Annotated in this window: 47 protein-coding genes and 1 riboswitch (1 of these 48 running past the window's edge); of the genes, 28 read left to right on the top strand and 19 right to left on the bottom strand. The window is 57.3% G+C overall.

Features of this window, described 5'->3' with window-relative positions; all coding sequences use genetic code 11:
* The 11 genes from mraY to leuO all read right to left on the bottom strand — a co-directional run.
* A protein-coding gene (mraY, locus tag CWM53_RS17615) for a phospho-N-acetylmuramoyl-pentapeptide-transferase (protein ID WP_008807434.1) crosses the window boundary here: on the bottom strand, positions 1-328 show its 5' portion. Its footprint begins 755 nt before the window's first position; the window shows 328 of its 1,083 coding nt (coding positions 1-328); it begins with the start codon at positions 326-328; its stop codon lies beyond the left edge, outside the window.
* Positions 322-1,680: a UDP-N-acetylmuramoyl-tripeptide--D-alanyl-D-alanine ligase gene (murF, locus tag CWM53_RS17610; protein ID WP_100676343.1), complete on the bottom strand. Its 1,359-nt coding sequence runs from the start codon at positions 1,678-1,680 to the stop codon at positions 322-324. The genes mraY and murF overlap by 7 nt, the downstream gene beginning before the upstream one ends.
* Positions 1,677-3,164: a UDP-N-acetylmuramoyl-L-alanyl-D-glutamate--2,6-diaminopimelate ligase gene (murE, locus tag CWM53_RS17605; RefSeq protein ID WP_074386867.1), complete on the bottom strand. Its 1,488-nt coding sequence runs from the start codon at positions 3,162-3,164 to the stop codon at positions 1,677-1,679. Before murE ends, murF begins: the two co-directional genes overlap by 4 nt.
* A complete protein-coding gene (locus CWM53_RS17600; RefSeq protein WP_061155767.1) occupies positions 3,151-4,917 on the bottom strand; it encodes a peptidoglycan glycosyltransferase FtsI in 1,767 nt (588 codons plus the stop codon). The genes murE and CWM53_RS17600 overlap by 14 nt, the downstream gene beginning before the upstream one ends.
* A 15-nt stretch (positions 4,918-4,932) precedes the next feature.
* Complete coding sequence (gene ftsL, locus CWM53_RS17595) at positions 4,933-5,298, bottom strand: cell division protein FtsL (RefSeq protein WP_002888550.1); 366 nt, start codon at positions 5,296-5,298, stop codon at positions 4,933-4,935.
* On the bottom strand, positions 5,295-6,236 hold the full coding sequence (gene rsmH / locus CWM53_RS17590) for a 16S rRNA (cytosine(1402)-N(4))-methyltransferase RsmH (protein WP_061155768.1): 942 nt from the start codon (positions 6,234-6,236) through the stop codon (positions 5,295-5,297). Before rsmH ends, ftsL begins: the two co-directional genes overlap by 4 nt.
* Before the next feature lie 2 nt (positions 6,237-6,238).
* Positions 6,239-6,697, bottom strand: a complete 459-nt coding sequence (gene mraZ / locus CWM53_RS17585) for a division/cell wall cluster transcriptional repressor MraZ (RefSeq protein ID WP_012542858.1) — start codon at positions 6,695-6,697, stop codon at positions 6,239-6,241.
* Positions 6,698-7,338: 641 nt separating this feature from the next.
* Complete coding sequence (cra, locus tag CWM53_RS17575) at positions 7,339-8,343, bottom strand: catabolite repressor/activator (RefSeq protein WP_004145952.1); 1,005 nt, start codon at positions 8,341-8,343, stop codon at positions 7,339-7,341.
* Positions 8,344-8,523: 180 nt separating this feature from the next.
* The gene (gene ilvN / locus CWM53_RS17570; RefSeq protein ID WP_002888536.1) at positions 8,524-9,015 is read right to left on the bottom strand and encodes an acetolactate synthase small subunit; all 492 of its coding nucleotides are present in this window, start codon (positions 9,013-9,015) and stop codon (positions 8,524-8,526) included.
* Positions 9,016-9,017: 2 nt separating this feature from the next.
* A complete protein-coding gene (gene ilvI / locus CWM53_RS17565; protein ID WP_061155769.1) occupies positions 9,018-10,742 on the bottom strand; it encodes an acetolactate synthase 3 large subunit in 1,725 nt (574 codons plus the stop codon).
* Positions 10,743-11,136: 394 nt separating this feature from the next.
* Positions 11,137-12,105, bottom strand: coding sequence for a transcriptional regulator LeuO (gene leuO, locus CWM53_RS17555; protein ID WP_100729986.1), 969 nt, complete (start codon positions 12,103-12,105; stop codon positions 11,137-11,139).
* A 613-nt stretch (positions 12,106-12,718) separates the two neighbouring features.
* Between leuO and leuL the strand changes: the two genes are divergently transcribed.
* From leuL to aroD, 9 genes are all read left to right on the top strand, one after another.
* Positions 12,719-12,805 (top strand): leu operon leader peptide, encoded by an 87-nt coding sequence (gene leuL, locus CWM53_RS17545; protein ID WP_004222662.1) that lies wholly within the window; start codon positions 12,719-12,721, stop codon positions 12,803-12,805.
* A 95-nt stretch (positions 12,806-12,900) separates the two neighbouring features.
* Positions 12,901-14,472: a 2-isopropylmalate synthase gene (leuA, locus tag CWM53_RS17540; RefSeq protein ID WP_061155771.1), complete on the top strand. Its 1,572-nt coding sequence runs from the start codon at positions 12,901-12,903 to the stop codon at positions 14,470-14,472.
* Positions 14,472-15,563: a 3-isopropylmalate dehydrogenase gene (gene leuB, locus CWM53_RS17535; RefSeq protein WP_008807444.1), complete on the top strand. Its 1,092-nt coding sequence runs from the start codon at positions 14,472-14,474 to the stop codon at positions 15,561-15,563. Before leuA ends, leuB begins: the two co-directional genes overlap by 1 nt.
* Before the next feature lie 2 nt (positions 15,564-15,565).
* Positions 15,566-16,966, top strand: coding sequence for a 3-isopropylmalate dehydratase large subunit (gene leuC / locus CWM53_RS17530; RefSeq protein ID WP_061155772.1), 1,401 nt, complete (start codon positions 15,566-15,568; stop codon positions 16,964-16,966).
* Between the two features lie 10 nt (positions 16,967-16,976).
* Positions 16,977-17,582, top strand: coding sequence for a 3-isopropylmalate dehydratase small subunit (gene leuD, locus CWM53_RS17525; protein ID WP_008807446.1), 606 nt, complete (start codon positions 16,977-16,979; stop codon positions 17,580-17,582).
* A gap of 397 nt (positions 17,583-17,979) precedes the next feature.
* Positions 17,980-20,013, top strand: coding sequence for an FAD-dependent oxidoreductase (locus CWM53_RS17520; protein ID WP_074386870.1), 2,034 nt, complete (start codon positions 17,980-17,982; stop codon positions 20,011-20,013).
* Positions 20,014-20,024: 11 nt separating this feature from the next.
* Positions 20,025-20,888 (top strand): shikimate dehydrogenase, encoded by an 864-nt coding sequence (locus tag CWM53_RS17515; protein WP_008807448.1) that lies wholly within the window; start codon positions 20,025-20,027, stop codon positions 20,886-20,888.
* Positions 20,889-20,898: 10 nt separating this feature from the next.
* On the top strand, positions 20,899-22,113 hold the full coding sequence (locus CWM53_RS17510; protein ID WP_074386871.1) for an MFS transporter: 1,215 nt from the start codon (positions 20,899-20,901) through the stop codon (positions 22,111-22,113).
* A gap of 30 nt (positions 22,114-22,143) precedes the next feature.
* A complete protein-coding gene (gene aroD / locus CWM53_RS17505) occupies positions 22,144-22,899 on the top strand; it encodes a type I 3-dehydroquinate dehydratase (RefSeq protein ID WP_074386872.1) in 756 nt (251 codons plus the stop codon).
* 37 nt (positions 22,900-22,936) lie between these two features.
* On the opposite strand, the gene CWM53_RS17500 is transcribed toward aroD, so the two are convergent.
* Positions 22,937-23,833 carry a LysR family transcriptional regulator gene (locus CWM53_RS17500; RefSeq protein WP_061155777.1) on the bottom strand — a complete coding sequence of 299 codons (897 nt, stop codon included), beginning with the start codon at positions 23,831-23,833 and terminating at the stop codon, positions 22,937-22,939.
* A gap of 231 nt (positions 23,834-24,064) precedes the next feature.
* Between CWM53_RS17500 and CWM53_RS17495 the strand changes: the two genes are divergently transcribed.
* Positions 24,065-25,375, top strand: coding sequence for an MFS transporter (locus CWM53_RS17495; protein ID WP_074386873.1), 1,311 nt, complete (start codon positions 24,065-24,067; stop codon positions 25,373-25,375).
* Positions 25,376-25,419: 44 nt separating this feature from the next.
* On the opposite strand, the gene CWM53_RS17490 is transcribed toward CWM53_RS17495, so the two are convergent.
* Positions 25,420-26,604 (bottom strand): sugar efflux transporter, encoded by a 1,185-nt coding sequence (locus tag CWM53_RS17490; protein WP_074386874.1) that lies wholly within the window; start codon positions 26,602-26,604, stop codon positions 25,420-25,422.
* A gap of 271 nt (positions 26,605-26,875) precedes the next feature.
* Complete coding sequence (gene sgrT / locus CWM53_RS17480) at positions 26,876-27,028, bottom strand: glucose uptake inhibitor SgrT (protein ID WP_012542866.1); 153 nt, start codon at positions 27,026-27,028, stop codon at positions 26,876-26,878.
* 87 nt (positions 27,029-27,115) lie between these two features.
* On the opposite strand from sgrT, the gene sgrR reads away from it, so the two are divergent.
* The 4 genes from sgrR to thiQ all read left to right on the top strand — a co-directional run bounded on the left by sgrR (position 27,116) and on the right by thiQ (position 32,315).
* Positions 27,116-28,771: an HTH-type transcriptional regulator SgrR gene (gene sgrR / locus CWM53_RS17475; RefSeq protein WP_061155779.1), complete on the top strand. Its 1,656-nt coding sequence runs from the start codon at positions 27,116-27,118 to the stop codon at positions 28,769-28,771.
* A 37-nt stretch (positions 28,772-28,808) separates the two neighbouring features.
* Positions 28,809-29,028: riboswitch (TPP riboswitch) on the top strand.
* Between the two features lie 32 nt (positions 29,029-29,060).
* On the top strand, positions 29,061-30,044 hold the full coding sequence (gene thiB / locus CWM53_RS17470) for a thiamine ABC transporter substrate binding subunit (protein WP_100729988.1): 984 nt from the start codon (positions 29,061-29,063) through the stop codon (positions 30,042-30,044).
* On the top strand, positions 30,020-31,630 hold the full coding sequence (gene thiP / locus CWM53_RS17465) for a thiamine/thiamine pyrophosphate ABC transporter permease ThiP (RefSeq protein WP_100729989.1): 1,611 nt from the start codon (positions 30,020-30,022) through the stop codon (positions 31,628-31,630). Before thiB ends, thiP begins: the two co-directional genes overlap by 25 nt.
* A complete protein-coding gene (gene thiQ / locus CWM53_RS17460) occupies positions 31,614-32,315 on the top strand; it encodes a thiamine ABC transporter ATP-binding protein ThiQ (protein WP_074386878.1) in 702 nt (233 codons plus the stop codon). The genes thiP and thiQ overlap by 17 nt, the downstream gene beginning before the upstream one ends.
* Here thiQ and CWM53_RS17455 read toward each other — a convergent pair.
* Positions 32,302-33,069 (bottom strand): DedA family protein, encoded by a 768-nt coding sequence (locus CWM53_RS17455; RefSeq protein WP_008807458.1) that lies wholly within the window; start codon positions 33,067-33,069, stop codon positions 32,302-32,304. The genes thiQ and CWM53_RS17455 overlap by 14 nt on opposite strands.
* A gap of 128 nt (positions 33,070-33,197) precedes the next feature.
* A complete protein-coding gene (gene araC / locus CWM53_RS17450) occupies positions 33,198-34,043 on the bottom strand; it encodes an arabinose operon transcriptional regulator AraC (protein ID WP_004204301.1) in 846 nt (281 codons plus the stop codon).
* Positions 34,044-34,380: 337 nt separating this feature from the next.
* Here araC and araB point away from each other — a divergent pair, with 337 nt between their 5' ends.
* The 6 genes from araB (at position 34,381) to rluA (ending at position 44,706) form a co-directional block, all read left to right on the top strand.
* The gene (araB, locus tag CWM53_RS17445; RefSeq protein WP_074386879.1) at positions 34,381-36,090 is read left to right on the top strand and encodes a ribulokinase; all 1,710 of its coding nucleotides are present in this window, start codon (positions 34,381-34,383) and stop codon (positions 36,088-36,090) included.
* Positions 36,091-36,100: 10 nt separating this feature from the next.
* Positions 36,101-37,603, top strand: coding sequence for an L-arabinose isomerase (araA, locus tag CWM53_RS17440; RefSeq protein WP_074386880.1), 1,503 nt, complete (start codon positions 36,101-36,103; stop codon positions 37,601-37,603).
* Between the two features lie 137 nt (positions 37,604-37,740).
* Positions 37,741-38,436 carry an L-ribulose-5-phosphate 4-epimerase gene (araD, locus tag CWM53_RS17435; protein WP_012968949.1) on the top strand — a complete coding sequence of 232 codons (696 nt, stop codon included), beginning with the start codon at positions 37,741-37,743 and terminating at the stop codon, positions 38,434-38,436.
* Between the two features lie 148 nt (positions 38,437-38,584).
* Entirely contained in the window at positions 38,585-40,942 is a 2,358-nt protein-coding gene (polB, locus tag CWM53_RS17430; RefSeq protein WP_100729990.1) for a DNA polymerase II, read from the top strand.
* Between the two features lie 186 nt (positions 40,943-41,128).
* On the top strand, positions 41,129-44,035 hold the full coding sequence (gene rapA, locus CWM53_RS17420; RefSeq protein WP_061155787.1) for an RNA polymerase-associated protein RapA: 2,907 nt from the start codon (positions 41,129-41,131) through the stop codon (positions 44,033-44,035).
* 11 nt (positions 44,036-44,046) lie between these two features.
* Positions 44,047-44,706, top strand: a complete 660-nt coding sequence (gene rluA, locus CWM53_RS17415; protein WP_074386882.1) for a bifunctional tRNA pseudouridine(32) synthase/23S rRNA pseudouridine(746) synthase RluA — start codon at positions 44,047-44,049, stop codon at positions 44,704-44,706.
* A 42-nt stretch (positions 44,707-44,748) separates the two neighbouring features.
* Here rluA and citX read toward each other — a convergent pair whose 3' ends face one another.
* Together citX and CWM53_RS17400 are read right to left on the bottom strand one after the other, a co-directional pair.
* Positions 44,749-45,288, bottom strand: a complete 540-nt coding sequence (gene citX, locus CWM53_RS17410) for a citrate lyase holo-[acyl-carrier protein] synthase (RefSeq protein ID WP_008807466.1) — start codon at positions 45,286-45,288, stop codon at positions 44,749-44,751.
* A gap of 179 nt (positions 45,289-45,467) precedes the next feature.
* Positions 45,468-46,832: a 2-hydroxycarboxylate transporter family protein gene (locus tag CWM53_RS17400; RefSeq protein ID WP_008807467.1), complete on the bottom strand. Its 1,365-nt coding sequence runs from the start codon at positions 46,830-46,832 to the stop codon at positions 45,468-45,470.
* A 323-nt stretch (positions 46,833-47,155) separates the two neighbouring features.
* Between CWM53_RS17400 and CWM53_RS17395 the strand changes: the two genes are divergently transcribed.
* A complete protein-coding gene (locus CWM53_RS17395; protein WP_061155789.1) occupies positions 47,156-48,781 on the top strand; it encodes a sensor histidine kinase in 1,626 nt (541 codons plus the stop codon).
* The gene (locus CWM53_RS17390; RefSeq protein WP_074386884.1) at positions 48,771-49,469 is read left to right on the top strand and encodes a response regulator; all 699 of its coding nucleotides are present in this window, start codon (positions 48,771-48,773) and stop codon (positions 49,467-49,469) included. Before CWM53_RS17395 ends, CWM53_RS17390 begins: the two co-directional genes overlap by 11 nt.
* Positions 49,470-49,501: 32 nt before the next feature.
* On the opposite strand, the gene djlA is transcribed toward CWM53_RS17390, so the two are convergent.
* Positions 49,502-50,329, bottom strand: a complete 828-nt coding sequence (djlA, locus tag CWM53_RS17385; RefSeq protein ID WP_074386885.1) for a co-chaperone DjlA — start codon at positions 50,327-50,329, stop codon at positions 49,502-49,504.
* Between the two features lie 243 nt (positions 50,330-50,572).
* Here djlA and lptD point away from each other — a divergent pair, with 243 nt between their 5' ends.
* Genes lptD through apaH form a run of 6 tightly spaced genes read left to right on the top strand, consistent with a single transcriptional unit; the run spans position 50,573 to position 57,308 of the window.
* A complete protein-coding gene (gene lptD / locus CWM53_RS17380) occupies positions 50,573-52,921 on the top strand; it encodes an LPS assembly protein LptD (protein ID WP_074386886.1) in 2,349 nt (782 codons plus the stop codon).
* Between the two features lie 54 nt (positions 52,922-52,975).
* Complete coding sequence (surA, locus tag CWM53_RS17375) at positions 52,976-54,262, top strand: peptidylprolyl isomerase SurA (protein WP_061155793.1); 1,287 nt, start codon at positions 52,976-52,978, stop codon at positions 54,260-54,262.
* Positions 54,263-54,267: 5 nt separating this feature from the next.
* The gene (pdxA, locus tag CWM53_RS17370) at positions 54,268-55,257 is read left to right on the top strand and encodes a 4-hydroxythreonine-4-phosphate dehydrogenase PdxA (RefSeq protein WP_100676351.1); all 990 of its coding nucleotides are present in this window, start codon (positions 54,268-54,270) and stop codon (positions 55,255-55,257) included.
* Entirely contained in the window at positions 55,254-56,075 is an 822-nt protein-coding gene (gene rsmA / locus CWM53_RS17365) for a 16S rRNA (adenine(1518)-N(6)/adenine(1519)-N(6))-dimethyltransferase RsmA (RefSeq protein ID WP_074386887.1), read from the top strand. Before pdxA ends, rsmA begins: the two co-directional genes overlap by 4 nt.
* 2 nt (positions 56,076-56,077) lie before the next feature.
* The gene (gene apaG / locus CWM53_RS17360) at positions 56,078-56,455 is read left to right on the top strand and encodes a Co2+/Mg2+ efflux protein ApaG (protein ID WP_004204274.1); all 378 of its coding nucleotides are present in this window, start codon (positions 56,078-56,080) and stop codon (positions 56,453-56,455) included.
* 4 nt (positions 56,456-56,459) lie between these two features.
* Entirely contained in the window at positions 56,460-57,308 is an 849-nt protein-coding gene (gene apaH, locus CWM53_RS17355; protein WP_074386888.1) for a bis(5'-nucleosyl)-tetraphosphatase (symmetrical) ApaH, read from the top strand.
* The last annotated feature ends 363 nt before the right edge of the window (positions 57,309-57,671 follow it).

The raw sequence follows: 57,671 nt of genomic DNA, 5'->3' as shown, positions 1-57,671 counted from the left end.
TCCCGTAGCCGATTAATACCGTCAGTACGCACCAGACGTACGGGTTGGAGGGGTAAGCCCACAGCAGAACGGAGACGGTGATCGCAGTGAGGATCATGATCCCCCCCATGGTCGGCGTGCCGCGTTTGCTGAAGTGGGACTCCGGACCGTCGTTACGTACGACCTGGCCGAAGGAGAGTTTTTGCAGACGGGCGATCATGCGCGGGCCCATCCACAATGAGATGAACAGCGCGGTCAGCAGGCTGACAATGGCGCGAAACGTCAGATAAGAAAAGACGTTAAAGCCGGAATAATATTTGACCAAATGTTCGGCCAGCCATACTAACATGTCCCAGTCTCCTGTAATGCGCGTACTACCTCTTCCATGGCGGCACTACGTGAACCCTTCACTAAAATGGTCATTATCTTGTGCTCCGCCAGCAGCTCGCGCAGGCGAGCCACTACTGCGGCTTTATCATTAAAATGTTTGCCCACGCCGCTGGCGCGGCTGATATCCGCGCTCAAGGTGCCGACGCTGAGAACGCAATCCAGCCCTGCCGCTTTCGCTGCCTCGCCGACTTCGCGATGGCAGGCCGCGCTTTCCGCGCCAAGCTCCGCCATATCGCCGACCACCATCGCCCGGAAGCCGGGCATCTCTGACAGTACCTGCACCGCCGCGGTCATCGAACCAACGTTGGCGTTGTAGGAGTCATCCAGCAGCAGCTGGCTCTCCGTCAGCCGGATCGGGAACAGACGCCCCGGAACGGCCTGCAACTGCGCCAGACCGGCTTTTACCGCCGCCAGATCGGCGCCTACCGCCATCGCCAGCGAGGTCGCCGCCAGCGCGTTAGCGATGTTATGGCGTCCCGGCAACGGCAGCAGTACGTCAACGTTGCCGGCTGGGGTCTGCAGCGTAAATTCGGTACCGTGGCTGGTGATCTGCACGTTGGTCGCCGTGAAGTCGCTGTTGGCCGCATTCGGTGAGAAGCGCCACACTTTGCGATCGCCAATCACCGTCTGCCAGTTCAGCCAGTCGTTATTGTCGGCATTGAGAATAGCGATGCCATTTTCCGGCAGACCGGTATAGATTTCGCCCTTCGCCTTCGCCACGCCTGCCAGCGAGCCGAAGCCTTCAAGGTGCGCCGCAGCGAGGTTGTTGACCAGCGCCGCTTCCGGACGCGTCAGGCTGACGGTCCAGGCGATTTCGCCCTGGTGGTTGGCGCCGAGTTCGATCACCGCGTACTGATGCTCTTTGGTCAGACGCAGCAGGGTCATCGGTACGCCGATATCGTTGTTCAGGTTGCCGGCGGTATACAGCGTGTTGCCGCACTGGCTAAGAATCGCCGCGGTCATCTCTTTGACCGAGGTTTTACCTGACGAGCCGGTCAGGGCGACGACCCGGGTCGGTACCTGCTGACGCACCCAAGCGGCTAACTCACCGAAAGCCTGGCGGGTATCTTTCACTATCACCTGCGGGAGATCGCAGGCCAGCGGACGACTCACCAGCAGTGCGCCAGCGCCAGCGGCTTTCGCCTGTTCGGCAAAATCATGAGCGTCGAAACGCTCGCCTTTCAGCGCCACAAACAGGCAGCCCGCCGTCACTTTACGGGTATCGGAGGTCACCTCGTCGATAGCGATGTCGCTACCCTGCCGTTCGCCATGGGTGATCGCGGCGAGCTGGCTTAACGTAAAGCGAATCATGCTACCGCTCCCAGCAGACGCGCGACGGTCACGCGGTCGGAATAATCCAGACGGCGATTGCCGACGATCTGGTAATCTTCATGGCCTTTACCCGCCACCAGCACCACGTCGTTCTCTTTCGCCTGCATCACAGCGTTAGTGACCGCTTCCGCGCGGCCTTCCATCACCTTCGCATGACCCGCATCGAGCATCCCGGCCAGAATATCGTTGATAATCGCCCGCGGCTCTTCAGTACGCGGGTTGTCATCAGTGACCACCACGATGTCGGCAAATTCTTCAGCGATAGCGCCCATCAGCGGACGCTTGCCTTTATCACGGTCGCCGCCACAGCCGAAAACGCACCACAGCTTGCCGCTGCAGTGCAGGCGCGCGGCCTGCAGCGCTTTTTCCAGCGCGTCAGGGGTATGGGCATAATCCACCACCACGGCCGGTTTACCCGGCGCGCTGAACACTTCCATACGGCCACATACTGGCTGTAAACGCGCTGCGGTTTTCAGCAAATCGGCCAGCGGATAGCCCAGCGCCAGCAGCGTGGCCAGCGCCAGCAGCAGGTTGCTGACGTTAAAGGCGCCCATCAGGCGGCTTTCGATTTCACCCTTACCCCAGCTGGAGTCAAACTGGATGGTCGCGCCGCTGTCGTGATAGTTAACCCCGGTGGCCTTCAGCCAGCGGCCGTGGCAGTTCGGATTGATATGATCTTCCATCGACACCGCCACCGCATCCGGCAGTTTCGCCAGCCAGCGACGCCCGACTTCATCGTCAGCATTGACGATGGCCTGACCGCAATGATGGGTCGAGTACAGCAGCCATTTCGCCGCTTCGTAGTGCTCCATGTCGCCATGGTAGTCGAGGTGGTCGCGGCTCAGATTGGTAAACACCGAGGCGGCAAACTGCAGCGCCGCCACGCGGTGTTGCACCAGACCGTGGGAAGAGACTTCCATCGCGCCGAAGGTTGCCCCCTGCTCGACCAGACTGGAGAGCACATGCTGAACGTCTACCGCAGAACCGGTGGTATTTTCGGTCGGCACGACTTTATCCAGCAGGCCGTTGCCAACGGTACCCATCACTGCGCTGGTTTCGCCGAGCAGTTTCGCCCACTGCGCCAGCAGTTGGGTGGTGGTCGTTTTACCGTTAGTACCGGTGACGCCCACCAGACGCAGCTGTTGCGATGGCTGGTGATAAAAACGCCCGGCCAGCGCCGATAGACGTTCGTTAAGCTGGCTCAGGTAGATAACCGGCACGCCGTGCATTTCACGGATCTCACCGTCTTCAGCCTCGCCCTGCGCTTCAGCAATAATGGCAGCCACACCTTGCGCTATCGCCTGCGGGATATAACGACGCCCGTCCGCCTGATGACCCTGTACCGCGATAAAGAGATCGCCGGAAGCAGCCACCCGGCTGTCCAGCGTCATCTCTCGCAGAATGCGCTCCGGTGCGTTTGGCACCCACGGAGCGAGTAGGTCGCGCAAATTACGATCTGCCACCTGTTCCCTCGCCTTGATTAATTACAAATTCACTTTTTTCGCCCGTTGCCAGCGCATCCGGCTCGATGTTCATGGTGCGCAATACGCCGCCCATGATGGCACCGAACACCGGCGCGGAAACGGCGCCACCGTAGTATTTACCTGCCTGCGGGTCGTTGATCACCACCACCAGCGCGAAGCGCGGATGGCTGGCGGGCGCAACGCCTGCGGTGTAAGCAATATATTTGTTGATATAGCGGCCATCCGGCCCCACTTTTTTCGCCGTACCGGTTTTAATCGCGATGCGATAGCCTTTGATCGCCGCTTTCACGCCGCCGCCGCCGGGCAGCGCCACGCTTTCCATCATATGAACGACGGTACGAACGAGTGAATCCGGGAAGACGCGCTCGCCCGGAACCGGTGGATCAACCTTGGTAATCGACAGCGGGCGATAGATGCCATAGCTGCCAATCGTTGCGTAGACTCGCGCTAACTGTAACGGGGTTACCATTAGCCCATAGCCGAAAGAAAAGGTGGCCCTCTCTATGTCAGACCACCGTTGTTTTTGAGGATATAAGCCACTGCGTTCTCCGACCAACCCCAAATTGGTCGCCTTTCCAAGCCCAAAACGTGAGTAAGTATCTACTAACGCTGAGGACGGCATCGCTAACGCCAGCTTAGAAACACCGACGTTACTCGACTTCTGTAGCACCCCGGTCAGGGTCAATTCGCTGTAGCGCGCCACGTCTTTGATTTCGTGGCCGTTAATTCGATAGGGAATGGTATTCAGCACCGTATTTTCGTTAACGATGCCGCGCTGAAGCGCTGTCATCACCACCATCGGTTTCACCGTTGAACCCGGTTCGAACACGTCGGTAATGGCGCGGTTACGCATGGTATCTTTGGAGGTGCCCGCGAAATTATTCGGGTTGTACGATGGGCTGTTGGCCATCGCCAACACTTCGCCGGTGTTAACGTCGACCAGAACGGCAGTACCTGACTCCGCTTTGTTAAAGGCCACGGCGTTGTTCAGCTCGCGATAAACCAGCGCCTGCAGGCGTTCGTCGATACTCAGCGCCAGGTTGTGTGCCGCCTGGCTGTCGGTAGAAGAGATGTCTTCAATCACACGGCCATAGCGGTCTTTACGCACGATACGTTCGCCCGGCTGACCAGTGAGCCATTTATCAAAGCTTTTTTCGACCCCTTCAATCCCCTGGCTGTCGACGTTAGTGAAGCCAATGAGGTGAGCGGTTACTTCTCCGGAAGGATAGTAACGACGGGACTCTTCGCGCAGATGAATGCCTGGCAGCTTCAGCTTTTTGATGTAGTCGGCCATGTCAGGGTTAACCTGACGCGCCAGATAGATAAAACGCATCCGCGGATTGGTGTTGATGCGCGTTGCCAGCTGATCCAGCGGCATATTGAGGGCATCCGCCAGCGCCTTCCAGCGCGTATCCAGGGTGACCCCGCCGGCATCATGGAGTTCCTTCGGATCGGCCCAGATAGCCTTCACCGGCACGCTGACCGCCAGCGGCCGCCCGGAGCGGTCGGTAATCATCCCGCGCGCGGTAGACACTTCCTGTACGCGCAACGAGCGCATATCGCCCTGACGCACCAGCATATCGGGGCTGACCACCTGTAGCCAGGCGACACGCCCCAGCAGGAAAGTCAACGCCAGCAGAATACAGCCGCACAGCAACGCAAAACGCCAACTGATAAAGTTGGCCTGTTCTTCCTGACGCTTTGCTTTTGGCGTTTTTGGCGCTGCTTTCATCCGTCGCAATAATCCTTATTTCTGTACAACGATATTTTCTTGTGATGGATCGACGTGCTGCATCTGCAACTTCTCGGTCGCGATCCGCTCAACCCGACTGTGATCGCCGAGTGCGTTCTCTTCGAGGATCAGGTTGCGCCACTCAATATCCAGGGCGTCGCGTTCCAGAACCAGTTGTTCACGCTGCGCGGTCAACAGGCGCGTATGGTGCGCGGTGGTGACCACGGTAATCGCCGTAATAATGATGCAAATGAACAGGCAGAGTGGCAGTTTCCCAAACCGCAGAAGGTCGTCCCCGATCACGCCAGGCAAAGCATGGCGCTCGTTGCTTCCAATCGACCCTTTAACCTTGCTTAAGGCCTCTGTCACTCTGCCGATCATGCGTTCGTCCTCTCTGCGATACGCAGCACTGAACTACGGGCACGTGGATTCTCTGCCACCTCTTCTTCGCCCGGCATCAACTTGCCTAGTGCTCGTAACTCACGGCCGCCCAGTTTTTTGAGCTGCGCTTCGGTCATCGGTATTCCCGCCGGAACCTGCGGACCGCGGCTTTGTTCACGCATAAAGCGTTTCACAATGCGATCTTCCAGCGAATGAAAACTAATGATCGACAGCCGTCCACCCGGGGCCAGCACGCTGAGCGAGCTTTTTAGCGCCTGCTCTATCTCCTCCAGTTCACTGTTTACCCAAATGCGCACCGCCTGGAAGGTACGGGTCGCGGGATGTTTGTGCTTATCTTTTACCGGCATCGCGGCGGCGATGACCTCCGCCAGCTCTTTGGTGCGGGTCATCGGTTCAATACGATTACGCTCCACGATCGCGCGGGCGATACGTTTGCCAAACCGCTCTTCGCCAAAGGTTTTAATCACCCAGGCAATATCCGCCTCCTCGGCGGTTTGTAGCCATTCGGCCGCAGACTGACCGCGCGTCGGATCCATGCGCATGTCCAGCGGACCGTCGCGCATAAAAGAAAAGCCGCGTTCCGCATCATCCAACTGCGGAGAGGAAACGCCAAGATCGAGCAGAATGCCGTCGATCTTACCGGTAAGATTGCGCTCGTCGACGTAGTCAGCGAGCTGTGAAAAAGGACCATGTACGATGGAAAAGCGGGGATCATCGATGGTTTTTGCGACGGCAATCGCCTGTGGATCGCGATCGATTGCCAGCAAACGTCCTTCCGCTCCCAGCTGGGAGAGGATCAGGCGCGAGTGACCGCCGCGGCCAAAGGTACCATCAATATAGATACCGTCTGGACGAATATTGAGGCCATTGACGGCTTCATCCAGAAGTACCGTAGTGTGTTTAAAATTTTCCATCATTTTTATAAGGACAAATCCTGCAGGCGCTCCGACAGTTCACCGGTCGCGGACTGCTCAGCGTCGATATCTTCCTTGACCCGTTGATACCAGGTCGTTTCATCCCACAGTTCAAACTTATTAAACTGCCCGACCAGCATCACTTCTTTTGTCAGCCCGGCATGCTGCCGTAACACCGGCGCGATGAGCAATCGTCCGGCATTATCCATCTGACATTCGCTGGCATGACCCAGAAGCAGACGCTGCACGCGCCGCTCAACGGGATTCATGCTCGATAAACGCGACAATTTCTGCTCGATGATTTCCCATTCAGGCAATGGATAAAGCAGCAGGCACGGGTGATGAATGTCAATGGTGCACACCAATTGACCGGCAGCGTCCTCGATCAGCCCATCGCGATAACGCGTTGGCACGGCCAGGCGGCCTTTGCTGTCGAGATTGACCAACGTTGCTCCACGGAACATGCCAGCCTCACCCCTTTTCGCCACTTTATCCCACAAATTCCCACCAGAAGGAGTTTACGGAGCGGAGGAAAAGCTTGTCAAGCCAGCACGGATGCCAACAGAGCTCAAAAACCCATTATTTACAGCCGACATTAGCCCTGATGAAAAATTCATCAACAGGCGAGGCAAATTAACGTTATGAATACGTGTAAGAAAATAACCAACAAACTCGTAACAGTTATAAACAACAAAATATCTTCGGCGGGAAAATATAAAGTGTCAGTTTGCGACGCGAGCGGCATTTTAGGCCATTATGCCGGCCGTTAACAGTACCTGTTGCTGTCTGAAGGGCGGACCAGGCGCGGGATAAGGCAGGAGAGAAAGGTCGGGGCGAACAAAATGGGTGTTAATTCAGCAATTAACCCGGTGAATGTAACAAAATAATACAATTAAAGCCCGCTTAATCATTTTTTGTGTCCCGTTTTGAGTAACAAAAATGACTGCCAGCGAATAAAACAAAATAACGCGTAAAGAAGTTTAGGGATTTGTCTGAAATATATTCAGTTTTGCATTTTTAACGTCAGTTGCCTGATTAATCGCCAAAGGCCTGCTTTCCGGCAGGCCCGCCAGGAATAATCCTGGACGCTGGCGATGTAGCGCCCTTAACGGCGATTCAGGCTACCGCGACGGTAAAGATTACGGCGAATACGGCTCAGGCCCGGCTTTGGCTTGCGCGGTTCATCGAGGCTGGCAAGGACGATCTCCAGCACCCGCTCAGCGACATCGCGATGGCGCTGAGCCACCGCCAGCACCGGGCACTGCAGAAAATCGAGCAGCTCATTATCGCCGAAGGTGGCGATCGCCAGCTCAGAGGGCAGTTTGCCCTCGCGGCGCAGCGTCACATCCATCACTCCCTGCAGCAACGGGAAAGAGGTGGTAAACAGCGCCTGGGGCATCGGATGGGTTTCAAGCCATTTCTCAAATAGCTGAGCCGCCGCTTCGCGCTCATAGCTGTTGGCATAGAGATAATGCACCTCACGCGGATCGTCCTGCCAGGCTTTGCGGAAGCCCTGCTCGCGCAGGAAGCTCACCGACAGTTCCGGCAGCGCGCCGAGATAAAGTACCGTTTCGCCAGGGAAGGTCCGCAGCTCGGCAGCGAGCATTTCAGCGTCATCCTGATCAGCGCCGACCACACTGGTGAAATGCTCGCGGTCAAGGGCGCGGTCAAGCGCGACAATAGGAAAAGGATCGTTAGCCCAGCGTTGATAGAAAGGGTGCTCTGGTGGCAGCGAGGTGGAGACGATAATAGCGTCAACCTGGCGCTGCAGCAGATGCTCAATGCAGCGCATCTCGTTATCGGGTTGATCCTCAGAGCAGGCAATCAGCAGCTGATAGCCGCGCTGACGCGCCTGACGTTCCAGATAATTTGCAATGCGGGTATAGCTGGTATTTTCCAGATCCGGGATCACCAGACCGATAGATCGTGTGCGTCCTGCACGCAGGCCAGCAGCGACCGCATTCGGATGATAGTTGTGCTCTCGCACCACAGCCATCACTTTCTCGACCGTTTTGTCACTTACGCGGTACTGCTTCGCTTTGCCATTAATCACATAGCTCGCGGTGGTTCTTGAAACACCGGCCAGCCGGGCGATTTCATCCAGTTTCACAATTGCCCCTTGGGTAAGAAGTGCCAAACATAACCATTATTCAGGTATGGAACCCTTTTTATAACATCTAAGCGCAGAATAGTTAGCGCAGCAACCGCTTTCGCTTACAGTTCCTACTGATTTCGCAAAAAAAAAGCCCGACAGTCGCTGCCGGGCTATTTTTGCATCAGTTCCCGATCCTCAGCGCATGATTTTATCACCGCGAGACAGGCCGACCACACCGGAGCGAGCGACTTCCACGATCCGAGCGACATCACGCAGCGAGGCCAGGAAAGCATCAAGCTTATCGCTGGTCCCGGCGAGCTGAACGGTATAGATAGAAGGCGTCACATCGATAATCTGCCCACGAAAGATTTCGGTGTTGCGCTTCACTTCTTCACGGCCATAACCGCTGGCCTGTACCTTCACCAGCATGATTTCGCGTTCGACATGGGCCCCCTGCCCCAGCTCGCTGACCCGCAGCACATCCACCAGCTTGTGCAGCTGCTTTTCAATCTGCTCGATCGCTTTTTCATCGCCCACGGTCTGGATGGTCATTCTGGAGAGCGTAGGGTCGTCCGTCGGCGCCACAGTCAGGCTTTCTATATTATAGCCGCGCTGGGAAAAGAGGCCGATAACGCGGGACAATGCGCCCGATTCGTTTTCCAGTAATACCGATAATATCCGGCGCATAATCAGGTCCTCTCCGTTTTGCTCAACCACATCTCATCCATGCCGCCGCCGCGGATCTGCATGGGGTACACATGCTCACTGCCGTCGACGGTGACATCGACAAACACCAGCCGGCGCTGGCGCACCTGCTCCAGCGCTTCAGCAAGCTTTGACTCCAGCTCCTGCGGCTCGCTAATGCGGATCCCGACGTGACCATAGGCTTCCGCCAGACGCACAAAGTCCGGCAGCGACTCCATATAGGACTGCGAATGGCGTCCGGAATAGAGCATATCCTGCCACTGCTTCACCATCCCGAGATAGCGGTTGTTAAGGTTGAGCACCAGTACCGGCAACTCATACTGCAGCGCAGTAGAGAGTTCCTGAATGTTCATCTGGATACTGCCGTCACCGGTCACGCAGACCACCATTTCGTCCGGCAGAGCCATTTTGACCCCCAGCGCAGCCGGTAAGCCAAAGCCCATGGTGCCGAGGCCACCGGAGTTAATCCAGCGCCGCGGCTTGTCGAAGGGGTAATAAAGGGCGGCGAACATCTGGTGCTGGCCCACATCGGAAGTGACGTAGGCATCGCCCTGGGTCAGCCGCCAGATAGTTTCAATCACCGCCTGCGGTTTGATTTTATCGCTCTGGTCGTCGTAGCGCAGACAATGGCGGGCACGCCACTGCTCGATCTGTTGCCACCAGTCGCGAATGTCGTCCAGCGGCTGCTGCGTCTCTTCCTGGTCCAGTAGCTCCAGCATCTGCTCCAGTACCAGCCGGGCATCACCGACGATCGGCACATCTGCCGGCACGGTTTTCGAGATCGAGGTCGGATCGATATCAATATGCAGCACTGTCGCGTTCGGACAGTACTTGGCCAGATTGTTGGTGGTCCGATCGTCAAAGCGGACGCCGACGGCGAAAATGACGTCCGAATGGTGCATGGTCATGTTGGCTTCATAGGTGCCGTGCATACCCAGCATCCCCAGCGCCTGCGAGTGCGTCGCCGGGAAAGCGCCAAGCCCCATCAGGGAGGAAGCAACCGGCAGCTTCAGCTTTTCCACCAGCTCACGCAGCTGGGGTTCGCAATGCGCATTGATCGCCCCGCCGCCGACGTAAACAACCGGCTTACTCGCCGCCGCCAGGGTCTGCAAGGCGCGTTTAATCTGTCCCTTATGGCCGCTGGTAGTCGGGTTATACGAACGCATACTCACCGCGTCCGGCCAGGCGTACGGCAGCTTTTTCGCCGGATTGAGAATATCTTTCGGCAGATCGACCACCACCGGTCCGGGGCGACCGCTGGCCGCCAGCCAGAAGGCTTTCTTCAGGACACCGGGAATATCTTCCGTCTGCTTCACCAGGAAACTGTGCTTCACCACCGGACGGGAAATTCCCACCATGTCGCACTCCTGGAAGGCATCGTAACCGATAAGCGATGTTGCCACCTGCCCGGAGAGGATCACCAGCGGAATGGAATCCATATAGGCCGTCGCGATGCCGGTGATGGCGTTCGTGGCCCCTGGTCCTGAGGTGACCAGCACGACGCCAACCTCGCCGGTCGCCCGCGCCAGACCATCCGCCATATGCACTGCCGCCTGCTCGTGGCGAACCAGCACATGATCGATACCGCCAAGGGTATGTAACGCATCGTAGATATCGAGGACTGCGCCTCCGGGATAGCCGAATACTTGCTTGACGCCCTGATCGACAAGCGATTGGACGACCATCTCGGCTCCTGACAACATCTCCATGGTTTGCCTCCAGGCTTATTGTTTTACGACAGCGGAACTCAATTTCCGCGCGCTCGCACGATGCGGAGGAGAGACCCTCCGCACTGAGGTGAATGGACTGCATGCCACTACCATAACTGCTCGCCAGCAGGCAGGCAATTCGCCGCAGGGGATGTGTTCCCCCCGTAATAAGAAGAAAAGAAAGCGGAGAGGTGAAAATATGGTGGATTGCTTCAGAGATAAGAAAAGGGAATGGTAAATACTCGGAGAAAAGGCGTGATAGCAGGAATTGATCCATTTTTCACGAACCCGACGAGCGCCTCGCACAGGCCAAACAGAACAAAATTCTGCGTTATCGAATTTATATCATATAAAAAAAGGAGCCGAAGCTCCTTTCATCCTCGTTGCCATCGACTCAGCGCTTGCAAATATCCACCAGCAGCTCTTCCATCCACTGATGGCCTTTATCGCGGCCAGCCGCTTCATGCCACGAGAGATAGCAGGTCCGGCTGTTGACCTTCAACGGTAAGGGTAATATTTGCAGTGCTAATTTATCGGCAAACTCATTGGCCAACCAGCGTGGCGCAATGGCCACCATCTGGGTTTGCGATACCACGTTTAATACGCTGACCATCGCATTACCCTGATAGGCGATACGCGCCTGCTTATCGGCGGTGTCATACCACGGTAAACTGAATGAGGCATACCGATCGAGAGCCACCGTAGCATGCTCCTCACGATAAATATCCGCCTCCATCACCGGCCCGGAAATACGGGGGTGGTTGCGACTGGCCACCAAAACCATTTCGTCTTTGAATAACGGGACGCAGGCAAACTCAGGGCGACGGAACTCTTCATAACCGATCACAAATTCCGTTTCCTGGTAACGTAACTGATGTTCTGTATTTTGATTCAGCGCGGATTTAAAGACCAAATGAATATTGGGCGCGATCTCCGCAACTTTATTAAAAATAACCGACGTCAGGATGTTATCCAGCGGGCTGCAGACGCACAGATTGAAAACGCGCTCACTGCTTAGCGGTTCAAAACCAGAGCCCGGCAATTCGTTTTGTACCAGCTGTAGTGCCTGGCGCACAGAACCAAAAAGCTGATAGGCCCGCGCCGTCGGCTGAATACCGCGGCCATAGCGCACAAACAGCTCATCATTAAACATCACTTTCAGACGTGAAACCGCATTGCTCACCGCGGGTTGCGACATGCCGAGCATATGGGCGGCACGGGTAATATTCTGCTCTTGCATCACCGCATCAAAAACGGTGAGCAGATTGAGATCAACCATCCGTAGTTGAGGTTTAACGACTTCCTGTCCGGGGGCTGTTTTATATTCTGGAGTTTCAATTAACATATCTAATTCCGCCGTCACGATGAATTCCCTTTACTAAACCACTATAATTAGCGTCGAAAATATCATTTATCATGCAAATGACATTTGCAAAATAGCAAAGGAGATTTTTAGGAATATATCAAGGCTATGAGTGGCAGTGAAAAAGCGGGATTACCAGGAAAATGAACCGCTCAAACCATACCAGTTACTTAATGATGATGAGTGTAACCATAATCCGTAAAAATAAAAACAACACCAATAGTTAACTGTAACTTAAGCAATAATAAAGTATTTTAGTTTTAACACCATATTATTAACAAATACTTATCATTGAAAAATAATCCGCTAATGAGCAAATACATTCACAAGGAAAATAAATATAATATTTTCATTCAGATAGCTTTTTTTTGCCGCCTCGTTCACGGCACATCGTGGGCGATGCGTTGAATGCAAAGCACTTTTTCAAATGAAACAAATGAGGACGCGCCTCCCTTTGTCCAAAATAGGATCTTCGGCAAAACAGGGCTTACATCAGCACAATTTGCTAATTCACATCGTGAGCCAATAACGCTTTTTCCGTGCCAGGGGTTGACTTTAAAACGGCTATCCAGTAACTCTAAAAGCATAACGATTTCATCTGGAGTTTGACGCAATGATTCGCACCGCTCGTATCACCAGCCTACTACTACTAAACGCATGCCATTTGCGCGGTAGGCTGTTGGGTGACGTTCAGCGTTAAGTCATCTTCCAGCAAGACTATAAAACCCGCGCCTTGGCGCGGGTTTTTTTATGCTCGTCAACAAGGCGCCAGGACACAGACTAAGGATCCAAACCATGAGCCAGCAAGTCATTATTTTCGATACGACCTTACGTGATGGCGAACAAGCGTTACAGGCAAGCCTGAGTGTCAAAGAGAAGCTGCAGATCGCTCTGGCCCTTGAGCGTATGGGGGTCGACGTAATGGAAGTCGGTTTCCCGGTCTCGTCCCCGGGCGATTTTGAATCGGTGCAAAGTATCGCGCGCACCATCAAAAACAGCCGTGTTTGCGCTCTGGCGCGCTGCGTTGAGAAAGATATTGATGTAGCAGCGGAATCCTTAAAGGTGGCTGAAGCTTTCCGCATCCATACCTTTATTGCGACCTCGCCGATGCATATCGCCACCAAACTGCGCAGCACGCTGGATGAAGTGATTGAGCGCGCGATCTATATGGTGAAGCGGGCGCGCAACTACACTGACGATGTCGAATTCTCCTGTGAAGACGCTGGCCGTACGCCGATTGCCGATCTGGCTCGCGTCGTCGAAGCGGCGATCAACGCTGGCGCCACCACCATTAATATCCCGGACACCGTCGGCTACACTATGCCGTTCGAATACGCCAACATTATCAGCGGCCTGTATGATCGCGTGCCGAATATCGACAAAGCGATTATTTCCGTCCACACCCATGATGATCTGGGCATCGCCGTCGGTAACGCCCTCGCCGCGGTCCACGCCGGTGCACGCCAGGTAGAAGGCGCGATGAACGGTATCGGCGAACGCGCCGGTAACTGCGCGCTGGAAGAGGTCATCATGGCGATCAAAGTGCGCAAAGACATCATGAACGTGCACACCAACATTAATCATCATGAAATCTGGCGCACCAGCCAGACCGTCAGCCAAATCTGCAATATGCCGATCCCGGCCAACAAAGCCATCGTCGGCACCGGCGCCTTCGCCCACTCCTCCGGCATCCACCAGGACGGCGTGCTGAAGAACCGCGAAAACTACGAAATCATGACCCCGGAATCCATCGGCCTGAACCAGGTACAGCTGAACCTGACCTCCCGCTCCGGCCGCGCGGCGGTGAAACACCGGATGGAAGAGATGGGTTACCAGGAGAGCGATTACAACCTGGATCATCTGTACGACGCCTTCCTGAAGCTGGCGGACAAAAAAGGCCAGGTCTTCGATTACGATCTGGAAGCGCTGGCGTTTATCAACAAGCAGCAGGAAGAGCCGGAGCATTTCCGTCTGGATTACTTCAACGTCCAGTCCGGCTCCAGCGATATCGCGACCGCCTCGATCAAGCTGGTCTGTGGGGATGAGATCAAAACCGAAGCCGCCAACGGCAATGGCCCGGTCGACGCCATCTACCAGGCCATTAATCGCGTCACCAATTACAACATTGAATTAGTGAAGTATGGCTTAAGTGCAAAAGGCCACGGCAAAGATGCCCTGGGCCAGGTGGATATCGTCGTTGACTACAACGGCCGCCGCTTCCACGGGGTGGGTCTGGCCACAGATATCGTTGAGTCGTCAGCAAAAGCCATGGTTCACGTGCTGAACAACATCTGGCGCGCCGCCGAAGTCGAAAAAGAATTGCAACGCAAAGCTCAGAATAAAGAGAACAATAAGGAAACCGTGTAATGTCGAAGAATTACCATATTGCCGTTTTGCCGGGTGATGGCATTGGCCCGGAAGTGATGAACCAGGCGATGAAAGTACTGGAAGCCGTGCGCCAACGTTTTGCCATGCACATTACCACCAGCCAGTATGACGTCGGTGGGGCGGCTATTGACCGTCAGGGGACTCCCCTGCCGCAGGCGACCGTCGCCGGATGCGAACAGGCGGATGCGATCCTGTTCGGCTCCGTTGGCGGCCCGAAATGGGAACACCTGCCGCCCGCCGAGCAGCCAGAGCGCGGTGCGCTGCTGCCGCTGCGTAAGCACTTCAAACTGTTCAGCAACCTGCGTCCGGCCAAACTGTATCAGGGGTTGGAGGAGTTCTGCCCGCTGCGCGCCGACATCGCTGCCAACGGCTTCGACATTCTCTGCGTTCGCGAACTGACCGGCGGCATCTACTTCGGCCAGCCAAAAGGCCGCGAAGGCAGCGGTCAGCATGAGAAAGCCTTTGATACCGAGGTGTATCACCGCTTTGAAATCGAACGTATCGCGCGCATCGCTTTTGAATCCGCTCGTAAGCGTCGTCACAAAGTGACCTCCATCGATAAGGCCAACGTCCTGCAGTCGTCCATTCTGTGGCGCGAAATCGTCACCGAGATCGGCAAGGAGTATCCGGACGTTGAGTTGGCGCATATGTATATCGATAACGCCACCATGCAACTGATTAAAGATCCGTCCCAGTTCGACGTGCTGCTGTGCTCCAACCTGTTTGGCGACATCCTCTCCGACGAGTGCGCGATGATCACCGGCTCGATGGGTATGCTGCCATCCGCCAGCCTCAACGAACAAGGTTTTGGCCTGTATGAGCCGGCGGGCGGTTCCGCACCGGATATCGCCGGCAAAAATATCGCTAACCCGATCGCGCAGATCCTCTCTCTGGCCCTGCTGCTGCGCTACAGCCTCGACGCTGACGAAGCGGCGACCGCCATTGAGAGCGCCATCAACCGTGCCTTAGAAGAAGGGGTTCGTACCGGCGACCTGGCGCGCGGTACGGCGGCGGTCAGTACTGATGAAATGGGCGATATTATTGCCCGCTATGTCGCAGAAGGGGTGTAATCATGGCGAAGACGTTATACGAAAAATTATTTGATGCGCACGTAGTGTATGAGGCGCAGAACGAAACCCCGCTGCTGTACATTGACCGCCATCTGGTGCACGAAGTGACCTCCCCGCAGGCGTTTGACGGCCTGCGCGCACATGGCCGCCAGGTGCGCCAGCCGGGTAAAACCTTCGCTACCATGGATCACAACGTCTCGACGCAGACCAAAGATATCAACGCGTCCGGCGAGATGGCCCGCATCCAGATGCAGGAGCTGATTAAGAACTGTAAAGAGTTTGGCGTTGAGCTGTATGACTTGAATCACCCATACCAGGGCATCGTCCACGTCATGGGCCCGGAACAGGGCGTCACCCTGCCAGGGATGACCATTGTTTGCGGTGACTCCCATACCGCCACCCACGGCGCGTTCGGGGCGCTGGCGTTCGGTATCGGCACCTCCGAAGTGGAGCATGTGCTGGCGACCCAGACCCTGAAACAGGGCCGCGCGAAGACCATGAAAATCGAAGTTCAAGGCAAAGCGGCGCCGGGCATTACCGCCAAAGATATCGTGCTGGCCATCATCGGTAAAACCGGTAGCGCCGGCGGCACCGGCCATGTGGTTGAGTTCTGCGGCGAAGCGATCCGAGATCTGAGCATGGAAGGGCGTATGACCCTGTGCAACATGGCGATCGAGATGGGTGCCAAAGCGGGCCTGGTCGCGCCAGACGAAACCACCTTCAATTATGTACGCGGCCGTCTGCACGCGCCGAAAGGCAAAGATTTTGACGATGCCGTCGCGTACTGGAAAACCCTGAAAACCGACGACGGCGCGACGTTTGATACCGTGGTGACGCTGCAGGCGGCAGAGATTGCCCCGCAGGTGACCTGGGGCACCAACCCGGGCCAGGTGATCTCAGTGACGGATAATATCCCCGATCCGGCGTCATTCAGCGATCCAGTGGAACGCGCCAGCGCCGAAAAAGCGCTGGCCTACATGGGCCTGAAATCCGGGATCCCGCTGACGGATGTGGCTATCGATAAAGTGTTTATCGGCTCCTGCACCAACTCGCGAATCGAAGATTTACGCGCCGCGGCGGAAATCGCTAAAGGGCGTAAAGTGGCGCCGGGTGTCCAGGCGCTGGTGGTGCCGGGTTCCGGTCCGGTGAAAGCGCAGGCGGAAGCGGAAGGCCTGGATAAGATTTTCATCGAAGCCGGCTTTGAGTGGCGCTTACCGGGTTGCTCGATGTGTCTGGCAATGAACAATGACCGCCTGAATCCGGGCGAGCGCTGTGCCTCCACCAGCAACCGTAATTTTGAAGGCCGTCAGGGCCGCGGCGGACGCACGCACCTGGTGAGCCCGGCAATGGCCGCAGCGGCAGCTGTTACCGGTCATTTCGCCGATATCCGTAATCTGAAGTAAGGAGACCATCATGGCAGAGAAATTTACCCAACATACCGGCCTGGTGGTTCCGCTGGATGCTGCAAACGTCGATACCGACGCGATTATTCCCAAGCAGTTTTTGCAGAAAGTGACCCGCACTGGCTTTGGCGCCCACCTGTTTAACGACTGGCGCTTTCTCGACGATAAAGGCCAGCAGCCGAACCCGGATTTTGTGCTGAATTTCCCGCAATACAAAGGGGCGTCAATCCTGCTGGCACGTGAAAACTTCGGCTGCGGCTCCTCGCGCGAGCACGCGCCGTGGGCGTTGACCGATTACGGCTTTAAGGTCGTTATTGCGCCAAGCTTTGCCGATATCTTTTACGGCAACAGCTTCAATAACCAGCTGCTGCCGGTAACCTTGAGCGACGAGCAGGTCGACGAGCTGTTCAAGCTGGTGCAGGCCAACCCGGGCATGACGTTTGAAGTGGATCTGGAAGCGCAGGTAGTTAAAGCTGGGGATAAAACCTACAGCTTTAAGATCGACGACTTCCGTCGCCACTGTATGCTCAACGGCCTGGATAGCATCGGCCTGACGCTGCAGCACGGAGAGGCGATTTCCGACTATGAACGCAAGCTGCCGGCGTTTATGAATTAACCTTCGGGCCCGGTCATTTGACCGGGCTTTTTATTTTATCGTGACGGGAAATTGAGATCCCGCGCACAAAAAACAATATTCTCGCGCTGGTCGCCAGACCATTACGCTGACCTGTACTGAGAGATAAAGGCGAATCATTCCGCTTTCCTCCCCTTTCTCTGCGCTGTTTATGTATTATCCCTTCACTGCAAGTAAAAATAAGGTACGAGTGTTTAATATAAAAATATAAGAATGTGAAGGAAGCGTTAATCTCATAGAGAACCCCTATAGCTCAGAACAAAAAAAAGCATTATTTTTCGATTTTTCCCCTCGCTATCTTTTACCACAGAGAAATATTAACTAAGGACACGCCCGGGCCCCCGCATATCGGCCTCCCGGCCTCCTGTGGAGAGAAGAGATGAGCCACTACCCGCACCTTTTCAGTCCGTTGACCATCAACGGCATGACGCTTAAAAACCGCATTATCATGCCCCCTATGGGCACCAATATGGCCACGCTCAACGGCGAGGTCTCGCAGGAACAGCTTGAATACTACGAACTGCGGGCTAAAGGTGGCACCGGACTTATCACCATCGAAAATATCTGTATTGATTTTCCCTTCGCTTCCAATGGCACCACACAGCTGCGCATCGATAACGATCAATATATTCCGCGACTGTTTAAATTAACCGAAACCCTGCATAAACATGGCGCCTGCGTATCCATTCAGTTAAATCATGCTGGCGCTTCCGCTTATGCCTACCGCCTCGACGGTCAGACGCCGCTCTCCTCCTCCTCGACGCCCTCGAAAAAGAACGGAAATATTCCGCGCCCGATGACGCATGAGGAAATTTATCATGCCGTTGAAAAATTTGGTGATGCCGCGGAGCGCGTTCGTCGTGCGGGTTTTGACAGCGTCGAAATTCATGCCGGTCATTCCTATTTAATTAGCCAGTTTTTATCGCCGTTATTTAACAAACGCACCGATGAATTTGGCGGCAGCGTCGAAAACCGTACCCGGATATTAAGTCTGATTATCGATAAAGTGCGCGCCTGCGTGGGGCCGCGTTTTCCGGTCAGCCTGCGCATCAGCGCCGATGACTTCCTCAAAGGTGGCAATACCCTCGAAGATTCCCTGCGGATCCTTGAACTCTGCCAGGATAAGGTCGATATCATCAACGTCTCTGCGGCGCAGAATGACAACCTGAATCTGCAAATCGACCAGATGTCGCTGGAGGATGGCTGGAAGCGCTATCTTTCCCGCGCGGTGCGCGATAAATTCCATAAGCCCACGGTCATCGCCGGTAATATTCGCTCACCACAGGTGGCCGAGGATATTCTCGCCAGCGGCGATGCCGACCTTATTGCCATTGGCCGCGGCCTGATTGCCGAGCCGGAGTGGGTGCAGAAGGTGCAAGGCGGTAAAGAGCGCCTGATGCGCAAATGCATCTCCTGCAATATCGGTTGCGCTGACCATCGCATCGCCCGCTCGCGCCCGCTGCGCTGTTCGATTAACCCAGACATCATCCACGGCGATGCCTACAAAATGCGCCGCGTCAGTCGCGAAACGAACGTAGTAGTCATCGGCGCCGGCACCGCCGGGATGGAAGCCGCCTGCACCGCGGCGGAAGTCGGTTGCCATACCTGGCTGCTGGAGGCGAAAAACCACGTCGGCGGTCTCGCCAGCGATATCTCACGTCTGCCAGAGAAAAAGCGCATCGCCGATTTCCCGCAGTTTATGAAAAATCGCATCGCCTCGCTGGACAACCTGATGCTGCAGGTCGGCAAACGTGCCGACGTGGCCTCAGTTTCCGCCCTGCATCCGCATCTGATTGTCAACGCCACCGGCTCAACGCCGCTGCTGCCGCCCATTGAAGGCTTGCGGGAAAACATTGATACCGCGGACGGCAAAGTCTTTTCCATTACCGGCATGATCGACAACCTGGCGAAATTTACCAATATCGAGGGTAAACGTATCGCCGTCGTCGGCGCAGGCGCCGTTGGCCTCGACGTTATCGAATACTTTACGGCACGCGGCGCACAGGCGGTATTAATCGAGATGCAGGACGCCGCCGGTCGCGACCTCGACATCATTACCAAAAATGCCATGTTGACCATGCTCGACGAGCACCAGGTCGAACAGCACATGAATACCCAACTGATGGCGGTCGCTGCTGACCATTTCCGGGTGAAAAATACACAGCAAACCTTCGATATCCCCTTTGACTATGGCTTTGTCTGCCTGGGGATGCGCGCCAACCGGACGGGTCTCGACGAGATCGAGCGCTGGGCCAATGCCAATAACGTCAAAATCATGAATATCGGCGACAGCCTGATGGCGCGGCGCATTATCGACGGCATCCGCGAAGGCCGCAACGTGCTGGATACCCTGGAAGACATGGGTGCGCTGGGCAGCCGCGAAGCACAACGAATTCCCTTTCTAACTTATTGAGGATTTTTGTCATGGCAGAACGTATTACTGGACACACTGAGCTGATTGGCCTGATCGCCACCCCGATTCGCCACAGCATGTCACCCACCATGCATAACGAGGCTTTCGCCCATCTCGGGCTGGACTATGTTTATCTGGCTTTTGAAGTCGGTAATCAGGAGCTGAAAGACGTTGTGCAGGGCTTCCGGGCAATGAAGCTGCGCGGCTTTAATGTCTCTATGCCGAACAAAACCGAAATTTGCCAGTATCTCGATAAACTGTCGCCGGCGGCGCAGCTGGTCGGGGCGGTCAACACCGTGGTCAACGACGATGGCGTACTGACCGGGCATATCACCGACGGCACCGGCTATATGCGCGCCCTTAGCGAAGCGGGTATCGATATCATCGGCAAGAAGATGACCGTGCTCGGCGCCGGCGGTGCGGCGACCGCGCTCTGCGTCCAGGCGGCACTGGATGGCGTGAAAGCAATCTCCATCTTTAACCGCCGCGATAAATTCTTCGCCAACGCCGAAGAAACGGTAGCTAAGATCCGCAACAACACCAACTGCGAGATCCATCTGTTCGATCTCGACGATCATGACAAGCTGCGCGCCGAAATCGACAGCAGCGTGATCCTGACCAATGCCACCGGCGTTGGCATGAAGCCGTTCGAAGGCCAAATGCTGCTGCCGAACGACAGCTTCCTGCGCCCGGATCTGATCGTTTCTGACGTCGTCTACAACCCGCGTAAAACCCACCTGCTGGAAGTGGCGGAGAAAAAAGGCTGCCGCACCCTGAACGGTCTGGGGATGATGCTGTGGCAAGGCGCGCGCGCGTTCGAAATCTGGACGGGTAAACAGATGCCGGTTGATTACATCAAGAGCATTCTGTTCTAAGAGGCGAATGATGAAAAATAAATACATCCCTACTGCGGCAGGGCTGTATCTCAACTACCTGATCCACGGCATGGGGGTGCTTTTAATCACCCTCAACATGGCCCATCTTCAGGAACAGTGGGGAACAGATGCTGCTGGCGTATCCATCGTTATCTCCTCGTTAGGTATCGGCAAGCTGGCGACCATTGTGACCGGCTTTTTGTCGGATCGCTTTGGCCGTAAGCCTTTTATTTATCTGGGGATCCTCAGCTATCTGATCTTCTTCGTCGGCATCCTGCTGACTAAAAATATCTATCTGGCCTACGTCTTCGGCATTATGGCGGGCCTGGCGAATAGCTTCCTCGACTCCGGAACCTATCCGGCGCTGATGGAGTCTTTCCCGCACTCCGCCAGCCGGGCCAACGTGCTGATCAAAGCCTTCGTTTCCGCCGGGCAGTTCCTGCTGCCGTTCATTATCAGCTTCCTGATCTGGGCGAATCTGTGGTTCGGCTATTCGTTCGTGATTGCAGCGGGGCTGTTTGTCCTGAGCGGTATCTACCTGCTCAAAATGCCGTTCCCTGATAGCCAGTCGGCGAAAAAAGAGGAAACCTCCACGGCGCAGGCGGAAGCAACTGCCCGGCCGCAGGCCAATAAACTGGATATGGTGGTCTTCACCCTGTACGGCTACATTGGCATGGCGACCTTCTATCTGGTCAGCCAGTGGCTGGCGCAGTACGGTCAGTTTGTGGTCGGCCTGCCCTATGCCTCGGCGATTAAACTGCTTAGCATCTATACCGTCGGTTCGCTGGTTTGCGTCTTCGTGACCGCCGCCTTCGTCAAAGAGGTGTTCAGCTCAGCCATCGCCATGATCATCTATACTGGCCTGTCGATGATTTCGCTGCTGCTGGTGTGCCTGTTCCCGACGCCGATGATGGTCACCGGCTTCGCCTTTGTCATCGGCTTTGCCGCCGCCGGCGGGGTACTGCAGCTGGGAGCAACCATCATGGCGATGAGTTTCCCGAACGGAAAAGGCAAGGCAACCGGGATCTTCTACACCGCCGGCAGTATCGCCAGCTTCACGATCCCGCTGATCACCGCAAAGCTTTCGCAGATCAGTATCGCCAGCATTATGTGGTTTGATCTTCTGATCGCCGTAATCGGCTTTGTGATCGCCCTGTACATCGGCTATCGTCAACTGCAGGCTCGGGCGGCACAAAAAGTGTCCCGCACCGCAGTCACCGCCTGAGGTTCAACGCGAACAATAATGGATACCTACATGACAAATGCAGTAACCGTAAAGAACATCACCTTTCAGGAAGGGGAAACCCTCATTTGTGTACCGCTGATCGGCAAAACCCTGGATGAGATACTGGGTAACGCCCACGGCCTGGTTGACGCCGGGGCCGATATTATCGAGTGGCGCGTTGACCACTTTACCCAGGTCAGAGAACTGACCCAGGTGATGACCGCGCTGGCGGAAATCCGTGGCGCGCTGAAAGCGCTCCCGCTGCTGTTCACCTTCCGCAGCAAAAAAGAAGGTGGCGAAACCGAGATCAGCGACGAAGCATATTTCACGCTCAATCGCGAAGCCGCGCGCAGCGGACTGGTTGATGTTATCGATATCGAGCTATTCAATGATGAAGCGCAGATCCGCGCGCTGGTTGACGATGCGCATGCCGCGGGCGTCAAGGTGATCATGAGTAACCATGATTTCCACAAGACCCCCGCTCAGGAAGATATTATCTATCGCCTGCGCCGCATGCAGGATCTGGGTGCCGACCTGCCGAAGATCGCGGTGATGCCGCAGTCGCCGCAGGACGTTCTGACCCTGCTCGCCGCCACGCTGACCATGAAAGAAAAATATGCGACTCGCCCGCTGATTACCATGTCGATGGGGAAATCCGGTGGCGTTAGCCGGGTGACCGGGCGCTTGTTCGGTTCGGCGATGACCTTCGGCACCGTAGGACAGGCTTCTGCGCCAGGACAGATCGCTATCGCCAAGCTACGTGAAGTGATGGATATTCTCTCCTGATACCCGGATGGCCCGGAGATCACCTCCGGGCCAATCGCTAACAGAGATTCTGGCTGTCGTGGATAACCACATTTTTAAATGACTGTAGCGCTGGGGAAAGTAGCCGATCTTTCATTGTCGCCAGATAGATGTAGCGTGGGGGGATGGTGTTTTTAATCTTCAGGATGTGAACGTTGTAATAGGAGAGCGCAGAGATCCGCGGCATAATCGCGATCCCATAGTCAATACTGACCAGCCCGGCCATCGCGGTATCCTCTTCCACGTAGCAGGCGATCTCCGGTACCAGCTTTTGCTGCATAAACACATTATCGATAAACGGACGTAAACCGCTATTCTCTGAAAAATAGATATAGGGATAATGAATCGTCTCTACCAGATCGACCTCATGTTCATACAAGCGGGCCAACGGATGATCCTTCGCCGTGACCACCACCAGCTCCTGCTGAATAACCGGAATAAAATCGATATCCGGCTCATCAGCAATATAAGAACAGATCGCCAGATCGACTTTGCCGGCTTTCAGCTCCTGCAATAACGTCAGTGATGTCCCCTGAGTAAAAGAAAAAGTAACATTGTGACATTCAGGTGAAAGAGAATATTGATTAATTAACTGCGGAACAACATATTCGCCCATCGTGTAAATAAAGGCGATGCGAATGTTCTCTTTATTCTCAACGCCATTTTTTTGTAGTGTCACCCGGCCATTTTCCAGCGAGGCCAGCGCATCTTCGACATATGGCAGAAAACGCTTGCCGTTTTGCGTAATTTTAACGTTCCGTCCTTGTCTGGCGAACAGCGCGACCCCTAACTCCTTCTCCAGCTCCGATATCGCATGGCTTAGCGAGGGCTGAGTGATGCACAGACTGGAGGCAGCTTCGGTGTAATGTTCGGTTTCAGACAGACGTTTAAAATAATAAAGTTGCTTTAGGTTCATTATTTTTGCCCGTATAATATAAGAATAAATGCACTGACGCTAATATACCATGCAAGCCACCAATAATGTGCGTGAGCGGGTAAATATCGGCGTTACATCAAATATTCTTTTGTGAAGCGTATGAATATGCAACAAAGCGTTGCCATTCATAGATACTATCTATAGTTCCTGGAGATGTTTTTGCATGTGCGAATATATGCAAAAATATTTTAAACTTTAAAGGAACTCGCTATGAGTATGTCAAACTCTCAGGAAGTCCTCACTTCCTCATCGGGGACGAAAAAAAGAAGCCGCGCTCGGATAGTTATTTTACTGCTGTTGTCCGTCGGAACGATGATCAATTATCTCGATCGCACCATCCTTGGTATTGTCGCCCCACAATTAACCCAGGAAATTCATATCGATCCGGCGATGATGGGCATCATTTTCTCCGCCTTTGCCTGGACCTATGCGCTGGCGCAGATCCCCGGTGGGGTATTTTTAGACCGATTTGGTAACAAGCTCACCTATGCCCTGTCTATTTTCTTCTGGTCGCTGTTTACTCTGCTGCAAAGTTTTACCCTCGGGCTGAAAACCCTGCTCCTCCTGCGCCTGGGGCTTGGCGTCAGCGAAGCGCCCTGCTTTCCGGCCAACAGCCGCATCGTCAGCACCTGGTTTCCCCAGCATGAGCGCGCGCGCGCGACGGCAACATATACAGTTGGTGAATATATAGGGCTGGCCGCTTTCTCGCCGCTGTTATTTTTAATCCTCGAACACCATGGCTGGAGAACGCTGTTTTTTCTCACCGGCGGATTAGGTATTTTATTTACGTTGGTGTGGTGGCGTTTTTATCACGAACCGCATGAATCACGCATGGCTAATAAAGCAGAGTTGGATTACATCGGCGCAAACAACATTAACAATAAAATCCAGAACGTTCCATTTAACTGGTGTGACGCCAGGCGTCTGCTGGGTTGTCGTCAGATCGTAGGCGCCAGTCTGGGCCAGTTCGCCGGGAACACCACGCTGGTGTTTTTTCTGACGTGGTTTCCCAGCTATCTTGCCAACGAGCGCCATCTCCCCTGGCTTCACGTCGGATTCTTCGCCACCTGGCCCTTCCTCGCCGCCGCGATCGGCATCCTCTTCGGCGGCTGGATCTCGGACCGGTTGCTGAAGCGAACCGGCTCCGTCAACATTAGTCGAAAGTTGCCAATAATTTCCGGTTTATTGTTGTCCAGCTGTATTATTGCGGCGAACTGGGTAAGCGCTAACAGCACCGTTATCATTATTATGTCGGTGGCGTTTTTTGGCCAGGGAATGGTCGGTCTGGGCTGGACCTTAATTTCTGATATTGCCCCGGAAAATATGGCAGGCCTCACCGGCGGCATATTTAATTTCTGTGCCAATATGGCATCCATTATTGCGCCACTGATAATTGGCGTGATTATTTCCGCAACGGGTAATTTCTTTTACGCACTGATCTACGTCGGCCTGACGGCGCTGATCGGCGTGATTGCCTACATTTTTATCATCGGCGATATCAAGCGTATCGTCCTGGAGTAGTCAGCTTGCCCCGGCGACGCTGTACGCCGGGGCAAGGCGGTTTGTCAGATATCCTTCACCTTGCTGGTCAAAAACAGCGTCACCAGCGAAATCGCGGCGATCGTCCAGTAGACGCTGGCGTGGCCATAACTTTGCGACAGCGCCCCCTGCATCACCCCGGCGAGGATCACACCGGTGGAAATACTGTTGGTGAACAGGGTGGTCGCCGCCCCCGCCCGACCCGGCATTAAATCCTGGAACCACAGCATACCGATCCCGGCGATAATGCCGATAAAGACCGCGTTAAACAGCTGCAAGGCCAACAGCGCCGTACGGCCATGAAACAGAATCAACCCGGCATAAAACAGCACACCGGCCGCGACCGCCGCCACCATCATTTTCCGTTTGCCAAAGCGCTTCACGTAGTAACCGGCGAGGATCATCGCCGGTATCTCCAGTCCGGCGGCAGTACCCATCAGGATCCCGGCCAGGCTATCGGGAAGGGCGAGATCGCTACTGATCCACAGCGGCATATCAATGATATACATCGTGTTGCAGGTCCACATCAGCGTGGAGGCGATAAACAGCATGCGTACGTTCTTATCCTGCCAGCCGCCGGCCTGCACCAGCGCCGCCGCCTCTTCCGAAGGCTGTTCCACCCGCGGGACCGAGGGCAGTTTGATGGCAATCAGCGCCAGACTAATCACAAAGATGCCCGCCGCAATGGAAAACATGGTGGTAAAGCCATAATTGAGCGCCAGCATAAAGGCCAGAGGCGGGCCAATCACCCACGCCAGCGACAGCTGGGCGCGCATGATCGAGCTGAACATCACCACTTCCCGCGCTGAGCTGTCGGCATACTCCCGCGCCAGGGCGAAGAGCTGCGGCATCGCGGCATTGGCGATGGACGCCAGCATCACGCCGCAGGTAATTAGCGTCAGGTAGTGACGATTGAAGGCAAACAGCAGCGCATTGCCCACCGCCATCAGGCAGCAGAGCATAATTAACCGCCGCCGATCGCCGCGGCTATCGGAGCGCTTAGCCAACGCCAGACTCACCAGAATCCCGACAATAGCATTCACGGTGTAGAACAGGCCCACCCAGAACGGCTGCGCCCCCACTTCGCGGCTGAGAAACAAACTCAACGTCGGCGCCTGCAACGCGCCCGCCACGCCCATCATAAAAGCAACCAGCATAAAGGCAGCATAGACGCCGTTTAGCCGTCGTCCCATCGTCATCAACCACAGCATGGAATGTCCTTAACACACGCGAAGTAAACGAAAAAAGCCAGCAGAGGATTTCTGCTGGCGGGTGATTCTATACTCTATGGGTTTCATGTTGCAGGACAAAACGGTTAACCGTTTTGCACAGCGCTTGTGCTGGCCCTGAAAGGGTGAGCGTGGCCAAAACGTTAGGCCCTGAGCGCATCGACAGCGAAACGAACGGTCGCAGCCAACGCCCCTGCAGCGTGAAAAACGACGAGTATAACACCAATACTCAGTCACACATGATGTCTGCAAGTCAATGATCAGAGGCCTTTGACGTCACTCCCCACTGCATCAGTTCTCCCAGGATTTCCTGTTGTCGTCCTGCCATCAGGCGGGCCAGCCAGGACGCATCCTGCGTCGCAGAAAAATAGCGCTGGTAGAACGATTTTGCGGTAGACCTCATCATATTCACCTCCTCGCTTCATCGGGATTCATTATTGGCTTAATATGGGGAGTAATAAATTGCTGAGTTTTGCGCAGGAGTTCCCCTTTTATGTCTTCCAGCCGTCTGCAACAACAGTTCATCCGCTTATGGCAGTGCTGCGACGGCAAGTCGCAGGAGACCACCCTCAACGAGCTGGCGGAAATGCTGAGCTGCTCGCGCCGTCATATGCGCACCTTGCTCAATATGATGGAGTCCCGCGGTTGGTTGGCCTGGGAGGCGGAGGCAGGCCGCGGCAAGCGTTCGCGGCTGACCTTTCTCTATACCGGTCTCGCCCTGCAGCAGCAGCGTGCCGAAGATCTCCTCGAGCAGGATCGCATCGATCAGCTGGTGCAGCTGGTCGGCGATAAGGCCGCCGTCCGCCAGATGCTGATCTCTCATCTTGGACGCAGCTTTCGCCAGGGGCGGCATATCCTGCGCGTGCTTTACTACCGTCCGATGAAGAATTTACTGCCCGGCAGCGCGCTGCGGCGTTCGGAAACGCATATTGCCCGGCAAATATTCAGCGCCCTGACGCGGGTAAATGAGGAAAATGGGGAACTGGAAGCCGATATTGCCCACCACTGGCAGCAACTGACCCCCACCCACTGGCGCTTTTTCCTCCGCCCGGGCATCCATTTTCACCATGGCCGTGAGCTGGAGATGGCGGATGTAATCGCCTCTCTGCAGCGCAGCAATGCCCTGCCGCTCTATTCACATATCGAACGCATCGAATCGCCCACCGCCTGGACCCTGGATATTCATCTGCGCCAGCCCGACCGCTGGCTGCCCTGGCTGCTGGGCCAGGTGCCGGCGATGGTGCTGCCGCAGGAGTGGCAGACCATGAACCACTTTTCCTCCATGCCGGTCGGCACCGGCCCTTATGCCGTGGTGCGTAACAATCAGAACCAGCTCAAGATCCATGCCTTTGAAGACTATTTTGGCTACCGGGCGCTGATCGATGAGGTGAACGTCTGGGTGCTGCCGGAAATTAGTGAAGAGCCCAATGGCGGCCTGACGCTGCAGGGCAATACCGAAAGCGAAAAAGCGGTGGAGAGTCGCCTGGAAGAAGGGTGCTATTACCTGCTGTTCGACTCGCGAAGCCCGCTGGGGGCCAACGACGCGGTGCGTCGCTGGTTAAGCTATCTGTTTCAGCCCGCCAACCTGCTCTACCATGCGGGCGAACACTACCAGGGCAACTGGTTTCCCGCCTACGGCCTGCTGCCGCGCTGGCATCACGCCAGTAACCACGCCTGCGAGAAGCCGGCGGGGCTGGAGACCGTCACCCTCACCTATTACCGCGATCACGTCGAACATCGGGTGATCGGCGGGATTATGCGTGATCTGCTGGCAGCGCATCAGGTAAAGCTGGAGATCCAGGAGCTGGAGTATGATGCCTGGCATCGCGGCGAGGTGGTCAGCGATATCTGGCTCAACAGCGTTAACTTCACCTTGCCGATCGAATTCTCACTCTTCGCCTATCTGTACGAAGTCCCGCTCATTCAGCGCTGCATCCCCATTGACTGGCAGGCAGACGCTTGCAACTGGCGCGCGGGAGAGTTTAATCCGGCCACCTGGAGCCAGCGACTGCTGGCCGGGCAACATATCGTGCCGCTGATCCACCACTGGCTGATGATTCAGGGGCAGCGCAGTATGCGCGGCGTACGGATGAACACCCTCGGCTGGTTCGACTTTAAATCCGCGTGGTTTGCGCCGCCGGAGCCGTAAGCGCTTTCCGTCATCTGACAAAATCATTACACTAAGGCCGTTCTCAACGGGGTGCTAATAAACATACGCAATATCATTCAAGTTGCATCAAGGCAGCAAGCGGGTGAATCCCCTGGAGCATAGATAACTATGTGACTGGGGTGAACGCGCGAAGCTAACGTAGATGCGGCTTGAAGGATGAAGCGTATGGGCTGAGAAAATACCCGTCGAACCTGATCCGGATAACGCCGGCGAAGGGATTTGAGGCTCACTCAAAATCCTTTGCCACCCCTTTTTTCTGAGGTGCAAAGTGTTGAAAAAATTACTCCCGCTGCTGGCGCTGGTCGCCATGCCCGCTCTGGCTAAGCCTGTCCTCACCGTCTATACCTATGACTCCTTCTCTGCCGACTGGGGCCCCGGCCCGGCGGTCAAAAAAGCCTTTGAAGCGGACTGCGGCTGCGAACTGAAGTTCGTCGCCCTGGAAGATGGCGTTTCGCTACTGAATCGCCTGCGCATGGAAGGCAAGAACAGCAAGGCCGACGTCGTGCTTGGCCTTGATAACAACCTGCTGGAAGCCGCGGCGCAGAGTAAACTGTTCGCCAAAAGCCACGTTCCCGCCAGCGCGGTCAGTGTGCCGGGCGGCTGGGATAATGACACCTTTGTCCCCTACGATTACGGCTACTTCGCCTTCGTCTATGACAAAAACAAACTGACTAACCCGCCGAAAAGCCTGAAAGAGCTGGTTGAGAGCCCGCAGAAATGGCGCGTCATCTACGAAGATCCCCGCACCAGCACCCCGGGGCTGGGCCTGCTGCTGTGGATGCAAAAGGTCTATGGCGATAAAGCGCCCGAGGCCTGGCAGAAGCTGGCGGCGAAAACGGTCACCGTCACCAAGGGCTGGAGTGAAGCCTACGGTCTGTTCCTGAAAGGGGAAAGCGACCTGGTCTTAAGCTACACCACCTCGCCGGCTTACCACATAATTGAAGAGAAGAAAGACAACTATGCGGCGGCGAGCTTCGCCGAAGGCCATTATCTGCAGGTTGAAGTTGCCGCGCGTACCGCCGCCAGCAAGCAGCCGGAACTGGCGGAGAAGTTCCTCAAATTTATGGTCTCGCCTGGCTTCCAGAACGCCATCCCCACCGGGAACTGGATGTACCCGGTGACTCAGGTCGCGCTGCCGGCCGGGTTTGATACCCTGGTGAAGCCGCAGACCACCCTGTCGTTTACCCCGCAGCAGGTCGCCAGCGAGCGTCAGACCTGGATTAATGCATGGCAACGCGCCGTCAGCCGCTAAACCTTAGCGGGCTATTACCGGGCCTTTTTGCCGCCACCCTGCTCTGCGTCGTCGCGCTAGCGGCATTTATGGCGCTGTGGTTTAGCGCGCCCGGCGCGGGCTGGCAATCGGTCTTCAGCGATAGCTACCTGTGGCACGTGGTGCGCTTCTCCTTCTGGCAGGCGTCGCTGTCAGCGCTGTTCTCGGTGGGGCCGGCGATCTTTCTCGCCCGCGCGCTTTACCGGCGTCGCTTCCCGGGCCGCACGCTGCTGCTGCGCCTGTGCGCAATGACCCTGATCCTGCCGGTGCTGGTGGCGGTGTTTGGCATCCTCAGCGTCTATGGCCGCCAGGGGTGGATCGCCGCGCTGTTCCACGCGCTCGGCTGGCAGTGGGATTTCTCGCCCTACGGTCTGCAGGGCATCCTGCTGGCGCACGTCTTTTTCAATATGCCGATGGCCACCCGCCTGCTGCTGCAGGCGCTGGAGAGTATCCCTGGTGAACAGCGGCAAATTGCCGCCCAGCTTGGCATGCGCGGCTATGCCTTCTTCCGCTTCGTCGAATGGCCGTGGATGCGCCGGCACATTCCCGCCGTCGCTGCGCTGATTTTTATGCTCTGCTTTGCCAGCTTCGCCACCGTGCTCTCGCTGGGCGGCGGCCCGAAAGCCACCACGATTGAGCTGGCTATCTACCAGGCGCTGAGCTTTGACTACGATCCGGCGCGAGCGGCAATGCTGGCGCTGATCCAGATGCTTTGCTGCCTCGCGCTGGTGCTGCTCAGCCAGCGTCTGAGTAAAGCGGTGGCTATCGGCGTCAGCCATGTCCACGGCTGGCGCGACCCTGACGATCGTCTGCACAGCCGCCTGGGCGATGGACTCTTGATCGGCGCCGCCCTGCTGCTGCTGCTCCCGCCGCTGCTGGCGGTCATCGTCGACGGGATCAACCGCAACATGCTGAACGTGCTGGCGCAGCCGGCGCTCTGGCAGGCATTGAGTACCTCTCTGCGCATCGCCATCGCCGCCGGGCTGTTGAGCGTAACCCTGACGATGATGCTGCTGTGGAGCAGCCGGGAGCTGCGCGCCCGCCAGCGGCCGCTGGCCGGGCAGGCGATGGAGCTGAGTGGCATGTTAATCCTTGCGATGCCGGGGATTGTGCTCGCCACTGGCTTTTTTCTGCTGCTCAGTAACAGCGACGGACTGCCGGAGTCAGCCGACGGCATCGTCATCTTCACCAATGCCCTGATGGCGATCCCCTACGCGCTTAAAGTGCTGGAAAACCCGATGCGCGACGTGACCGCCCGCTACAGTATGCTGTGCCAGTCGCTGGGGATTGAAGGCTTCACGCGGCTGCGGGTGGTTGAGCTTCGCGCCCTCCGGCGCCCGCTGGCCCAGGCGCTCGCCTTCGCCTGCGTGCTGTCGATTGGTGACTTCGGCGTGGTGGCCCTGTTCGGTAACGAGGCGTTCCGCACCCTGCCTTTCTATCTGTACCAGCAGATAGGCGCCTACCGCAGCCAGGACGGCGCCGTCACCGCCCTGCTCCTGCTGCTGCTCTGTTTCTTATTATTTACGCTGATTGAAAAACTTCCGGGGCGTGATGCTAAAACTCAATGATGTGACCTGGCTGTACCAGCATCTGCCGATGCGCTTTACCCTCGACGTCGCGCGCGGCGAGCGTATCGCGGTGCTCGGCCCCAGCGGCGCCGGAAAGAGCACGCTGCTGAATCTGATCGCCGGTTTTCTGCCGCCCGCCAGCGGCAGCCTGCAGATCAACGGCGAGACGCATAACGCGACGCCGCCGGCGCAGCGTCCGGTCTCAATGCTGTTCCAGGAGAATAACCTGTTTAACCATCTCACGGTTCGGCAGAATATCAGCCTCGGGATCCACCCGGGCCTGAAACTGAGCCGCGAGCAGCAGGCGCAGGTGGCGGCGATGGCCGGACAGATGGGAATTGATGCGCTGCTGGAACGCCTGCCGGGCGAGCTTTCCGGCGGTCAGCGGCAGCGCGCGGCGCTGGCCCGCTGTCTGGTGCGCCAGCAGCCAGTGCTGTTACTGGATGAACCCTTCTCAGCGCTTGACCCGGCGCTGCGTCAGGAGATGCTGTCCCTGGTCGCCGATGTCTGCGAGCAGCAGCAGCTCACGCTATTGATGGTCTCCCACAGCGTGGAAGATGCCGCGCGCATCGCGCCGCGCTCGATAGTGGTCGCCGAAGGGCGGATTGTCTGGGATGGCGCCACCGCCGAGCTGTTAAGCGGCAACAGCAGCGCCTCGCATCTGATGGGCATCAGCGCGCAATAACCTTGTGCAGGATCGCCAGATAGACCGGCATCAGCGGATGGCGGCAGACCAGAGTCAGCGCCGTCGCGGCGACCACCACCATCAGCGGTGACAGCCACAGCAGTCGGCCGCGCGGCAGCCAGCGGGTCAGGCGATCGCCTGAGGTTTTCGCGCTCCGCCACAGCCGCCAGCACAGCCACCCTGCCAGCCAGGCCAGCAGCGCAGCCCCTAACAGCAGCCATTTAAAGCTGGCGCTGTTTTCATCGGCCGGAATATCAATCGCCGCCCCGGCGAGAATGCCGGGCAGGAAATAGAGCGGGGGCCAGAGCAGGCAGCCGATAATATTCGGTAGCACAAACTTCGCCACCGGTAGATCGAGCATCCCGGCGACCATCGGCACCAGCGGTCGCGTCGGCCCAACAAAGCGGCCGATCAGAATGGTGATCATGCTGTGCTGATGCAACGCATGCTCGGTCTTCTCCAACAGGGCACGGTTTTTCTTCATAAACGACCAGCGGTGCAGCGGCTTTTTGAAACGCCAGCCGAGCCAGAATGAGATCCAGTCGCCCAGCAGGCAGCCTACGATCCCCGCCAGCCACGCCTGCCAGAAGTTAACCTCACCGCTGCCGATAAGCGCCCCAAGGCCGGCCATCATCACCGTTCCAGGTAAGATAAGCCCCACCAGCGCCAGCGACTCGAGAAAGGCCACCAGCATCACGGCTAACAACGAGTAGACCGTGGATTGGGTGATAAAGTGTTCCAGCAATGCTTGCATAATGTACCCGGTTAAAAAACGAAGCCCGGATTCTCCGGAGCCATCGCGCCCTCGTCAAGCCACCAATTGTCTTAATAGTTTACTGGCTGTGACATTTAAGCGGGTCATCATTTCACTTTCTTTACTTTTTATTCACATCCTGCACGGAATTCGCTCGGGCTGGCGCCGGTGCATTTTTTAAATACGCGCGAAAAATAGAGCTGATCTTCAAAACCGACGTTGCGCCCGACGGTGGCGATCGGCATCCGCGTCGTGCTCAGTAGCAGTTTGGCCTGGCTGATGCGCTGATCTTCCCGCCAGCCGAGCACGCTGATCCCCAGCTGCTGGCGGAACAGGTGCGACAGACGCGAGGGCGACAGGCAGACGTGCTGGGCGACGCTGGCAATATCAAAATGGCTGTCGGCCAGATGGTCGCTGATGTACTGGCAGGCGTCGCGCACCCGGTTATCCAGCGGCGGATGCAGCGATTCGTTGATCGCCTCCATGCGCCGCAGCAGCAGCTGTTCCAGCAGATTTATCGCCAGCAGTTCGGAATAGCGCCCCGCCCCCTGCCCGGCATCGACGATCTGGCCGAACAGTTCGCCAAAGCGCGCCTGCCACTGTTCATCCGGACGGAAAAAGCCGGTCTGGGCGAAGATCGTCGGCCAGTTGAGCCACTCGTGCCAGTAGGCGCGTGGCCGGAAGTAGACCCACTGGTGATACCACTCGCTGGCGTCGGGATGGCGGCCGTAGTGATGGATCTCCCCTGGCGGGAACAGCAGCATATCGCCCGGCCGGCAGACGAACTGCTCGCCGTGGTTATTGATAACACCCTCGCCGCGGATCGTCAGGTTGAGAATATAGCCTTTCATGCCCAGCGGGCGGTCGATAAAGAAATCCAGGTATCCCTGCGCCTCAATCGGCGTGAGGCCGGTGACCAGATGAGCGTTAAAAGAGTAGCCCGGCAGCAGCGGATCGTTTTGCGTTTCGGCCATACGCGTGGTTCTCCCCGAAGGTATTAGTGACACCAATTGTCCATATTCATCATTTTATCGCTCTCGGCCCTGTCGCGACTGCGACGGCGGTGGGAATTTCGCTAAAAAGCCGCACAGTAAGCGAAAAAAGCGCCAGCAGCGTGCATTCCACCGTGATATGCCGGGTAACAGAAGTGTCTATAAATACGGCAGGAAAGTCCACATCGAATATTTGCACGGCGTCACACTTTGCGAGGTGACAGCAAAATAATCCATAAGATTAGCGAATCCGGCCTGACGGATTTTGCCGGGGGTATCTACTGTTGCTGCATGAATGATTTCTGCATGGAGTAACAAGATGGCAATTGCGATTGGCCTCGACTTTGGTAGTGACTCAGTCCGCGCCCTGGCGGTGGAATGCGCGTCCGGCGCAGAGCTGGCGGCAAGCGTGGAGTGGTATCCGCGCTGGCGGGAAGGACAGTATTGCGATGGGGCTAACAACCGGTTCCGCCACCACCCGCGAGATTATATCGAGTCCATGGAAGCGGCGCTGAAAAGCGTGCTCGCTTCGCTGAGCGCCGAACAGCGCGCCGACGTCGTGGGCATTGGCGTCGACAGCACCGGCTCAACCCCGGCTCCCGTAGATGCCGAGGGCAAGGTGCTGGCGCTGCGCGAAGAATTCGCTGACAACCCTAACGCCATGTTTGTCCTGTGGAAGGATCACACGGCGGTCGAGGAAGCCGAGGCGATCACCCGCCTGTGCCACCAGCCGGGTAAAGAGGATTACTCGCGCTATATCGGCGGTATCTACTCCAGCGAATGGTTCTGGGCCAAAATCCTTCACGTCACCCGCGAAGATAGCGCCGTCGCCCAGGCAGCCGCCTCGTGGGTAGAACTTTGCGACTGGGTGCCTGCCCTGCTCTCCGGCACCACGCGCCCGCAGGATCTGCGCCGCGGCCGCTGCAGCGCCGGACATAAATCGCTGTGGCACGAAAGCTGGGGCGGTCTGCCGCCGGCCAGCTTCTTCGATGAGCTTGATCCCATCATTAACCAGCATCTGGCCTGGCCGCTGTTCACCGATACCTGGACGGCCGATGTGCCGGTCGGCACGCTGAGCGCAGAGTGGGCCGAGCGTCTGGGTCTGTCGCAGACTGTGGCCATCTCCGGCGGCGCCTTCGATTGCCATATGGGCGCCGTTGGCGCCGGGGCACAGCCTAACGCGCTGGTGAAAGTCATCGGCACCTCCACCTGCGACATCCTGATTGCCGATAAAGAGAGCGTCGGCGAGCGCACGGTAAAAGGCATCTGCGGGCAGGTCGACGGCAGCGTGGTTCCGCACTTTATCGGCATGGAGGCAGGCCAGTCCGCCTTCGGCGATATTTACGCCTGGTTTGGCCGCATTCTCGGCTGGCCGCTGGAACAGCTGGCTCAACAGCAACCGGCGTTGCGCGAGCAAATCAAAGCCAGCCAAAAACAGTTACTGCCGGCGCTCACCGAAGCCTGGGCCAGTAATCCCTCGCTCGATCACCTGCCGGTGGTGCTCGACTGGTTCAACGGCCGCCGCACGCCGAATGCCAACCAGCGTCTGAAAGGGGTGATCACCGACCTTAATCTGGCGACCGACGCCCCTGCGCTGTTCGGTGGCCTGATCGCCGCCACCGCCTTTGGCGCGCGCGCCATTATGGAGTGCTTCACCGAGCAGGGGATCCCGGTTAACAACGTGATGGCCCTCGGCGGTATCGCGCGGAAAAACCAGGTCATCATGCAGGCCTGCTGCGACGTGCTGAACCGCCCGCTGCAGATTGTCGCCTCCGATCAGTGCTGTGCGCTGGGGGCGGCTATCTTCGCCGCCGTCGCCGCCGGCGTCTACGACGATATTCCAGCCGCCCAGCAGCGAATGGCAAGCCAGGTGGAAACCACTCTGCAGCCGCGCCCGGCGCAGGCACAACGTTTCGAACAACTCTATCAGCGCTACCAGCAGTGGTCGGTCAGCGCTGAACAACACTATCTCCCTTCGGCTGCAAAGACGGAAAAAGCCCCGCAATCTCAGGCAGCGCTCACCCATTAAGGATACGAAAATGACGATTTTTGATAACTATGAAGTATGGTTCGTTATTGGCAGCCAACATCTGTACGGCCCGGAAGCCCTGCGCCAGGTGACGAAGCATGCCGAACATGTGGTGAACAGCCTGAATGCGGAAGCCAAACTGCCGTGCAAACTGGTCCTTAAGCCGCTGGGCACCACCCCGGACGAAATCACCCATATCTGCCGCGACGCCAACTACGATGACAAATGCGCCGGGTTAGTGGTCTGGTTGCATACCTTCTCGCCGGCAAAAATGTGGATCAACGGCCTGACCATCCTCAACAAGCCGCTGCTGCAGTTCCATACGCAATACAATGCCGCGCTGCCGTGGGACAGCATCGATATGGACTTTATGAACCTGAACCAGACCGCGCACGGCGGCCGCGAGTTCGGTTTCATCGGCGCCCGTATGCGCCAGCAACACAGCGTGGTCACCGGCCACTGGCAGGATAAAGAAGCCCACCAGCGCATCGGCGGCTGGATGCGCCAGGCGGTCTCCAAACAGGATACCCGCCATCTGAAAGTGTGCCGTTTCGGCGATAACATGCGCGAAGTGGCGGTGACCGACGGCGATAAAGTGGCGGCGCAGATCAAGTTTGGCTTCTCAGTGAACACCTGGGCGGTCGGCGATCTGGTGCAGGTGGTCAACAGCATCAGCGACGGCGATATCAGCGCGCTGGTCGATGAATATGAAAGCAGCTACCGTCTGACCCCGGCAGCGCAGGTTCACGGCGACAAGCGCCAGAACGTGCTGGACGCCGCGCGCATTGAGCTGGGGATGAAACGCTTCCTCGAGCAGGGTGGTTTCCACGCCTTTACCACCACCTTTGAAGATCTCCACGGCCTGAAACAGCTTCCTGGTCTCGCCGTACAGCGCCTGATGCAGCAGGGCTATGGCTTTGCCGGCGAAGGCGACTGGAAAACCGCCGCTCTGCTTCGCATCATGAAGGTGATGTCAACCGGTCTGCAGGGCGGCACCTCCTTTATGGAGGATTACACCTATCACTTCGACAACGGCAACGATCTGGTGCTCGGCTCGCATATGCTGGAAGTGTGCCCGACGATCGCTACCGCCGAGAAACCGATCCTCGACGTCCAGCCGCTGGGTATCGGCGGCAAAGCGGATCCGGCACGCCTGATCTTCAATACCCAGACCGGCCCGGCGATTGTCGCCAGCCTGATCGATCTGGGAGATCGCTTCCGTCTGCTGGTCAACACCATTGAAACCGTCCCGACGCCGCACGATCTGCCGAAGCTGCCGGTGGCCAACGCCCTGTGGAAAGCGCAGCCGGATCTGCGTACCGCTTCGGAAGCCTGGATCATCGCCGGTGGCGCGCACCATACCGTCTTCAGCCATGCGCTGAACCTCGACGATATGCGCCAGTTCGCCGAGCTGCACAATATCGAGCTGACGGTCATCGACAACGATACCCGTCTGCCGTCCTTCAAGGACGCGCTGCGCTGGAATGAAGTGTATTACGGTTCAAAACGCTAAGAGGCCGTCCCCTCACCCTTTCCCTCTCCCCGTTGGGGAGAGGATACCGACAGGGCGTCATGCCGCCTTTCTTCCTCTCCCGTTGGGAGAGGGCCGGGGTGAGGGATACCCGACTCGCCTGCTATTCGGAGCACATTATGTTAGAAGATCTTAAACGCCAGGTTCTGGAAGCCAACTTAGCGCTGCCGCAGCATAATCTGGTGACCTTAACCTGGGGCAACGTCAGCGCCGTCGACCGCGACCAGGGCGTTCTGGTTATCAAACCCTCCGGCGTGGATTACCGCGTGATGACCGCCGACGATATGGTGGTGGTCAGTCTGGAGACTGGCGAGGTGGTGGAAGGCAATAAGAAGCCCTCGTCGGATACCCCAACTCATCGCCTGCTGTATCAGGCCTTCCCGACGCTGGGTGGTATTGTGCATACCCATTCACGCCACGCCACCATCTGGGCGCAGGCCGGGCAATCCATTCCAGCGACCGGTACCACCCACGCTGACTATTTCTATGGCCCGGTCCCCTGCACCCGGTTGATGACCGATGCGGAGATCAACGGCGAATATGAGTGGGAAACCGGCAACGTAATTGTCGAAACTTTCCGTCAGCAGGGAATCGACCCGGCGCAGATGCCCGGCGTGCTGGTGCATTCCCACGGCCCGTTTGCGTGGGGTAAGAATGCCGAAGACGCAGTGCATAACGCCATCGTGCTGGAAGAGATCGCCTATATGGGCATCTTCTGCCGCCAGCTGGCGCCGCAGCTGCCGGATATGCAACAAACGCTGCTCGATAAGCACTATCTGCGTAAGCACGGGGCTAAAGCCTACTACGGCCAATAATCACCCTGCTCGCCACCGTCTGGTAGACCGGATAAGGCGCAAGCCGCAATCCGGGGCCACCTTAGCACCGAATAACTGTATAAAACCCCAGCACCTATTGAGAAACCAGGCTATAATCAGGCCTGGTTTTTTATCGGCGAGAATACCCGTGACCCAGCCACGAGCAGGTTTTTTACTCACCCGTCACTGGCGGGACACCCCGCAGGGCACCGAGCTCTCCTTCTGGCTGGCCACCGACGACGGCCCGCTGCAAGTCACACTCCCGCCGCAGGAGTCCGTTGCCTTTATCCCCGAAGCGCAGCGGGCGCAGGCTGAACGGCTGTTGCAGGGGGAGAAAGGCTTCCGCTTCGCGCCGCTGGCCCTGAAAGATTTCCACCGGCAACCGGTTGTCGGCCTCTACTGCCGCGCCCATCGTCAATTGATGCGTCTGGAGAAGATGCTCCGCGACAGCGGCGTCACCGTCTACGAGGGCGATATCCGCCCGCCGGAGCGCTACCTGATGGAGCGCTTTATTACCGCCCCGGTGTGGGTGGAAGGCGAAATGCGCGGCTCGCAGCTGGTCAACGCGCGCATGAAACCGAACCCTGACTATCGCCCGCCGCTGAGATGGGTGTCGCTGGATATCGAAACCAGCCGCCACGGCGAGCTGTACTGCATCGGGCTGGAAGGCTGCGGCCAGCGGGTGGTCTACATGCTGGGCCCCGAACCGGAAACGCCGCCAGACGTCGACTTCGAGCTGGTCTACATCGCCAGCCGCCCCCTGCTGCTGGAAAAGCTCAACGCCTGGTTTGCCGAACACGACCCCGACGTGCTGATCGGCTGGAACGTGGTGCAGTTCGATCTCCGCGTCCTGCAAAAGCACGCCGAGCGCTACCGCATCCCCCTGCGTCTTGGCCGCGGCAACAGTGAGCTGGAGTGGCGCGAGCACGGTTTTAAGAACGGCGTCTTTTTCACCCAGGCCTGCGGGCGGCTGATTATCGACGGCATCGACGCGCTAAAATCGGCGTTCTGGAATTTCTCCTCCTTTTCACTCGAGGCCGTGGCTCGCGAGCTGCTGGGCGAAGGCAAAGCCATCGACAATCCGTGGGATCGCATGGACGAAATCGATCGCCGTTTTCATGAAGATAAACCAGCGCTGGCAACCTATAACCTCCAGGATTGCGAGCTGGTCACGCGGATCTTCCACAAAACCGAGATTATGCCGTTTTTGCTCGAACGGGCGACGGTTAACGGCCTGCCCGCCGATCGCCACGGCGGTTCGGTCGCCGCCTTCAGCCATCTCTATTTCCCGCGTATGCACCGCCTGGGCTACGTGGCGCCGAATCTTGGCGACGTACCGCCGCAGGCCAGCCCCGGCGGCTACGTGATGGACTCTCGCCCTGGCCTGTATGACTCGGTACTGGTGCTGGACTATAAAAGCCTGTATCCGTCGATTATTCGCACTTTTTTAATCGATCCGGTCGGCCTGGTGGAAGGCCTGGCGCAACCCGATGACCAGCACAGTACCGAGGGCTTTCTCGGCGCCCGCTTCTCGCGCGACAAGCACTGCCTGCCGGGGATCGTCGGGCAGATCTGGCACGGCCGCGATGAAGCCAAACGCCAGCATAATAAGCCGCTCTCTCAGGCGCTGAAGATCATCATGAACGCCTTCTACGGCGTGCTGGGCACCAGCGCCTGCCGCTTCTTCGACCCGCGTCTCGCCTCGTCGATTACCATGCGCGGCCACGCGATCATGCGCCAGACCAAAGCGTTAATTGAAGCCAAAGGCTATGACGTTATCTACGGCGATACCGACTCCACCTTCGTCTGGCTGAAACGCCCGCACAGCGAAGCGCAGGCCGCAGAAATCGGCCGAGAGCTGGTCAGAGACGTCAATGCCTGGTGGGCGCAGGAGCTTGGCAAAAGCCAGCTGACCAGTACCCTGGAGCTGGAGTATGAAACCCACTTCTGCCGCTTTTTAATGCCGACGATCCGCGGCGCCGATACTGGCAGCAAGAAGCGCTATGCCGGGATGATTCAGGAGGGCGATGCCCAGCGCATGGTGTTTAAGGGGCTGGAGACGGTGCGTACCGACTGGACGCCGCTGGCCCAGCAGTTCCAACAGGAGTTATATCTGCGCATCTTCCGCAACCAGCCGTATCAGGACTATGTGCGGGAGACTATCGCCAGGCTGATGAACGGCGAGTTCGACGAACAGCTGATTTACCGCAAGCGCCTGCGCCGACCGCTGGCCGAGTATCAACGCAACGTACCGCCGCACGTACGCGCGGCCAGGCTTGCCGATGAGCACAACCTGAAGCGGGGACGTGCGCAGCAGTATCAGCAGCGCGGCACCATTAAATACGTCTGGACCACCAGCGGCCCGGAGCCGGTGGATTACCAGCTGTCGCCGCTCGATTATGATCACTATTTAACAAAGCAGTTGCAGCCAGTGGCGGAAGGGATCCTGCCCTTCGTCAACGATGACTTTGCTACAATAGTGACAGGGCAGCTGGGACTATTTTGATTTTTTCTCACCCCTTCCACAGGCACAAAAGCCGAAAAATGAAGGGTGCGGAGGAGGTGACGAACGTTCCTCCATCCAGTAATATAGCGCCCTTTCCATTCCTGGCCCCAATTTTGACGCATCTCCGATTATTCATGGAGATGATCAACTATTGCCTGCAATTAAAGAACAAAGAGCCGAACACATATGCCTTTTACACTTGGTCAACGCTGGATTAGCGACACAGAGAGCGAACTAGGATTAGGAACGGTGGTAGCGCTGGATGCGCGCATGGTCACTCTCCTTTTCCCCGCCATCGGCGAAAACCGTCTGTATTCTCGCAACGATTCCCCGATCACCCGCGTGATGTTTAACCCGGGAGACACCATCACCAGCCACGAAGGCTGGCAGCTCCACGTTGACGAAGTGAATGAAGAGAACGGGCTGCTGTCCTACACCGGTACCCGGCTGGACACCGAGGAAGCTAACGTGACTCTGCGTGAAGTGCTACTCGACAGCAAACTGGTGTTCAGCAAGCCGCAGGACCGCTTGTTTGCCGGTCAAATTGACCGTATGGACCGCTTTGCCCTGCGCTACCGCGCGCGTAAGTTCCAGAGCGAACAGTACCGCATGCCGTGGAGCGGCCTGCGCGGCCAGCGCACCAGCCTGATCCCGCATCAGCTGAATATCGCCCACGATGTGGGCCGTCGTCACGCGCCGCGCGTCCTGCTGGCTGATGAAGTGGGCTTAGGTAAAACCATTGAAGCCGGGATGATCCTGCATCAGCAGCTGCTCTCCGGCGCCGCCGAGCGCGTGCTGATCGTGGTCCCGGAAACCCTCCAGCACCAGTGGCTGGTGGAAATGCTGCGCCGCTTCAACCTGCGCTTCTCGCTGTTCGACGACGAGCGCTATGCCGAAGCGCAGCACGATGCCTACAACCCGTTTGAAACCGAACAGCTGGTGATCTGCTCTTTAGACTTCGTGCGCCGCAGTAAGCAGCGTCTGGAGCACCTGTGCGACGCCGAGTGGGACCTGATGGTGGTCGATGAAGCGCACCATCTGGTGTGGAGCGAAGAGGCGCCGAGCCGTGAATATCAGGCGATCGAACAGCTGGCCGAACGCGTGCCGGGCATTCTGCTGCTGACCGCGACGCCGGAACAGCTGGGTATGGAGAGCCACTTTGCGCGTCTGCGTCTGCTGGATCCAAACCGCTTCCACGATTTCGAGCAGTTTGTTGAAGAACAGCAAAACTACCGCCCGGTCGCCGACGCCGTCGCCCTGCTGCTGGCAGGCAACACGCTGAGCGATAATGAACTCAATACCCTTGGCGATCTGATCGGCGAGCAGGATATCGAGCCACTGCTGCAGGCTGCTAACAGCGATCGCGAAGACGCTCAGGCGGCGCGCCAGGAGCTGGTCTCCATGCTGATGGACCGCCACGGCACCAGCCGCGTGCTGTTCCGTAACACCCGTAACGGCGTCAAAGGCTTCCCGAAACGCGAGCTGCACACCATTCGTCTGCCGCTGCCGACCCAGTACCAGACGGCCATCAAAGTCTCCGGTATTATGGGCGCCCGCAAAACCGCGGAAGAGCGCGCGCGCGACATGCTCTATCCGGAGCAGATCTATCAGGAATTTGAAGGCGATACCGGTACCTGGTGGAACTTCGACCCGCGTGTCGAGTGGCTGATGGGCTACCTGACCAGCCATCGCTCGCAGAAGGTACTGGTGATTTGCGCCAAAGCCGCCACCGCGCTACAGCTGGAGCAGGTGCTGCGCGAGCGCGAAGGCATCCGCGCCGCGGTGTTCCATGAAGGGATGTCGATTATCGAACGCGACCGCGCCGCGGCGTGGTTTGCCGAAGAAGACACCGGCGCCCAGGTGCTGCTGTGCTCCGAAATCGGCTCCGAAGGACGTAACTTCCAGTTCGCCAGCAACCTGGTGATGTTCGATCTGCCGTTTAACCCGGATCTGCTTGAGCAGCGTATCGGCCGTCTCGACCGTATCGGCCAGGCACACGATATCCAGATCCACGTTCCATACCTGGAAAAGACCGCGCAGTCGGTGCTGGTGCGCTGGTATCACGAAGGCCTCGATGCCTTCGAACATACCTGCCCGACCGGTCGGACCGTCTACGACAGCGTCCATGATGAACTGATCAACTACCTTGCAGCACCGGAATCCACCGACGGCTTTGACGATCTGATCAAATCCTGCCGCCAGCAGCATGACGCCCTGAAGGCGCAGCTGGAGCAGGGCCGTGACCGCCTGCTGGAGATCCATTCTAACGGTGGCGAGAAGGCCCAGGCCCTGGCGGAGAGCATCGAAGAGCAGGATGACGACACCAGCCTGATCGCCTTCTCGATGAACCTGTTCGATATCGTCGGCATCAACCAGGATGACCGCGGTGAAAACCTGATCGTCCTGACCCCTTCCGACCATATGCTGGTCCCGGACTTCCCGGGCCTGCCGGAAGACGGTTGCACCATCACCTTCGAGCGTGACGTGGCGCTGTCGCGTGAAGATGCGCAGTTTATCACCTGGGAACACCCGCTGATCCGCAACGGTCTGGATCTGATCCTTTCCGGCGATACCGGCAGCAGCACCATTTCCCTGCTGAAGAATAAGGCGCTGCCGGTCGGCACCCTGCTGCTGGAGCTGATCTACGTGGTCGAAGCGCAGGCGCCGAAACAGCTGCAGCTTAACCGCTTCCTGCCAGCGACGCCGGTCCGCATGTTGCTGGATAAAAACGGCAACAACCTCGCCGGCCAGGTGGAGTTTGAAAGCTTCAACCGCCAGCTGAGCGCGGTTAACCGCCACACCGGCAGCAAACTGGTCAACGCGGTGCAGCAGGACGTTCACGCGATTCTGCAGCAGGGCGAAGCGCAGATCGCCAAAGCGGCGCAGACGCTGATCGACGCGGCGCGTCGCGAAGCCGATGATAAACTGACAGCGGAACTGTCGCGCCTGGAAGCGCTGAAGGCGGTGAACCCGAACATCCGTGACGACGAACTGGCGGCGATCGAAAGCAACCGTCAGCAGGTGCTGGAGGCGCTGGGACAGGCCGGGTGGCGTCTGGACGCCCTGCGTCTGATCGTCGTCACCCACCAGTAACGGAACGCGAAATGGCGATGGAAAACTACAATCCGCCGCAGGATCCCTGGCTGGTGATCCTGTATCAGGATGAGCACATCATGGTGGTCAACAAGCCAAGCGGCTTGTTGTCCGTACCCGGTCGTCTTGATGAGCATAAAGACAGCGTGATGACGCGCATTCAGCGCGACTTCCCGCAGGCCGAATCGGTGCATCGCCTTGATATGGCCACCAGCGGTGTGATTGTGGTGGCACTGAATAAGGCCGCGGAGCGTGAACTGAAACGTCAGTTCCGCGAGCGCGAGCCGAAAAAGCAGTACGTCGCCCGCGTCTGGGGACATCCGCAGCCGGCGGAAGGTCTGGTGGATTTACCGCTGATTTGCGACTGGCCGAACCGGCCAAAGCAGAAGGTGTGCTATGAAACCGGCAAAGCGGCGCAAACCGAATATGAGGTGCTGGAGTACGCAGAGGATAATACCGCCCGCGTGCGCCTGAAGCCGATTACCGGACGTTCGCACCAGCTGCGCGTGCATATGCTGGCGCTGGGGCATCCGATTCTCGGCGACCGCTTTTACGCCACGCCGGAGGCGCTGGCGATGGCCCCGCGTCTGCTGCTGCACGCCGAGACGCTCACCATCACCCACCCTGCCTACGGCAACGCGATGACCTTTCGCGCGCCGGTCGACTTTTAGGACGTCCCCGGTGCCGCCTTGCCGCCGGGGAATACTGACCCGTTAGTCGCGGGCAAACCACGCATCAATCATCTGCTCAACGCGCGCCACGACGAGATCGGTGTCGTGTCGACGGCTGCGCGCGCAGGCGTGCGCAGGCTCATCACACAGCAGACAGCGGCGCTGCGACTCACCCAGCGACTGACGACCTACCTGCCCGTTCTGTGGACAGATCACATCGATATCCCACAGGCGTCCCAGCGGATGGCTCTGCTCCAGCGTACTGCACATCGCTTTGATTTCGCTGGCCGGGTGCGCCACGCACCACAGCGCTTCGGGCCCGGTCGGCAACCACAGCACCTGACGATCCAGCGCTTGCCAGCGGTGCTTCCACAGCAGTTGGTCGCAGGCCTGGAGGGCAACGCCCATCATGTTGCGATAGCGAATGCTGTCTTTCACCGCCCCCGGGGTCACCAGGGTCAGGGAAATAACAGGCTGCTGATAATGGGCCAGCCAGTCAGCCTGGCGGGCTGCACGCTGCTCTTTCGCCGCCAGCAATGCATCGATGCTGACGCCCGCCTGGGCGGGAGTATCCACTGACATTAATTCCTCTCCTACATATGATAAATGCGACAGCGCCTGGGCTGTCATGATGATGGATGCGATAGCCGATCGCGCGCTGATTGTAACGCTAAATGAGGAGCATTTAGGATACAGAACGCAGATATTTTCTGCGTTCTGTAGCGGAAAATGGCAGATTTATCGCTTAGCGCAGCGTTTAATCACGCCAGATAGTGGCTGAGGAACAGCAGTCCCAGCGAGACATTTATCGCCCCGCCGATCCGGGTAGCGATCTGCGCGAACGGCATCAGGCTCATGCGGTTACCGGCGGTCAGGATCGCCACATCGCCGGTGCCGCCCTGCCCGCTCTGGCAACAGGAGACAATCGCCACATCGATCGGGTGCATCCCTATTTTTTTACCCACAAAGAACCCCGTCGCCACCAGCGCCGAGACGGTACTGACGATCACCAGCAGGTTGGTCAGCGTGAAGGCGTTTACCAGCTCCTGCCACGGGGTGATCGCTACGCCGACGGCAAAGAGGATCGGGTAAGTCACCGCGGTGCGGAAGAATTTATACACCATCTGCGATCCCTCCTGCAGGCGCGGCGACACCACGTTAGCCAGCTTTAACAGCACCGCGAGGAACAGCATGCCCACCGGCGCCGGCAGGCCAATCAGCTTGTGGCCAAGCATCCCCATCATATACAGCAGCACCGCCAGCAACGCGCCGGAGGCCAGGGTCCCGACGTCGGTTTTGCCGCTCACGCCTTCGCTCTCGCCGAGGCTACGGGTTTCATTACTGCGGTTCGGCATGAGTTGTCCTTCACCGGTGAGATGCGGGGAACGCTTGCCGAGCTGGTTGAGGCAGCCGGAGATAACGATCGCCGTCAGACTGCCGAGCATCACCATCGGCAATATCCGGCCCAGTGCCACGCCCTGCTCCATATGCATCAGCGCGGCGTAACCCATCGACAACGGGATCGCCCCTTCCCCCACGCCACCGGCCATGATCGGCAGCACGATAAAGAAGAACACCTGGAACGGCTCCATGCCCAGCAGCGTGCCGACGCCGATGCCCACCAGCATGCCAACCACTTCGCCGCACAGCATCGGGAAGAAGATCTTCAGAAAGCCCTGAATCAGCGTGGTACGGTTCATACTCATGATGCTGCCGACGATGATGCAGCAGATGTAGAGATAGAGGATGTTGGTGGATTTATAGAATTTAGTCGTGGATTCCACGACCACGTCCGGCAGCAGACCGTAGTGGACCAGCGCGGAAGGGATAAAAGTGGCGCAGATCGCCGCCGCGCCGAGTTTCCCCAGCACCGGCAGGCGCTTACCAAACTCGCCGCAGGCGAAGCCAAAGAAAGCCAGGGTGGCCACCATCACCACGATATCGCTCGGCAGTTTACCGCCAAGGCAGTCGAGGGCAATCAGCCCCCCGGCCAGCAAAAACAGCGGCAGCGGGACGATCCCTACCTTCCAGTTATCCATGATGTGCCACCAGCGCTGCTTCAGCGTGGTTTTCGGCGTATTGATCGGTTCAAGGGTTGCAGAGAATGCATTGTCTGTGGTGCTCATAAATTCAGCCCTGTCGTTATTATTCATTTTCAGCGTAAAGGGACAGCGGCGTCGTTAATGTGAAGCTCCCCAGATTAAAAAAGAAGTTTTAATGGTCACTATGGTTTTTATGGTTTCTATTCGCGGAACCGCGCAGGGGTGATATATCTCTGATTTATTGTCGTGGTTTTTATGGTGTTTATTCTCTCTGACGCGTTATTTCCGTCGAGCCCCCCGCCGACAGTCAGCGCCTGCGCAGGCGATCACAACTTTTCCTTAACATTTACGTCACGTGACAGAAAAATGATAGAGTGCCGGTATGGTGAATACGCTGTCCGGGACCTATGAAAGTATCTTTTCAATATAAGCTGTTTATTTCGCTGGTCGCCTTTTTCTCGGTCCTCTTTATTGCGCTGGGCATTTATTATTATTTTGATGCCAGCCGCCAGCTGTATCAGGAAATGAGTGGCCGGGCCAAAATTCAGGCCGAAGAGATAGCCCTGATGCCTAATTTACGCCAGCAGGTCAGCCAGCACGACCCGCAGGCGATTCGGGCGTTTATGCAGCAAATCGCCGCCCATAGCGATGCCAGTTTTATCGTCATCGGCGACCGCCAGGGCGTGCATCTGTTTCACTCCGTCCATCCGGAGTGGGTTGGCACGCGGCTGGTCGGCGGCGACAACCAGGCGGTACTGGAGGGGCACACCATCACCACCATTCGCAAAGGCGGCCTGGGCGTCTCGCTGCGCAGCAAAACGCCCATCGTCGATGACGAGGGGCGGGTGATCGGTATTGTCTCCGTTGGCTACCTCACCAGCTATCTCGACAGCATCACGCTGACCAAAGTGATCAATATTTTTATAGCCGCCGTCCTGCTGCTCATCGCCCTGTTTATCTTCTCCTGGTATTTTACCCGCAGTATCAAGAAGCAGATTTTTTCGCTCGAGCCGCGAGAGATAGGCCTGTTGGTACGTCAGCAAAAGGCAATGATGGAGTCTATCTTTGAAGGGGTGATTGTCATCGATCACCAGCGGCGCATTGAGGTGATTAACCATGCCGCCCGCAGCCTGCTGGAGCTCAGCCAGCCTGCCCGCCAGCTGCGCGGCCAGTCGATCGACAGCGTCATTTCGCCGCAGCCGTTTTTCGCCAGCGACGACATGCTCGAGCGTGACACCCATGACGAACTGTGCCGCTTCAACCAGCTGACCGTGCTCGCCAGCCGGGTGCGCATTATGCTGGAGAATACGCTGCAGGGCTGGGTGATCACCTTCCGCGACCGCAACGAAATCAATGCCCTCACCGCCCAGCTCAGCCAGGTGAAGCGCTATGTCGACAACCTGCGCATCATGCGCCACGAGCAGCTCAACCGGATGACCACCCTCTCCGGCCTGCTGCATATGGGCCACTATGACGAAGCGATCCGCTATATTCAGGCCCAGTCGGAGCATGCCCAGGAGCTGCTGGATTTCATCTCCTCGCACTTCCACTCGCCGACGTTGTGCGGCCTGCTGTTGGGCAAGGCCACCCGTGCTCGCGAAAAAGGGGTTGAGCTGAGCTTCGACCCGGCCTGCCGTATCGATCGTCCGCTGCCGTCGTTGAAGGAATCCGAACTGATCTCCATTATCGGCAATCTGCTGGATAACGCCATCGAAGCCACGCAGCGCGCCGAGCTTCCGCACGAGCCCGTGGAAGTACTGATTCAGCTCAACGCCCGGGAGCTGATCATCGAAGTGGCCGACCGCGGCGTCGGCATCCGTCCTGATATTCGCGACCGCATTTTTGAGCGTGGCGTGACCACCAAAACCCGTGGCGATCACGGCATTGGTCTGTATCTTATTGAACATTATGTCACTCAGGCGGGCGGCACCATCGAAGTCGCTGACAACGCGCCGCGGGGAGCCATCTTTACCCTGTTTATCCCGGCCGATGCGCCCGCCTGTCCGCAAACGGAGGCCCACGATGCATCATGACCTGGTCGATGTGCTGATCATTGAAGATGAGAGCGAGCTGGCGCGCCTGCACGCCGAGCTTGTGCAAAAACACCCGCGACTGCGGCTGGCAGGCATGGCGGCCTCCCTCGCTCAGGCGCGGCAACTGCTCCACGCCAGTCCGCCGCAGCTGGTGCTGCTGGATAATTATTTACCGGACGGCAAAGGCGTCACGCTGATGACTGACCCGGTGCTGGCGACCACCCATTGCTCGGTGATCTTTATTACCGCCGCCAGCGATATGGAAACCTGCAGCCTGGCAATCCGTAACGGCGCCTTCGACTATATCCTCAAGCCCGTTTCGTGGAAGCGGCTGAGCCAGTCGCTTGAGCGCTTTATCCAGTTTTACGATCAGCAGCGGGAATGGAAAATCGTCGATCAGCAGAACGTCGATTCGCTCTATCAACTGCAGGCAAAGAACTATCGCGTGGATAATGGCAGTAAGGGCATTGAAGAGAAGACGCTGGCGCTGGTACAGGGGCTGTTTAGCGGTCGGGAAGCGCACTGTTTTTCCGTCGATGAGGTGGTCAGCGCCGCCGGGCTCAGCAAAACCACCGCCCGGCGCTATCTGGAACACGGCGTTGAGACCGGCTTTCTGGAAGTGGAGATGCTGTACGGAAAAATCGGCCATCCGCGGCGGCTGTACCGACGCGCGCAGCCTAAAAGCTAAAGCCCCTCGCCGGACGGGAGGGGCAGGAAAACTCAGAAGCCGCGCTGCTCTTTGATCAGCTCCCAGGCCTTCTGGATCTCCTGGGCTTTCTGTTTGGCCATCTCCATCATTTCCGGCGGCAGCCCTTTTGCCACCAGCTTGTCCGGGTGATGTTCGTTCATCAGCTTACGATAGGCGCGCTTCACCGTCGCCGCGTCATCGGTCGGTTTCACCCCCAGCACATTGCAGGCATCTTCGAGGGTTGGCCCGCGCTGCGCCTGCTGCCAGCCGGCATTACCGCCGTGCTGACCATACGATTGCTGCTGCGCACCGCCGCCAAACTGGGCGCCGCCCTGCATCATCCGCAGGAATTGATCGAACTGGGCGCGGGAGATGCCAAGCTCGTCAGCGATGACGAACAGCACTTCACGTTCGTTGGGGTGCAATTCGCCATCAGCAAACGCGGCCTGCAGCTGAATTTCCAGAAACATCCGAATCAGATCGAAGCGGCCAAAGCAAACGCTACGTAGCTGACGCATCTTCTCGCGCAGCGGATAGTTGTCGGCTTTACCGTCGCGAAACGCCTGCTGTGCCGCCGTACGCGATGCGCCGTGCAGGTTCATGCGATCCATCAGCACATTGGCGACATGAATATCAGCTTCGGTGACGCGGCCCTTGGATTTGGTCAGATGCCCCATCACTTCAAAAGTGGTGGAAAAGAAGAGCGACTGGCGTTCCTGTTGATTAGCGAAGAGATTCAACCGGCGGCTGCGCGCCCGGTCAAACATATGTCCCACCAGGAAGCCAAGCACGACGCCCCAAAACCCACCGCCCATCAGCAAAGCCACCGCCACGCCAATCACTTTACCCAAATACTGCATAGACTCCCCAACTGTTTATCGCCGTTAAGCTCGAATATGACCGCACGTTACCCGGCACTCGCGCCTCGGTCAATTGTGGGACATAGCCTATAATTTGCTTTATCATACTCGTCATTCAACAGGGTGCCTAACGCTCGGGCTCGAAACGGGCAGGATTAACACTAGCGTGATAAAGTTGAGTAAGTTAGGCTCTGACCGTTTGCAAGCCGCTGCCACAAGATGATGGAACAATAAATACAACGTATGAAAAAACGTATTCCCAGCCTCCTGGCTACGATGATTGCCAGCGCCTTGTATAGCCAACAAGGCCTCGCTGCCGATCTCGCAACGCAATGTATGCTTGGCGTGCCAAGCTTTGATCGTCCACTCGTGGAAGGGAGACCTGGCGAGTTGCCGGTGACGATTAATGCCGATCATGCGAAGGGCAACTACCCTGATAATGCCGTCTTCACCGGTAACGTCGACATTAATCAAGGGAACAGCCGCCTCCGTGCCGACGAAGTTCAGCTGCATCAGCAGCAGGCAGCAGGCCAGGCGCAACCGGTGCGAACGGTGGATGCGCTGGGCAACGTCCATTACGACGATAACCAGGTGATCCTCAAAGGGCCTAAAGCCTGGTCAAACCTGAACACCAAAGACACCAACGTCTGGCAGGGCGATTATCAAATGGTCGGACGCCAGGGGCGTGGCACCGCCGATCTGATGAAACAGCGCGGCGAAAACCGCTATACCATTCTGGAAAACGGCAGCTTTACCTCCTGTTTGCCGGGCTCAGACACCTGGAGCGTCGTGGGCAGCGAAGTCATCCACGACCGTGAAGAGCAGGTTGCCGAGATCTGGAACGCCCGCTTTAAGCTGGGCTCGGTACCGATTTTCTACAGCCCTTACCTGCAGTTGCCAGTGGGCGATAAACGTCGTTCCGGTTTCCTGATCCCGAACGCTAAATACAGTACCAAAAACGGTGTGGAATTCTCCCTGCCGTACTACTGGAACATTGCGCCGAACTTCGATGCCACCATCACCCCGCACTATATGAACAAACGCGGCGGCGTGATGTGGGAAAACGAATTCCGCTATCTGACCCAGCTCGGCAGCGGCTTAACCGAATTCGACTACCTGCCGTCGGATAAAGTCTACGAAGACGACCACTCCAAAGACAGCAACAGCCGCCGCTGGCTGTTCTACTGGAACCACTCCGGGGTTATCGATCAGGTGTGGCGTCTGAACGCTGACTACACCAAGGTGAGCGATCCAGACTATTTCAGCGATTTCAGCTCGAAATATGGTTCCAGTACCGATGGCTATGCGACGCAGAAATTCAGCGCCGGTTACGTCAACCAGAACTTTGACGCGACGGTATCGACCAAGCAGTTCCAGGTCTTTAACCGGGAATCGAGCAACTCCTACTCGGCTGAGCCGCAGCTGGACATCAACTACTACCAGAACGATGTCGGTCCGTTCGATACCCATCTGTACAGCCAGGTCGCTCACTTTGTTAACTCGAATAACAACATGCCGGAAGCGACCCGTGTTCACTTCGAACCGACGATCAACCTGCCGCTGTCCAACGGCTGGGGTAGTCTGAATACTGAAGCCAAGCTGCTAGCGACCCACTACCAGCAGAGCAACCTCGATGATTACAACGCCGCCAACGGTACCAACTACAAAGAGTCCGTCAGCCGTGTAATGCCGCAGTTTAAAGTCGACGGTAAAATGGTCTTTGAGCGCGACCTGCAAGAGGGATTCACTCAGACGCTGGAACCGCGCATGCAGTATCTGTACGTGCCGTACCGCGATCAGAGTGAAATCGGCAGCTACGACTCCACGCTACTGCAGTCAGACTACAGCGGCCTGTTCCGCGACCGTACCTACAGCGGTCTGGACCGCATCGCGTCAGCCAACCAGGTCACCACCGGCATCACCTCTCGCGTGTATGATGCCGCCGCCGTGGAACGTTTTAATATTTCCGTTGGTCAAATCTATTATTTCACCGAGTCACGCACCGGTGATGACAACATCAACTGGGAAAATAATGACACCACGGGTTCACTGGTATGGGCTGGCGACACCTTCTGGCGCATTGCCGATGACTGGGGCTTACGCGGGGGGATCCAGTACGACACCCGTCTGGATAACGTCGCCACCGGTAACGGCACCATTGAATACCGTCGTGATGAAAACCGCTTAGTCCAGCTTAACTATCGTTACGCCAGCCCGGAATATATTCAGGCTACACTGCCGTCATATTCCACAGCGGCACAATATAAACAGGGTATTTCGCAAGTGGGGATGACCGCCAGCTGGCCGATCGTCGATCGCTGGTCCGTGGTCGGGGCATACTACTTCGATACCAATACCCGTAAAGCAGCAAACCAGATGTTGGGTGTTCAGTATAACTCCTGCTGCTACGCCATCCGTCTTGGCTACGAACGTAAAGTCAACGGTTGGGATAGCAACAACAACGGCGGCGAGAGCAAATACGACAACACCTTCGGAATCAATATTGAATTGCGCGGTCTGAGCTCTAACTACGGCCTCGGCACCCAGCAGATGCTGCGTTCGAACATTTTACCGTACCAGAGCTCCCTGTGATGCGGCTGGTTTACAACATCGTCCGCATTTGCGGTTAATTGAAATGGAAAAAGTATGAAGAACTGGAAAACGCTGCTTCTCGGTATCGCCATGATCGCGAATACCAGTTTCGCTGCCCCTCAGGTGGTCGATAAAGTAGCGGCCGTCGTCAATAATGGCGTCGTGCTGGAAAGCGACGTCGATGGTTTGATGCAATCAGTTAAGCTCAATGCGGGTCAGGCTGGTCAACAGCTGCCGGATGACGCGACCCTGCGCCATCAAATCCTCGAAAGACTGATCATGGACCAGATCGTATTGCAGTTGGGGCAGAAGATGGGCGTGAAGGTCTCTGACGACCAGCTCGATCAGGCCATCGCCAACATCGCTAAACAAAACAACATGACCATGGATCAGATGCGCAGCCGTCTGGCCTATGAAGGCATCAACTACAACACCTACCGTAGCCAGATCCGCAAAGAGATGCTGATTTCGGAAGTGCGTAACAATGAAGTGCGTCGTCGTATCACCGTGCTGCCGCAGGAAGTCGAAGCGCTGGCAAAACAGATTGGCGACCAGAACGATGCCAGCACCGAGCTTAACCTGAGCCACATCCTGATCCCGCTGGCGGAAAACCCGACCGCGGATGAGGTTGCCGCAGCCCAGGAGCAAGCGAATTCCATCGTTGAGCAAGCGCGTAACGGCGCCAACTTCGGTAAACTGGCCATCACCTACTCCGCTGACCAACAGGCGCTGAAGGGAGGCCAGATGGGCTGGGGTCGTATCCAGGAGCTGCCAGGTATTTTCGCCCAGGCGTTAAGCACCGCCAAAAAAGGGGATATCGTCGGCCCGATTCGCTCTGGCGTCGGCTTCCACATTCTGAAAGTCAACGACCTGCGCGGCGGTACCCAGAACATCTCCGTCACCGAAGTCCATGCCCGTCATATTCTGCTTAAGCCGTCGCCGATCATGAACGATGCCCAGGCCCAGGCCAAGCTGGAACAGATCGCGGCTGACATTAAGAGCGGGAAAACCACCTTCGCCAAAGCGGCGAAAGCGTTCTCTGAAGATCCGGGCTCGGCGAACCAGGGCGGTGATTTAGGTTGGGCGACACCGGATATCTTCGATCCGGCATTCCGCGATGCGCTGATGCGTCTGAACAAAGGGCAGACCAGCGGACCGGTGCACTCTTCCTTCGGCTGGCATCTGATCGAACTGCTGGATAGCCGTCAGGTCGACAGAACCGATGCCGCGCAGAAAGATCGTGCATACCGCATGCTGATGAACCGCAAATTCTCTGAAGAAGCGGCAACCTGGATGCAGGAACAGCGCGCCAGTGCGTATGTTAAAATTCTGAGCAACTAATATCGATGCCTGAAATCCGTAAAGTTGTCATCACTCCCGGCGAACCCGCCGGGATTGGCCCTGACCTGGTCGTGCAGCTTGCCCAGCGCGACTGGCCAGTTGAGCTGGTGATCTGCGCCGACGGCGCCCTGTTAACTGACCGAGCCCAGCGGCTCGGTCTTCCTTTATCTCTCCGCCCATACGATCCTGCGCAACCGTCCGTTCCGCAACGCGCTGGTACGCTAACGCTGCTTAACGTACCGCTGAACGTTCCGGCGGAACCCGGCGTGCTGAGCGTGCAAAACGGCGCCTATGTCGTGGAAACGCTGGCGCGCGCTTGCGACGGCTGCCTTAGCGGCGAATTTGCGGCGTTAGTGACCGGCCCGGTGCACAAAGGCAACATCAACGACGCCGGCATCGCCTTCACCGGTCATACCGAGTTCTTCGAAGAGCGCGCGAAGGCCAGCAAAGTGGTGATGATGCTGGCGACCGAGGAGCTGCGGGTGGCGCTGGTGACGACCCATCTGCCGTTGAAAGCCATCAGCGAAGCGATAACGCCCGAGCTGCTGCGCGAGATCATCACCATTCTCGATCACGATCTGCGCACGAAATTTGGCATTGCCCAGCCGCATGTGCTGGTTTGCGGGCTTAACCCGCACGCTGGCGAAGGCGGCCATATGGGCACGGAAGAGATAGATACCATCATTCCGGTGCTGGAAGAGATGCGCGCGAAGGGGATGAACCTCAGCGGTCCGCTGCCGGCAGATACCCTCTTTCAGCCCAAATACCTTGACCATGCCGATGCGGTACTCGCGATGTACCACGATCAAGGCCTGCCCGTGCTAAAATACCAGGGCTTTGGCCGTGGCGTGAACATTACGCTCGGTTTACCTTTTATTCGTACCTCCGTCGACCACGGCACCGCACTGGAATTAGCGGGTCAGGGAAAAGCGGACGTCGGCAGTTTTATCACGGCGCTTAATCTCGCCATCAAAATGATTGTTAATACCCAATGAATAATCGAGTCCATCAGGGCCATTTAGCCCGTAAACGCTTCGGGCAGAACTTCCTCAACGATCAGTTTGTGATCGACAGCATCGTCTCGGCGATTAATCCCCAGAAAGGCCAGGCGATGGTTGAAATCGGCCCAGGTCTCGCCGCGCTGACCGAGCCGGTCGGCGAACGTCTTGACCAGCTGACCGTTATCGAACTGGACCGCGATCTGGCAGCTCGCCTGCAGACGCACCCGTTCCTCGGACCGAAGCTGACCATCTATCAGCAGGATGCGATGACCATGAACTTCGCCGAACTGGCGGAGAAAATGGGCCAGCCGCTGCGCGTCTTCGGTAACCTGCCGTACAATATCTCGACGCCGCTAATGTTCCATCTGTTCAGCTATACTGATGCCATTGCCGATATGCACTTTATGCTGCAGAAGGAAGTGGTCAATCGTCTGGTTGCCGGGCCGAACAGTAAGGCGTATGGTCGGTTAAGCGTGATGGCGCAATATTATTGCCAGGTGATCCCGGTACTCGAAGTGCCGCCGAGCGCGTTTACCCCGCCGCCTAAGGTCGACTCCGCGGTGGTTCGCCTGGTGCCGCACCGCACCATGCCGTATCCGGTAAAAGAGATCCGGGTACTGAGCCGCATCACCACCGAAGCCTTCAACCAGCGCCGTAAGACCATCCGCAATAGTCTCGGCAATCTGTTTAGCGTTGAAGTGCTGACCGAGCTGGGCATCGACCCGGCAGTGCGTGCGGAAAATATTTCTGTAGAGCAGTACTGTAAGATGGCCAACTGGTTATCCAACAATCTGCCTTCGAAGGAGAGCTAACCATGATTAATTCGCCTCGTGTTTGCGTTCAGGTGCAAAGCGTCTATATCGAATCGCAGTCTTCTCCGGAAGAAGAGCGTTACGTCTTCGCTTATACGGTCACCATTCGCAATCTGGGGCGGAGTCAGGTTCAGCTGCTTGGCCGCTACTGGCTCATCACTAACGGCCACGGTCGTGAGACTGAAGTGCAGGGTGAAGGGGTGGTCGGCGAGCAACCGCATATTCCCGCTGGCGGTGAATATCAATATACCAGCGGCGCGGTCATCGAAACGCCGCTGGGAACCATGCAGGGTCATTATGAGATGATCGATATCGACGGCGCGCCGTTCCGTATCGAGATCCCTGTGTTCCGTCTCGCAGTTCCAACGCTCATTCATTAAAACAATGTCAACATACCTTATTGGCGACGTTCACGGTTGCTACGATGAACTGATCGCATTATTAGCGCAGGTTGAATTCGACCCGGGCAGCGATACGCTATGGCTGACCGGCGATCTGGTGGCCCGTGGCCCGGGGTCGCTGGAGGTCCTGCGCTATGTCAAATCTCTGGGCGACTGTGTGCGACTGGTGCTGGGCAACCATGACCTCCACCTGCTGGCCGTCTTCGCCGGTATCAGCCGTAACAAGCCGAAGGATCGTCTGAAATCCTTGCTGGAAGCCCCGGATGCCGATGAGTTGCTCAACTGGCTGCGTCGCCAGCCGCTGCTGCAGGTGGATGAAGAGAAAAAGCTGGTGATGGCCCACGCGGGCATCACGCCGCAGTGGGATCTGGAGACCGCCCAGCAGTGCGCGCGCGATGTAGAAGCGGTGCTCTCCAGCGACTCCTACCCTTTCTTCCTCGATGCCATGTATGGCGACATGCCGAATCACTGGAGCAACGAGCTGAGTGGTCTGGCGCGCCTGCGCTTTATCTCTAATGCCTTTACCCGCATGCGCTACTGCTTCCCGAACGGCCAGCTGGATATGTATTCGAAAGAGGCGCCCGAGGACGCCCCGGCGCCGCTGAAGCCGTGGTTTGCCATTCCTGGCCCGGTCAGCAATGCCTACAGCATTGCCTTTGGCCACTGGGCTTCACTGGAGGGACGCGGTACGCCAGAGGGGATTTACGCCCTGGATACGGGCTGCTGCTGGGGCGGTGAACTCACCTGCCTGCGCTGGGAAGATAAGCAGTACTTCACCCAGCCGTCGAACCGCCAGAAAAGCCTCGACGAAGGCGAAGCCGTCGCGTCCTGAGTCTTCCCGGATGGCGGCGCGTTGCGCCTTATCCGGGCTACATTTCCTTGCGATTTGTCGCCCCGGGCAGCGCTCCCGAAAGACGAAGCCCGCGACGGGAAACATAACGCAGTCCCGTAGGCCCGCGCAAGCGCAGCGCCGCCGGGCAACAACCGCGGGCGCGAAGCCACTTTTGTGTCGGGTGGCGGCTAACGCCTTACCCGACCTACATTTCCTTGCGATTTGTCACCCGGGCAGCGCTCCGAAAGACGAAGCCCGCGATCAGAAACATGACGCAGTCCCGTAGGCCCGCGCAAGCGCAGCGCCGCCGGGCAACAACAGCGGGCGCGAAGCCACTTTTGTGTCGGGTGGCGGCTAACGCCT

This window comes from Klebsiella sp. A-Nf5 (assembly GCF_002810545.1).
Lineage (GTDB): Bacteria > Pseudomonadota > Gammaproteobacteria > Enterobacterales > Enterobacteriaceae > Klebsiella > Klebsiella variicola.
Note: the sequence above shows the minus strand (reverse complement) of the source record. Positions and strands in the feature narration are given on the sequence as shown.

Coding starts and splice junctions, on each gene's coding strand:
- murF (WP_100676343.1), bottom strand. CDS start 1,680: ATGATTCGCTTTACGTTAAGCCAGCTCGCCGCGATCACCCATGGCGAA.
- CWM53_RS17600 (WP_061155767.1), bottom strand. CDS start 4,917: ATGAAAGCAGCGCCAAAAACGCCAAAAGCAAAGCGTCAGGAAGAACAG.
- ftsL (WP_002888550.1), bottom strand. CDS start 5,298: ATGATCGGCAGAGTGACAGAGGCCTTAAGCAAGGTTAAAGGGTCGATT.
- rsmH (WP_061155768.1), bottom strand. CDS start 6,236: ATGATGGAAAATTTTAAACACACTACGGTACTTCTGGATGAAGCCGTC.
- mraZ (WP_012542858.1), bottom strand. CDS start 6,697: ATGTTCCGTGGAGCAACGTTGGTCAATCTCGACAGCAAAGGCCGCCTG.
- ilvN (WP_002888536.1), bottom strand. CDS start 9,015: ATGCGCCGGATATTATCGGTATTACTGGAAAACGAATCGGGCGCATTG.
- ilvI (WP_061155769.1), bottom strand. CDS start 10,742: ATGGAGATGTTGTCAGGAGCCGAGATGGTCGTCCAATCGCTTGTCGAT.
- leuL (WP_004222662.1), top strand. CDS start 12,719: ATGATTCGCACCGCTCGTATCACCAGCCTACTACTACTAAACGCATGC.
- leuA (WP_061155771.1), top strand. CDS start 12,901: ATGAGCCAGCAAGTCATTATTTTCGATACGACCTTACGTGATGGCGAA.
- leuB (WP_008807444.1), top strand. CDS start 14,472: ATGTCGAAGAATTACCATATTGCCGTTTTGCCGGGTGATGGCATTGGC.
- leuC (WP_061155772.1), top strand. CDS start 15,566: ATGGCGAAGACGTTATACGAAAAATTATTTGATGCGCACGTAGTGTAT.
- leuD (WP_008807446.1), top strand. CDS start 16,977: ATGGCAGAGAAATTTACCCAACATACCGGCCTGGTGGTTCCGCTGGAT.
- CWM53_RS17520 (WP_074386870.1), top strand. CDS start 17,980: ATGAGCCACTACCCGCACCTTTTCAGTCCGTTGACCATCAACGGCATG.
- CWM53_RS17515 (WP_008807448.1), top strand. CDS start 20,025: ATGGCAGAACGTATTACTGGACACACTGAGCTGATTGGCCTGATCGCC.
- CWM53_RS17510 (WP_074386871.1), top strand. CDS start 20,899: ATGAAAAATAAATACATCCCTACTGCGGCAGGGCTGTATCTCAACTAC.
- aroD (WP_074386872.1), top strand. CDS start 22,144: ATGACAAATGCAGTAACCGTAAAGAACATCACCTTTCAGGAAGGGGAA.
- CWM53_RS17500 (WP_061155777.1), bottom strand. CDS start 23,833: ATGAACCTAAAGCAACTTTATTATTTTAAACGTCTGTCTGAAACCGAA.
- CWM53_RS17495 (WP_074386873.1), top strand. CDS start 24,065: ATGAGTATGTCAAACTCTCAGGAAGTCCTCACTTCCTCATCGGGGACG.
- CWM53_RS17490 (WP_074386874.1), bottom strand. CDS start 26,604: ATGCTGTGGTTGATGACGATGGGACGACGGCTAAACGGCGTCTATGCT.
- sgrT (WP_012542866.1), bottom strand. CDS start 27,028: ATGATGAGGTCTACCGCAAAATCGTTCTACCAGCGCTATTTTTCTGCG.
- sgrR (WP_061155779.1), top strand. CDS start 27,116: ATGTCTTCCAGCCGTCTGCAACAACAGTTCATCCGCTTATGGCAGTGC.
- thiP (WP_100729989.1), top strand. CDS start 30,020: ATGGCAACGCGCCGTCAGCCGCTAAACCTTAGCGGGCTATTACCGGGC.
- thiQ (WP_074386878.1), top strand. CDS start 31,614: ATGCTAAAACTCAATGATGTGACCTGGCTGTACCAGCATCTGCCGATG.
- CWM53_RS17455 (WP_008807458.1), bottom strand. CDS start 33,069: ATGCAAGCATTGCTGGAACACTTTATCACCCAATCCACGGTCTACTCG.
- araC (WP_004204301.1), bottom strand. CDS start 34,043: ATGGCCGAAACGCAAAACGATCCGCTGCTGCCGGGCTACTCTTTTAAC.
- araB (WP_074386879.1), top strand. CDS start 34,381: ATGGCAATTGCGATTGGCCTCGACTTTGGTAGTGACTCAGTCCGCGCC.
- araA (WP_074386880.1), top strand. CDS start 36,101: ATGACGATTTTTGATAACTATGAAGTATGGTTCGTTATTGGCAGCCAA.
- araD (WP_012968949.1), top strand. CDS start 37,741: ATGTTAGAAGATCTTAAACGCCAGGTTCTGGAAGCCAACTTAGCGCTG.
- rapA (WP_061155787.1), top strand. CDS start 41,129: ATGCCTTTTACACTTGGTCAACGCTGGATTAGCGACACAGAGAGCGAA.
- rluA (WP_074386882.1), top strand. CDS start 44,047: ATGGCGATGGAAAACTACAATCCGCCGCAGGATCCCTGGCTGGTGATC.
- citX (WP_008807466.1), bottom strand. CDS start 45,288: ATGTCAGTGGATACTCCCGCCCAGGCGGGCGTCAGCATCGATGCATTG.
- CWM53_RS17400 (WP_008807467.1), bottom strand. CDS start 46,832: ATGAGCACCACAGACAATGCATTCTCTGCAACCCTTGAACCGATCAAT.
- CWM53_RS17395 (WP_061155789.1), top strand. CDS start 47,156: ATGAAAGTATCTTTTCAATATAAGCTGTTTATTTCGCTGGTCGCCTTT.
- CWM53_RS17390 (WP_074386884.1), top strand. CDS start 48,771: ATGCATCATGACCTGGTCGATGTGCTGATCATTGAAGATGAGAGCGAG.
- djlA (WP_074386885.1), bottom strand. CDS start 50,329: ATGCAGTATTTGGGTAAAGTGATTGGCGTGGCGGTGGCTTTGCTGATG.
- lptD (WP_074386886.1), top strand. CDS start 50,573: ATGAAAAAACGTATTCCCAGCCTCCTGGCTACGATGATTGCCAGCGCC.
- surA (WP_061155793.1), top strand. CDS start 52,976: ATGAAGAACTGGAAAACGCTGCTTCTCGGTATCGCCATGATCGCGAAT.
- pdxA (WP_100676351.1), top strand. CDS start 54,268: ATGCCTGAAATCCGTAAAGTTGTCATCACTCCCGGCGAACCCGCCGGG.
- rsmA (WP_074386887.1), top strand. CDS start 55,254: ATGAATAATCGAGTCCATCAGGGCCATTTAGCCCGTAAACGCTTCGGG.
- apaG (WP_004204274.1), top strand. CDS start 56,078: ATGATTAATTCGCCTCGTGTTTGCGTTCAGGTGCAAAGCGTCTATATC.
- apaH (WP_074386888.1), top strand. CDS start 56,460: ATGTCAACATACCTTATTGGCGACGTTCACGGTTGCTACGATGAACTG.